The sequence below is a fragment of the Mameliella sp. LZ-28 genome, from assembly GCF_012274245.1.
Lineage (GTDB): Bacteria > Pseudomonadota > Alphaproteobacteria > Rhodobacterales > Rhodobacteraceae > Antarctobacter > Antarctobacter albus.
On the sequence record NZ_JAANYX010000009.1, the window covers coordinates 54268 to 100047 of the forward strand.

Below are 45780 nucleotides of genomic sequence, written 5' to 3' on the forward strand. Positions count from 1 at the left end.
GATTTGCCAGAATAGTTTCCGATACGGAAACCATTCCCCGTGACCATCGCGCCCCGGCGTGACAGGTCAGGGGCGCAAGGGAACACGGGGGCGACAGTGCAGGACTGGTTGAGCCGGGCAGGCCATGCCGCCATGCTGCGGCGCTGGACACGGCTGGCGCGTGCCGCAGCCGGGATGGACCTGGCCGAATTGCGCCGCCAGAGGGCGCTGGCCCGGCGATTGCGGTCGCGTCTGGACGAGGTCCTGCATGTCGCGGATGCGCGGCTTGCGCTGCCGCAGGTCGGCAACCAGTCCTTTCCGCGTCCCAGGGACGCGGACTGGGCATGGCGCCCCGAGATATGGAGCGGGCCGCTGCCGGTGCAGGGCATCGCCGAGGTCCAGAGCAAGACCCAGCTGGGGCAAGAGGCGCGGCTGTTCCACGATTGCCCGCGATCCGAGATCACGCTGCGCCAGGTCCGCAACCGGCGCGCCGCCGATCTTGCGGCCTACGGGCTGCAACTGGATGTCTTTGGCTTTTCGGGGTCCTATCTGTCGCTGGCGGTGGAACTGCCAGAGGCGGCGGCGCAGGCCTTGTCGAAACAGCACCTGGTGCGGATCGAAACCATCGTCGAGATGGAACGCCCGCTGGAGATCTTTGCCCGTCTGAACGTCAAGCACGGGCCGAATACCGAACAGGTGGTCCGCGAACTGCCGCTGAACGCGGAGACCGTGCAGGTGGAATTCGACCTGGCCTATTCACGCCTGAACGAGAAACGGGTCGAGAAGATCTGGCTGGACCTGATCTTTGAAGGTCCACGGATGAACCAGGTCACCTTGCACGACCTGACCTTCAGCCGCCGTCGCAGGGCGGCGCTGTGACTGCCGGAGGGGCCAAGCCATGAGCGTGTTCACACTGACCAAGACCCGGTTCCGCGATGGCCTTTGGGAGGGGCTCTTGGTGCGGCAGCAGCAGGGCGCCGAACAGGTGCCCGAGATCGTGGCCAGCTTCGAGGACCGCCCGATCCACGGCGTCACCCTGACCGACACCGCCGAGCCGGGCCGCTGGGTCGTCGAGGTGCCCGTCCCGGTCGAGGCCCTGGGCGACGGGGTCAGCACCGTCCTGATCCGCGACGCGCGGGAGGAATGCGTGCTGGCCAGCTTTACCCTGGTCGCGGGTGAGGCGCTAGCAGAAGACATCCGCGCCGAAGTTTCGTTGTTGCGTGCGGAACTGGATCTTTTGAAACGCGCCTTCCGCAAACATTGCCGCGATACCGGTTGACCTGACGTTGGGTTCCAGGGGGCGATTGACCTTCGCTGCGCGCAGGTCCAGTGTTGCGCCATCCCCGAAGGAGCCCCCATGTCCCCGCTGCGTGGCATCGCGCTGAAGCTGACCTCTGTCGTTCTGTTCACCATCATGGCCTCGCTCATCAAGGCGAGCTCAGCCCATGTGCCGACAGGAGAAGCGGTGTTTTTCCGTTCGTTCTTTGCCATGCCGGTGATCGTGGCCTGGCTGGCCATGCGCGGCGATCTCAAGACCGGGCTGAAGGCGAAGAACCCGGTTCTGCACGTCTGGCGCGGGCTGATCGGGGTGACGGCGATGGGCTGCGGCTTTGCCGCGCTGGGGTTGCTGCCCTTGCCCGAGGTGACGGCGCTGGGTTTTGCCGCGCCGATGCTGACGGTGCTGCTGGCCGCTCTGCTGCTGGGCGAGCGGTTGCGCCTGTTCAGGCTGTCGGCGGTCGTGCTGGGGCTGGTCGGGGTCTGCATCGTGCTCTGGCCCCGGCTGACGTTGGACAGCGTGGACGATGCGGCCATGCTGGGGGTGGCGCTGGTGCTGGCCTCGGCGGTGATGCGGGCGCTGGCGCAGATCCAGATCCGCCGCATGGTCGCGGTCGAGGAGACCTCTGCCATCGTCTTCTATTTCTCGCTGACGGCGACGGGGTTTTCGCTGCTGACGCTGCCCTTTGGCTGGGTCGTGCCGGATGCCCATGTGCTGGCGATGCTGGTGGGGGCGGGGCTGATCGGCGGTGTGGCGCAGATCTTCATCACCTCGGCCTATCGTTTTGCCGGGGCAGCGGTGGTGGCGCCCTTCGACTATGCCTCGATCCTCTTCGCGATCCTCTTTGGCTATGTCTTCTTCGACGAGGTGCCCACGGTGATGGTGCTGGTCGGCTCGGCCATCGTGATCGCGGCGGGCGGGATCATCATCTGGCGCGAACGGCAACTGGGCATCCAGCGTGGCAAGGCCCGCCCCAACATGACCCCGCAGGGGTGAGGCGCGGTCCGGGCGCGGCGCCGGCCCCAAGGGAGGCACGCGGTCCGGCAAGGCGCTACAGGTCGAAAGCCTCTGCCATCAGGTAGGCCGGCGCCATCAACAACCGGCGCCGACGACCAAGGGGAAAGCGCGGCGGCGACGTGGCAAGCCAGTTCGGGGCGTCGGGGCGGTCGCCCAACACCTGATCCGCCGCCAGTCGCCCGGCATAGGATCCCATCGCGACCCCGTTGCCGTGAAACCCCAGCGCGGCGAACAGGCCGGGATGATCCGGCACCGGTCCGACGAAGGGCACGAGGTTGCGCATCAGGCAGACAAGGCCGGACCATTCATGCGTGATCTCCACATCCTTCCAGGCCGGGAAGATCCGCGCGAAATCCGCCCGGATGCGGCGCGACAGCCGTGCCTCGGCACCTGGCGTGGCGCGCAGACCGCCGCGCATCCCGAACAGGAACCGCCCGTCGGGCATCTTGCGGAAGTAGTGCAGCAAGAGCCGCGTGTCATAGGCCATCTGGTCCGACCACCAGCCCGCCGCCTGCTGTTCCGCCGCGCTCAGGGGGCGGGTGACGATGACATTGGATTGCAGCGGAAGGGTGCGGGCGCGCAGCCAGGGAGGCAGGGTCTCGTGGCTGTAACCATTGGTGGCCAGGATCACGTTTTGGGCGGTGACGGTGCCGCCATTGGTCGTCAGGCGCCAAAGGTTGCCGTCTCGCTCCATCCCGGTGACGGGACTGTGGGCGAACAGGCGCGCCCCTGTTGCCACTACTTGGCCGGCCAGTGCCGCGTGATACTTGCGTGGGTTCAGGGCAAAGCCGATGGGCAGGGTCATGCCGCCATGCCACGGTCCGCCCAGGCCCCGGGCGGCGAGGTCGTCTGTTGTATGCACTTCTGGCGACACGCCATAGGTGGCGGCGGTCTCCTTGGCCTCCGCGCAGAGCGCGCGGTAGGCGCGGGGCTTGTGCGCCAGCAGGGTTTCGCCCTGTGAATGCCGGTCGACCTGCCAGCCGTGGCGGTCGATCAGTGCTTCGACATGGGAAACGGCGGCTTTCTCGGTCGCGGCCCAGTCCTGCGCCGCGCCTTGCCCGAACCGCCCGTTCAGCAGCGCAGCGGGGGCCTTGCTGCCACCGAGGCAGCAGAACCCGCCGTTGCGCCCGGAGGCCCCCCAACCGGGGTGCTCTGCCTCCAGCACGGCAAGCGACGTGCCGCGCCCGGCCAGGTGCAGGGCGGCGTTCAGACCTGCAAAACCGCCCCCGATCACGGCCACATCGACCGTCAGGTCGCCGTCAAGCCGCGGCCAGTCATCTGGCGTGACCGTATCGGCCCAGAAACAGGCCCCCTGAGGCCCGTAGGCCGCCGGTTCGTAGAGCCGGCTCACGCGGTGCGCTGCGCGGCCTGTTCCTCGCGCCGGCGCTGGACCGCCGCGCGTTTCGACACCAGCGAGGCGGTGATGACACCCACGGTCACGATGCTGATGAGCAGGGTGGAGAGTGCGTTGATTTCAGGCGAGACCCCCAGCCGGACGGCGGAGAAGACCTTGATCGGCAGGGTCGTGGCACCCGGCCCGGTGGTGAAGCTGGCGATCACCAGGTCGTCGAGCGACAGGGTAAAGGCCAGCAGCCAGCCCGAGATCACGGCGGGCGCGATGATCGGCAGGGTGATCAGGGTAAAGCTCTCGAAGGGCGAGGCGCCAAGGTCCAGCGCCGCCTCTTCCAGCGCCTGGTCAAAGGTGCTGAGCCGTGACGAGACCACGACCGAGACGTAGCACATGGAAAAGGTCGTATGTGCCAGCACCACGGTCAGCACGCCCCGGTCCAGCCCGATGCCGATGAACAGCAGCAAGAGCGACAGGCCGGTGATGACTTCCGGCATGACAAGCGGCGCGTAGATCATGCCGGAAAACAGCGTCCGCCCCGGAAAGCGGCCCGCGCGGATCATCACGTAGGCCGCCATCGTGCCCAGCACCGTGGCGATGGTCGAGGAAAAGAAGGCGACCTTGAGCGTGACCCAGGCAGCGTCGAGGAATTCCTCGTTCTGCAGCAGTTCGCCGTACCACTTGGTCGAGAAGCCGGCCCAGACCGTCACCAGCCGGCTTTCGTTGAAGGAATAGACCACCAGCAGGATCATCGGCAGGTAGAGAAAGGCAAAACCCAGGGTCAGCGAGGTGGCGTTGAACCAGCTGAAACGTCTCATCGTCCGGCCTCCCGCGCCTTTTCCTCGGACCGCTGGAACAGCACGATCGGGATGATCAGGATCAAGAGCAGCACCACGGCCACGGCGCTGGCCACCGGCCAGTCGCGGTTCGAGAAGAACTCTTCCCACAGCACCTTGCCGATCATCAGCGTATCCGACCCGCCCAAGAGCGAGGGGATCACGAATTCACCGATGGAGGGGATGAAGACCAGGAAACAGCCTGCCACGATGCCATTGCGCGACAGTGGGATCGTCACCAGCCAGAAGGCGGCGAGCCGGGACGAGCCCAGGTCCTCTGCCGCCTCCAGCAGGCTTTCGTCCATCTTTTCCAGCGCCGAGTAGATCGGCAGGATCATGAAGGGCAGGTAGGTGTAGACGATGCCGATGTAGACGGCGGTGTTGGTGTTCAGGATCGTCAGCGGTTCACCGATCAGGCCGATGCCCATCAGGAACTGGTTCAAGACGCCCTCGGTCGACAGGATGCCGATCCAGGAATAGACCCGGATCAGGAAGCTGGTCCAGAACGGCAGGATCACCAGCATCAGCAGCGTCGGGCGCCATTCATGCGGCGCGCGGGCCATGCCGTAGGCAATCGGATAGCCCACCAGAAGGGTGCAGAGCGTGGCAACGGCGGCGATGCGGACAGAACTGAGATAGGCCTTCCAGTAGAGATCGTCGGTGGTCAGGAAGGTGAAATTCTCGAAGTCCAGCCCGGCAAAGAAGGCCCGTATCCCGGCCCAGCCTTCGTTCAGGTCCAGCTGCGGCGCGTAGGGCGGTCGGGCCAGCGCGATGTCCGAAAGAGAGATCTTCAGGACGATGATGAAGGGCACCAGGAAAAGGGCCAGCAGCCAGAGGTAGGGAACGGCGATCAGGACGGCGCGGCGCATCATTCGTCCTTCAGGATGACGCCGGCGGTGGCGGTGAAGCTCAGCCAGACCTCGTCTTCCCAGGTGATGTCACGGCGCGCGATGCGGCGCGTGTTGGCGGCCTGTGCCTTGACCATGACGCCGCCCTCGATCTCGACGTGATAGGTCGAGATATTGCCGAGGTAGGCGATGTCGATGACCTTGCCTTTCAGCGTGTTCGGAGCTTCTGGGCGGGTCTTGGCAATGCCCAGCTTTTCGGGGCGCAGCGCCAGGACGACCTTTTCGCCGGCAAGCGCGGGATCGCCGTTCGCCGCAATGATCGCTGCCTGCCCCTCGGACCAGTCGATTTCCAGCCCGCCGGGCGGAATATCCTGTGGTTGAGGGGACGGGGCCGGTGTCTCGGGGGCGGCGGGCTTTGGCGCCTCGGGGGCGGCAGGCGGCGGCAGGCGGCGCGGCTCATCCTCGAGCCATTTGCCGAAGATTGGGCTGAGCAGCTTGTCATGCAAGGCCCGGCCAAGGGTGTTGGGCTGCGGTGCGGCGCGTTCGGGCGCGGGGGCGCTGGCCGTTTCCCTGGGCGCGGGCGCCGGTTTCGGCTCTGGTTCCGGCTTGGCCACCGTTTCGGGTGGGGTGTCCGTCGGCCGGGCCCGCGCCGTGCCGCGGATCAGGTTCACATCACCGATGAAATCCGCGACATAGACCGAATTCGGCGCCTCGTAGATCACGTCGGGCGTCGCCACCTGGACAATGCGGCCCTCGTCCATCACCGCGACCCGGCTGGCCACGGTCATCGCCTCTTCCTGGTCGTGGGTGACGATGATGAAGGTGGTGCCGGTCTTTTCCTGGATGTCCATCAGCTCGAACTGCGTTTCCTCGCGCAGTTTCTTGTCGAGCGCGCCCAGCGGTTCGTCGAGCAGCAGGAGCTTTGGCGCCTTGGCCAGGCTGCGGGCCAGGGCCACGCGCTGACGCTGGCCGCCGGAAATCTGGTGTGGCTTGCGTTGGGCAAAACGGTCAAGCCGCGTCAGCCGCAGCATTTCCTTCACCCGCGCGTGGATCTCGTCCTTGGGCTTTTTCTCGCGGCGCAGGCCAAAGGCGATGTTGTCGTAGACCGATAGGTGCGGGAACAGGGCGTAGCTCTGGAACATCATGTTCACTGCCCGCTTGTTCGGAGGAACATGGCCGATATCGACGCCGTTCAGCAGGATCTGGCCTTCGGTCGGTTCCTCGAACCCGGCCAGCATGCGCATCAGGGTGGTCTTGCCGCAGCCCGACGGCCCGAGCAGGGCAAAGAATTCGCGTTCGTAGATGTTCTGGGTGAGGTCGTCGATGGCGGTGAAATCGCCGAAACGCTTGGTCACGCCCTTGAACTGGATGAGGGGTTTTGCCTCTGGATCATTCCAGGGGGCAAAGACGGATTCGGCCATGATAAGTCACCACGCAGAAGGCGGACCGCGCCCTTGGGACGCGGTCCGGATTTGGGCTCAGGTGCCCGATTTGATCTTGGTCCACAGGCGCGTCACGGTGCGTTGCACGCGCGGTGGGAAGGGCGTGGTGGTAAAGGTGTTGTCCAGCGCCGCGGCATCCGGGTAGATCGCCGGATCGCCGATCACGTCCTCGGCCAGGTATTCCTGCGCAGCCTTGTTGCCGTTGGCGTAGTAGACGTAGTTCGACGCCGCCGCCATGTTCTGCGCATCCATGATGAAGTTCAGGAAGGCATGGGCACCTTCGGGGTTCGGCGCGTCGACCGGAATGGCCATCTGGTCGAACCACATCTGCGCGCCTTCGTCAGGGGCATAGTAGCTGATGACCACGCCGTTGTCGGCCTCGGCCGCGCGGTCGCGCGCCTGCAGCACGTCGCCCGACCAGCCCACCGCCACGCAGATGTCGCCGTTGGCCAGCGCGTTGATGTATTCCGAGCTGTGGAATTTCTGGATGTAGGGGCGGATCGGCATCAGCACCTCTTCGGCGCGGGCGATCACGTCCGGATCGTGGCTGTCGGGATCTTCGCCGATGTAGTTCAGCGCGGCAGGGATCATCTCTGCCGGGGCGTCCAGCATGTGGATGCCGCATTCCGCCAGCTTTTCCGCGTTCTCGGGCTTGAAGATCAGGTCCCAGGAGGTAACGGGCGCGTCGTCGCCCAGGATTTCCTTGACCTTGGCCTCGTTCACGCCGAGGCCGGTGGTGCCCCACATGTAGTTGATCGCGTATTCGTTGCCGGGGTCGTACTTGGCCGTCCGGTCCGCGATCACGTCCCACATGTTGTCGATGTTGGGCAGCTTGGACTTGTCCAGCTTCTGGAAGGCGCCGGCCATGATCTGGCGCTGCAGGAAGGTGCCGGTGGGCACCACCACGTCATAGCCCGAGCCGCCTGCCAGCATCTTGGTCTCCAGGACCTCGTTGCTGTCGAAGACGTCGTAGACCAGCTCATAGCCGGTGTCCTGCTCGAATTTCTCCAGCAGGCTTTCGTCGATGTAGTCAGACCAGTTGTAGACGCGCACCTCCTCGGCGGCAGCCATCCCGGCCGCCAGCGCAAGGGACGCCGTCATCGTCACAAGTGTCTTGGTCATGTTATTCTCCCGGTTGGTGGCGGGGGTCTTTCGCGCCCCGTCCCCAAATTTTGATCATAAGTTGCGCTGTCGTGCAACTTCGGCGATGTTTCCACGGCCTGCTGTCCTGCGCAAGGGATGGCGAAAACGGTGTGGCCCGGGGGGACGGCGATGGCGGAAAATGCGGCAGAGGCACGGACGCAAGCGGGGGTGCCGGCCCATGAACAGGTGTACCGCAATCTGCGCGAGGCGGTGCTGTTCGGGACGCTGGCGCCGGGGGAGCCGGTAACGATCCAGGGGCTTGTGGAACGGCTTGGGGCCGGGATGACGCCGGTGCGCGAGGCGATCCGGCGGCTGACGGCCGAGGGGGCCCTGCAGGCGCTGGGGAACCGGCGGATCGAGGTGCCGGTGCTGGGGGCGGCGGCTCTGGAGGAACTGACCGAGGCGCGGCTGGCGTTGGAGCCTCGGCTGGCGGTCCGGGCGGCGGAACGGGCCGGGCTGGAGGAGGTGGCGCGGCTGGTGGAGATCGACGCGCGGCTGGACCGGGCGATCCTGCGGGGCGACATAGAAGGCTACCTGCGCGAGAATCATGCCTTTCATTCCGTGTTGAACGACACCGCACAGGCGCCCGTGATGAAGGCGCTGACAGAGTCGCTCTGGCTGCGGTTCGGACCGTCGCTGCGGGTGGTCTGCGGCCAGATGGGGACGCGTCACCTGCCGGATTGCCACAAGGACCTGGTGCGCGCGCTGGAGGCGCGGGACGGCGCCGCGGCGGCGCGGGCGATCGAGCAGGACGTGGCGCAGGGGATGGAGATGATCCTGCAAAGCCTCTGAGCGGGGCGCCGTCCGGACGCTCCTGCGCGATGCGCAGATCGCCCCGCCCGCCGTCCCGCAAGGCGCTGTCCGGGTGCTGGAAACTGAACCGGTCAGTCTGTACGTTTTGTACAAAACGTACGGCGATTTCAGCATTTTGTACAAACCGGCAGGGGATCGTTAACCTTGCCTGGCCGAGGGCTGCGCCTGGCATGGAGGGGTGTGGCGGGTGACCTTTGCTGCGCAAAGGCACCCTTGCCACTGGCCGCGCAACACGGGGCTTGCGCAACCTGATTCGATTGACTTCCAGAAATTTGATCATATTCTGCGCCCGACCATTATCCGGAGGCCGCGCATGACCCTGCTTACCCCCAATTCGCCCACCGCCGAACTGCAGGCGCTGGACGCCGCGCATCACCTGCATCCCTTCACTCACGGGGCCGGGCTGGCCGAAAAGGGTGCGCGGGTCGTGACCCGGGCCGAGGGCTGCTGGCTGACCGACAGCGACGGCAACCGCATCCTGGACGGGATGGCGGGCCTGTGGTGCGTGAACATCGGCTACGGCCGCAGCGAACTGGCCGATGCAGCGCATCGGCAGATGCTGGAACTGCCCTTTTACAACACCTTCTTCCAGACCACCCATGTGCCGGCGCTGAACCTGGCGGCGAAGCTGGCGGAACTGGCGCCGGGCGACCTGAACCACGTCTTCTTTGCCTCTTCGGGGTCGGAGGCGAACGACACCAACCTGCGGCTGGTGCGGACCTACTGGCAGGAAAAGGGCCAGCCGGAACGCCAGGTGGTGATTTCCCGGTGGAATGCCTACCACGGGTCCTCCGTGGGCTCGGGCAGCCTGGGCGGCATGAAGGGGATGCACGCGCAGGGCGGAATGCCGATCCCGGGCATCCACCACATCGACCAGCCGAACTGGTGGAGCGAAGGCGGCTATGCCACGCCCGAGGCATTCGGCCTTGAACGCGCGCAGGCGCTGGAAACCGCGATCCTGGAAATCGGCCCCGAGAAGGTCGCCGCCTTCATCGCCGAACCGATCCAGGGCGCTGGTGGCGTCATCGTCCCGCCCGAGACCTACTGGCCCGAGATCCAGCGCATCGCGAAGAAATACGGCATCCTGCTGATCGTGGACGAGGTGATCTGTGGCTTTGGCCGCACCGGCAACTGGTTCGGCAGCCAGACCTATGACATTCAGCCCGACATCATGACCGTCGCCAAGGGCCTGTCCTCGGGGTATCAACCGATCGGCGCCTCTATCGTCACGGACGACGTGGCCAAGGTGATCGAGAACACCGAGTTCAACCACGGTTACACCTATTCCGGCCATCCGGTCGCCTGTGCCGTGGCGCTGGAAAACCTGCGCATCCTCGAAGAAGAGGGCATCGTCGATCGCGTGCGGGACGAGACCGGGCCCTATCTGAAGGAGCGCTTCGAAAGCCTGGCGGATCACCCGCTGGTGGGCGAGGTCAAGATCGTCGGCATGATGGGCAGCCTTGCCCTGACCCCGGACAAGGTGACGCGTGCGCCCTTTGCCGAACCGGGCACCGCCGGGCTGATCTGCCGCGAACGCTGTTTCGCCAACAACCTGATCATGCGCCATGTCTATGATCGCATGGTGATCTCTCCGCCGCTGGTGATCTCGAAGGACGAGATCGACACGCTGGTCGAACGGGCGCGCAAGAGCCTGGACGAGGCGCTGGAGCAGCTCAAGGCCGAAGGGCACATGGGCGTCCCGGCCGAATAGGCCGGGGGCGGCGGGGCCGGCGGGACGGTCGCACGAAATCCCTTGCGCGGCTTGGGTCCGTTGGCCGGTCTGCCAAGACGGCGCCGGAGTCCCCGCTCAGCCCTTGATCCAGACCTTTGCCGTCTCGAACTCGTCGGCGGTAAAGAAGCGGGTATCGGCGCCGCTGAGCGTGCGCAGCGCCCGTTCCCCCAGCCGTTGCCAGGCGGCGTTGCCGACAATCGCCGCGCGGTCGATCAGGCGGTAATGGTCGCGCACCACCTTGAGGTGTTCGAACAGCGCGCCAAGGCCCTGCCATCCGTCGAAATCGCGCGCGTCGATCAACAGGCGAAAGCGGTCGTTGGCGCGGATGAAGGCATCCAGATCGCCGGATTCGGCGGCGTAGATCGCGCTGTCGAGCTGGCCGCGCAGCTGGATGTGCAGCACGCCGTCGCCGAGGTCGACCTGGTGAATGGCGCCCAGGGATTCGGACATCCAGCGCCGGGCGTCCTCGGCCTGTTCCAACGGAAAGACCCGGACCGGGCAGGGCATCAGCACCGACAGGCCGGTGACGGCGCGGCGAATCCAGGGTTTGTCCGTCACCACGGCCAGCCGGTCGAAGCCGCGCCAGTGGCGCAGGCCCATGCGCGCATCGTCGAACAGGGCGCCAAGGGTGAAATCCCGGAAATCCGGGCCGAAGATCACCAGGACGCGAATCCTTTCGTGTTCCTCGATGGCGGCCTCGAGCGCGGGGACAAGCGTCTGTGCATAGTCCGTGTCGCTCACGACGCCGGAAACCTGCACCTCGTAGAGACCGGGGTGGCCGGTGGTCTGAACCTCGATCATGGCATCCTCCGTAGATCGCGTGACACCAGTCTAGGGGGTTGCGTGACCGGCGCCTTGACGCAGGTCACGCGGGGTCCGGTCAGGCGGAAACGCGCTGCGGGGCGCCGGTGGCCATGTTGGTGCCGACATAGGGCTGTTTCGCGGCCTTCCAGGCGGCAAATCCACCTTCCATGTGCGCGATGGTCTTTATGCCGGCGTCGAGGGCCGCGCGCGAGACGCGTTCCGACCGCACGCCAGAGCCGCAGTGAAAGACGATGCGCTTGTCCGACTGGCCGGGCAGCGCGTCGGGCTTGAAGAAGGCCATCGGCATCAGCAACGCGCCTTCGATATGTTCGAACATGTATTCCTGGGGGGTGCGGACGTCGATCACCACGATCAACTTGTCGGCGATGCCCTTGGCGACCTCTTCGACGGTCCATGTCTCGAAGCTGGCGTCGCCCACGGTTTCGGTCTTCATTTCCTGTCTCCTCGGCGTCTGGCTGGATTTCGATCCGCTTTGCCGGGCGCGCTGTGCGCCGGCCTCGACATTCAGATAGTCGAATATCAGCGCGTTGCAACAGGAGGGGCTGTGGGGAAGGGGCCGCAAAGCGGCGGTCTGGAGGGCGGGCGCATGTGCCGCCGTCCGGTGGATCCGGGCGTGCCGGATCGGTCTGGCCCCGGCCCGCCGCCGGGGCGTCAGCGGTCAGCCGGCCTTCTTGATCGCCGATACCGGGCGGAAGAAGGTCTTGGCGAAAGTCTCGCCATAGAGGGCGGAAATGGTTTCGAAGGTGATCAGGGGAACTGGCACAACTGCCTCCTTTGGTTTGTGTATCGTATTTATTAAAGCAATTATCTTTCACGAGCAAGGCGCTAACACGATCAATTATTACCCGACTAATGTCGTATTTCGTGAGCAGGTTTTCGCGTTACCATGCGCGCCGTCCCCATTTCAGAATCGCGGATGACCTGCTAAGTCTTGTGGGATGAATACGCAGGACCGCAATATCCGCCCGCTCATCCGACAGCTGGACGAGGCCGCCATCAACCGCATCGCCGCTGGCGAAGTGGTCGAACGGCCTGCTTCGGCGGTCAAGGAACTGGTCGAGAACGCCATCGACGCCGGGGCGCGCAGGGTGCGCATCGACATCGCGGACGGCGGCAAGACCCTGATCCGGGTGAGCGACGACGGCTGCGGCATGACCCCCGAGGACCTCCCGCTGGCCCTGTCGCGTCATGCGACGTCAAAGATCGACGGCAGCGACCTGCTGAACATCCATTCCTTCGGCTTCCGCGGTGAGGCGCTGCCCTCGCTTGGGGCGGTAGGCCGGCTCACGGTGCAGAGCCGCACGCAGGGCGCCGAGGGGGCCGAGATCACCGTGGCCGGCGGCGTGTCGGGGGCGGTGAAACCCTGTGCGCTGAACGCCGGGACGGTGGTGTCCCTGCGCGACCTCTTTTATGCCACGCCCGCGCGGCTGAAATTCCTGCGCTCGGACCGGGCCGAGGTCATGGCCATTTCCGACACGGTGAAACGGCTGGCGATGGCGGAACCCTCGGTGGGCTTTACTCTGCGCGACGTGAGCGGCGGGCAGGAGCGGGTGACATTCCGCGTCGACCCGGAAACCGGCGACCTCTTCGATGCGCTGCGCGGGCGATTGGGCCGCATCATGGGGCAGGAGTTCATCGAGAACGCCCTGCCCATCGATGCCGACCGCGAAGAGGTGCGGCTGACCGGCTACGCGGCGCTGCCCACCTATTCGCGCGGCTCTGCCGTGGCGCAGTTCCTGTTCGTCAACGGCCGTCCGGTGCGGGACAAGATGCTGATCGGCGCCCTGCGCGGCGCCTACCAGGACTTCCTGTCGCGGGACCGGCACCCGGCGGTGGCGCTGTTCGTGGACTGCGATCCGCACCGTGTGGACGTGAACGTGCACCCGGCCAAATCCGAGGTGCGGTTCCGCGAGCCGGGCGTGGTGCGCGGGCTGATCGTCTCGGGCCTGCGGCACGCGCTGGCCGAGGCGGGGCACCGGGCCTCGACCACGGTGGCGGGGGCGACGCTGGGCGCGATGCGGCCCGAACCTTCGGGGCCGCGCGTCTACCAGATGGACCGGCCCTCGATGGGCGCGCGCCAGTCGAGCTACGCCGCCCAGGCGCCGGGGTTTGCGGATTTCAATGGCGGCTATTCCGGGCGGGTGGTGGAGCCTGTTCCGCTGTCCCGGGAGGTCCCGGATCAGGTCCGGGACGGGGGTGCGGACCACCGCCCCGCTCATGGCCCGAATGACGGCGAGGTCCCGGGGCAGGCCCGGGACGGGGTCTCGCTGCCCCTGGGGGCGGCGCGGGGACAGGTGCATGAGAATTACATCATCGCCCAGACCGAGGACGGCGTGGTGATCGTCGACCAGCACGCGGCGCATGAGCGGCTGGTCTATGAAAAGCTGAAACGGCAGATGGCGGAAAAGGGTGTGCCCGCGCAGGGATTGCTGATCCCCGAGGTCGTCGACCTGTCGCCGGACGATGCCGCCCGGCTGCTGGCGCGGGCGGAGGACCTGGAGCGCATGGGCCTGCGGATCGAGCCCTTTGGCGCCGGGGCGATTGCCGTGCGCGAAACACCCGCGATCCTGGGCGAGGTCAACGCCGAGGCGCTGGTGCGCGACATCCTTGACGAACTGTCGGACACGGGCGACAGCGGGTTGTTGCAGGAGCGGATCGAGGCGATCCTGTCGCGCATGGCCTGCCACGGCTCTGTCCGCTCGGGCCGCGTGATGCGGGCCGAAGAGATGAACGCGCTGTTGCGCGAGATGGAGGCGACGCCGCATTCCGGCCAGTGCAACCACGGGCGGCCCACCTACGTCGAGTTGAAACTGGCGGATATCGAGCGGCTGTTCGGGCGCACATGATCGAGATCGGCGGCGTCGCGTACAGTCTTGATGATCCTGTGGTGCTGGTGGTGCTGGGCGGCGGCGGTGTTGTCCTGCTGATGCTGTTGCTGCTTGTGCTGGCAGTGCGGGCGGCGGGACGTGCGGCACGGGCCAGCGCGCCGGTGCTGCAGCACGTCAGCCACCTGTCGCACCGGGTGCAGGGCCTGTCCGAAGGGCAGGAACGGCTGGCCGGGGGGCTGCACCATGTTACAGAGGCGCAGGCCAGCAGCCAGACCGCGATGCTGGAGCTGATGGAGCGGCGGCTGGCCGAGGTGCAGGAGCGCATGGGGGAATCGCTGCACGGCTCTGCCCGGCGCACGGCGCGGTCCCTGGGCGAATTGCAGGAACGCTTGCAGGCCATCGACAAGGCGCAGGCCAATATCACCAAGCTGTCGGGTGACGTGCTGTCCTTGCAGGACATTCTATCGAACAAGCAGACGCGCGGTGCCTTTGGCGAGATCCAGCTGCGCGAGATCGTGGGCAAGGCGCTGCCCGCCGATTCCTTTACCCTGCAGGCCACGCTGTCGAACGGACGGCGGGCCGATTGCCTGATCCACATGCCGCAGCCGCCGGGACCGATCGTGGTCGACGCCAAGTTCCCGCTGGAAGGCTACGAGGCCTTGATGCAGGCCGAGGGCAAAGAGATGCAGGCGCGCGCGGCGCAGGCCTTTCGCCTGTCGGTGCGCAAGCACATCCGGGACATTGCCGCGCGCTATATTATCGAGGGGGAGACTGCCGAGGGCGCGCTGATGTTCCTGCCCTCCGAGGCGGTCTATGCAGAACTGCACGCGCGCTTTCCCGAGGTGGTGCGCGAGGGGTTCGAGGCGCGGGTCTGGATCGTCTCGCCCACCACCTGCATGGCGACCCTGAACACGCTGCGCGCGGTGCTGAAGGACGCGCGGATGAAGGAACAGGCGGGGGCGATCCGGCGCGAGCTGGCGTTGCTTTATGGCGATGTCGAGCGTCTGACGGGACGGGTGGCGAACCTGGACCGGCATTTCGGGCAGGCGGCGCGGGACATCGAGGAAATCAAGATCAGCGCCGACAAGGCGGGCAAGCGGGCACACCGGCTGGACCAGTTCGATTTCGAAGAGGTCGAGGCGCCGAAAATCCCGGTCCTGCGGCTGGGCGATCCGGCGGAATAGGCGCTTTTGCGCTGTGGGCGCGGTTCTGCCCGAACGGTGCCCAATTCCTGCCCTTTCCACCGCCTAGACCGGCGGCATGAGCGACAAGAACACGATCGATTTCCGCAGTACGGATCATTGGCATCGAAAGAAGCGGCGGCAGTGGCTGTTCCTGGCGGTGCTTGCGGGGATCACGGCGCTGGCATGGGGGCTTGTCCTGACGCGCGAGGCGCCCGGCCCGACGGGGCAGACGGCCGCTGCGGTGCGGGCGCAGCGCTAGGGCGCGAGGGCGCCGTACATATCGCCTCAGTTGAATGTCGTCAGACCGGTTGAACCGAATGCGGTTCAGCGCGTTATACTCAAAGAGAATCGCGGGGTTGCGCAGGAATCCGGACGTGGTCGACAGAACCGCGCCGGTATCCCGCCCGCGTGGCACCGCCCCGAACCCGGGGCGGGAGGAGGTGTCGGATGCGCGAGGGAGGTTGTTTAGCATTAAACAAAGTGTCATGCGCTGGGTGCATGGATGTTATGCAGCTACGCGCCTGCCGCGAGGGCACGCGGACTGATACACCCTGCTCAACCGTCGGGAGGATTGGGAGAGACGGGGCGGACGCCGGTTGCACCCCAATATCAAACCTGATTGTTCAAGATTAAACCAATCGCGCCGCGCCGGGCGCAGCAAAGGGAAGAGGGCATATGAAAGATACCCCCCAGGACGTCGATCCCGTCGAGAGCCAGGAATGGCAGGACGCGATCGAGGACGTGATCGAGCGTGACGGGGCAGACCGCGCGCATTTCCTGCTCGACAAGGCGGTCCAAAGCGCCCGGGCCGCAGGGGCGCGTCTGCCCTTCTCGGCCACCACGCCCTACCAGAACACCATCTCGCCGGATGACGAGGTCGACGTGCCCGGCGATACCGAGATGGAATGGCGTATCCGCACCATCAACCGCTGGAACGCGATGGCGACAGTGGTCAAGCGCAACAAGGAATCGAGCGAATACGGCGGGCATATCGCCTCCTTTGCCTCTTCCGCGGCGCTGTATGACATCGGTCTGAACCACTTCTGGCGCTCGAAGTCCGCGATCCACGGCGGCGACCTGGTGTTTTTCCAGGGCCACGTGATCCCGGGCATCTACGCGCGCTCCTTCATGGAGGGGCGGATCAGCGAGGAAGAGCTGAAGAACTTCCGCTCCGAGGTGAACGGCGGCGGGCTGTCGTCCTATCCGCACCCTTGGCTGATGCCGGACTACTGGCAGTTTCCGACCGTCAGCATGGGCCTTGGCCCGCTGATGGCGATCTACCAGGCGCGGTTCATGAAATACCTCGAGAATCGCGGGCTGATCGAAAAGCAGGACCGCAAGGTCTGGGCCTTCCTCGGCGATGGCGAGATGGACGAGCCGGAAAGCATCGGCGCCATCCACCTTGCCGCGCGCGAGGGGCTGGACAACCTGATCTTTGTCATCAACTGCAACCTGCAGCGTCTTGACGGGCCGGTGCGCGGCAACTCGAAGATCGTGCAGGAACTTGAGGGCAACTTCCGCGGCTCGGGCTGGGACGTGATCAAGCTGCTCTGGGGCCGGGGCTGGGACGAGCTGTTGGAACAGGACACCTCCGGCAAGCTGCGCCAGCTGATGGACGAGACCATCGACGGCGACTACCAGACCTTCAAGTCCAAGGACGGCGCCTATATCCGCAAGCATTTCTTCGGCAAGTACCCGGAGACCGCGGAACTGGTGAAGGACTGGACCGACGACCAGATCTGGGCGCTGCGCCGGGGCGGTCACGATCCGAAAAAGGTCTACAACGCCTTCAAGCGCGCCACCGAGGCCGAGGGCCAGCCGACTGTCCTGCTGGTCAAGACGGTCAAGGGCTACGGCATGGGCACCGCCGGTGAGGGGCAGAACACCACCCACCAGCAGAAGAAGATGCAGCTGGACCAGCTCAAGGCGATGCGCGACCGGTTCAAGATCCCGGTCACGGATGAAGAGCTGGAGAAGGACATCCCCTTTGTCAGTCTGAACAACGCGCAGAAAGCCTATCTGGCCGAGCGCCGCAAGGAGCTGGGGGGGGCCTTCCCGAAACGCTCGACCGAGGCGCCCAAGCTGGAAATCCCCGGACTGGACAAGTTCAAGGGCCAGCTGGAATCGACCGGCGACCGCGAGATTTCCACCACGATGGCCTTTGTGCGCATCCTGACCACGCTGTTGCGCGACAAGCAGGTGGGCAAGCAGGTGGTGCCGATCGTGCCGGACGAAAGCCGCACCTTCGGCATGGAGGGCCTGTTCCGCTCGGTGGGCATCTACAACCCGAAGGGCCAGCAGTACACGCCCGAAGACCGTGAACAGATGTCCTATTACAAGGAATCGGAAAACGGCCAGGTGCTGCAGGAGGGCATCAACGAAGCCGGTGCAATGGCGGACTGGATCGCGGCGGCAACCGCCTATTCCAACCACGGCGTGCCGATGATCCCGTTCTACATCTACTACTCGATGTTCGGGTTCCAGCGGATCGGCGACCTGGCCTGGGCAGCAGGCGACAGCCGGGCGCGCGGTTTCATGCTGGGCGGGACCGCCGGGCGGACCACGCTGAACGGCGAGGGCCTGCAGCACGAGGATGGCCACAGCCATATCCTGGCGGGCACGATCCCGAACTGCATCAGCTATGACCCGACCTTCAGCTACGAGGTCGCGGTGATCGTGCAGCACGGGTTGCAGCGGATGTTCGTCGATCAGGAGGACGTGTTCTTCTACCTCACCCTGATGAACGAGAACTATCAGCATCCCGACATGCCGATGGGCGCCGAAGAGGGCATCATCAAGGGGCTGTACCGCTTCCGCAAGACGGCCAACCCGGCCAAGAAGCACGTCAACCTGATGGGCTCGGGCACGATCCTGGTGCAGGCGATCAAGGCCGCCGACATGCTGCAGGAAGATTTCGGTGTGACCTCGGACATCTGGTCGGCGACCTCGTTCAACGAACTGGCGCGCGATTGCCAGGACGTGGCGCGGCACAACCGGTTGAACCCCTTTGCCGAGCAGAAAACCTCTTACGCGGGGCAGGTGCTGGCGAACATCACCGGGCCGACCATCGCCGCCACCGACTACATGAAGAACTACGCCGAGCAGATCCGGGCCTGCGTGCCGGGGCGCTACACGGTGCTGGGCACGGACGGTTTCGGCCGGTCGGACAGCCGCGTGAACCTGCGACGCTTCTTCGAGGTGGACGCCAATCACATCGCCGCGGCGGCGATGGTGGACCTTTGGCGCGAGGGGGCTGTTTCGGACAAGGATCTGGAGGCAGCGCTGAAGAAATACGACATCGACGGCGGTAAGCCGAACCCGCGTCTGGTCTGATACGGCGCACGAGGAGACAGGAAATATGACCGTAGAAGTAAAAGTGCCGGATATCGGCGATTTCAGCGATGTGCCGGTGGTGACGGTCCTGGTGAGCGTGGGCGACACGATTGCCGAGGAAGACCCGATTGTCGAACTGGAGTCGGACAAGGCGACGATGGAAGTGCCCTCTTCTGCCGCGGGCGTTGTTAAGGAGATCAAGGTTGCCGAGGGGGACAAGGTGTCCGAAGGCGCGGTGATCCTGATCGTCGAGGCGGACGGCGCCCCGGCGGCCAAGGAAGAGCCCAAGGCCGAGGCGCCGAAGGCCGAAGCGCCCAAGGCGGCGGCGCCTGCCGCGGCCCCCGCGCCGGCGCCGAAGACGGATGCCGGGTTCTCCAAGGTGCATGCCTCGCCGTCGGTCCGGGCCTATGCCCGCCGGGTCGAGGTGGACCTGAACAAGGTGAACGGATCGGGCCGCAAGGGCCGCATCCTGCGCGAGGACGTGGAAAAGGCGCTGAAGGCGCAGACCGCCCCGGCGGCGGCCGGTGGCGGTGCCGTGTCCGGTGGCATGGGCATCCCGCCGATCCCGGCGGTGGACTTCTCCAAGTTCGGGCCCGTGGAAGAGGTGGAGATGAGCCGGATCAAGAAGATCTCCGGCCCCGCGCTGCACCGGTCCTGGCTGAACATCCCGCATGTCACCCACAATGACGAGGCGGACATCACCGACCTGGACAAGTACCGCAAGGAAATGGACACGATGGCCAAGGAAAACGGCTATCGCGTCACCCTGCTGTCCTTTGTCATCAAGGCCAGCGTCTCGGCGCTGAAAGAGCACTGGGAGTTCAACTCGTCCATCCATCCGGACGGTGACAAGCTGATCAAGAAGGACTTCTACAACATCGGTTTCGCGGCGGACACGCCGAACGGGCTGATGGTGCCGGTGATCAAGGACGCCGACCGCAAGGGGCTGGTCGACATTTCCAAGGAGTTGATGGAACTGTCCAAGGCCGCGCGCGAAGGCAACCTGAAGTCCAAGGACATGCAGGGCGCCACCTTTACCATCTCGTCGCTGGGCGGGATCGGGGGGACCTCCTTTACCCCCATCGTGAACGCGCCGGAGGTGGCGATCCTCGGGCTCACCCGGTCCAAGATGCAGCCGGTCTGGAACGGCGAGGACTTCGTGCCGCGCCTGATGCAGCCGCTGTCGCTGTCCTATGACCACCGGGCCGTCGACGGTGCCTTGGCCGCGCGCTTTGTCGTGACGCTCAAGACGCTGCTGGGCGACATGCGCAAGTTGATGTGGTGAGGTGAGGACGATGGAAGTCAAAGTACCCGATATCGGTGATTTCACCGAGGTGCCCGTCGTTGCGATCCTGGTCAGCGTGGGCGACACGGTCAGCGAGGAAGACCCGCTGATCGAACTGGAAAGCGACAAGGCCACGATGGAAGTGCCTTCGCCCGCCGCGGGCAAGGTGGTGGAAATCAAGGTCTCGGAAGGCGACAAGGTCGGCGAAGGATCTGTGATCCTGGTGCTGGAAGGCGCGGATGCCGGTGCGGAGGCGCCGAAGGACGAGGCTCCCGCCGCCGAGGCGCCGAAATCCGTGGCGGCCACCGGCAGCGCCAGCGGCCCCGGCGATGTGCATGCCGAGGTGGTTGTGCTGGGCTCTGGCCCCGGCGGCTATTCGGCGGCCTTCCGCGCCGCCGACCTTGGCAAGAAGGTGGTCATGATCGAGCGCAACCCGACGCTGGGCGGTGTCTGCCTGAACGTCGGCTGCATCCCGTCCAAGGCGCTGTTGCACGTTGCCAAGGTCATCACCGAGGCCGAGGAGATGGGCGCGCACGGGATCAGGTTCTCCAAACCGGAGATCGACCTGGACGAGTTGCGCAGCTTCAAGGATGGCGTTGTCGGCCAGTTGACCGGCGGGCTGGACGGCCTGTCGAAGGGGCGCAAGGTGCAGGTCGTGCGCGGTTACGGCAAGTTTACCGGGCCGAACATGATCGAGGTGCAGGGCGAGGACGGGGTCAAGACCGTCTCCTTTGACCAGTGCATCATCGCCGCCGGGTCGGAACCCGTGGCGCTGCCCTTCATCCCGCATGACGACCCGCGGGTGATCGACTCGACCGGCGCGCTGGAATTGGCCGACATCCCGGAACGGATGCTGGTGCTGGGCGGCGGGATCATCGGGCTGGAGATGGCCTGTGTCTATGACGCGCTGGGATCGAAGATCACCGTGGTCGAACTGATGGACCAGATCATTCCGGGCGCCGACAAGGACATCGTCAAGCCGCTGATGACCCGCATCAAGGGCCGGTACGAGAACATCTTCCTCAAGACCAAGGTGACGGCGGTCGAGGCCTCGGATGCCGGGCTGAAGGTGACCTTCGAGGACGACAAGGGCGAGAGCTTTTCCGATACCTTCGACAAGGTGCTGGTGGCCGTGGGGCGCAAGCCCAATGGCAAGCTGATCGACGCCGAGAAGGCCGGTGTTGCGGTGGACGACCGTGGGTTCATCAGCGTGGACAGCCAGCAGCGGACCGGTGTGAGCCATATCTTTGCCATCGGCGACGTGGTGGGCCAGCCGATGCTGGCGCACAAGGCGGTGCACGAGGGCAAGGTCGCGGCCGAAGTCTGTGCCGGGGAAAAGCGGCATTTCGATGCCAAGCTGATCCCCTCGGTGGCCTACACGGATCCGGAAGTGGCCTGGTGCGGGCTGACCGAGACCGAGGCCAAGGCGAAGGGCGTCAAGTACGAGAAGGGCGTGTTCCCCTGGGCGGCGTCGGGCAAGAGCCTGTCGAACGGGCGCAGCGAGGGTGTGACCAAGCTCTTGTTCGATCCCGAGGACGACCGGGTGATCGGCGCCTGCATCGTGGGCACCAACGCGGGCGACCTGATCTCGGAGGCGGCGCTGGCCATCGAGATGGGGGCGGACGCGGTGGACCTGGGCCACACGATCCACCCGCACCCGACGCTGTCGGAGACGGTGAACTTTGCCGCCGAGATGTTCGAGGGCACGATCACCGACCTGATGCCGCCGAAGAAGCGCAAGAAATGAGCGCCTGAGAGGGCTGTTGGAAAGGGCGGGGTTTCCCGCCCTTTTCGTTTGCCGGGCCGCCGGGACGGGACTGTTTGCGGCTTGCGCCGCAAAGGCGCCCGCCCGCCGACCCTTTGCGACAGGCTGCGCCTGTTTTTCGCTTCCGGAGTCACCAAGGAACAAGCATCGCCATGTGCCCCGGCGCCCTCCCTCGCTTTCTTGTTGCCTGAGACAGACCGTCCGGCGATGCAAGGGCAAGCCGCGCGAGCGCGGGCCTGCGGCCCCTTGCATCGCCGGACGCTCCGTCTCTTTTCGGCATCAAGCGAGGGAGGGCTCCGGGGAACAGGCTGAGCGCAGGTCCGGGCGGTGCGCGCGGGCGCTCAGATGTTGAGGAAGGGCTGGGCGAGACGTGCCAGGCCCTTGAGCCTGAGCGGCGCGTCGGTCACCGCGAGGCAGATGCAATCCTGCGAGATGTCCGCGACCGGGGTATGGTGCAGTTCTGCATCGGCGATTTCGATGTCGCCGCGCGCAAAATAGCCCTCGTCGTCCTGGAAGGCGCCTTGCAGGACCAGCGTCAGTTCCAGACCGCGGTGGCCGTGATCGGGCATGGCCGTGCCCGCGGGGATGTAGAGCAGGCGCGCGGTCGCCTCGGGCGAGGTTTTCAGGATCGCCTGTTTGACACCCATGCCCACGGGGCGCCATTTCACCGCTTCCAGAGACCCGCCGATGTAATCCAGCAGAGGCGCCGGGGCGATCGCATCCCGAGGCATTGCGATGTCGCGCGGCGTGGGGGCGTCCATCGCCCGGATCATTGCCAGCGTGGCGTCGAGACAGCTCTCGTCCAGCGTCTCGGCCTCTGTCGCGTCCAGAACGGCGCCGCCAAGCGCGTCGTGCGCCTCGACCGCAGCGCGGCAATCGTCGCAAAGCGAGACGTGGGTGGCGATGATGAGATTGACGGCCTCGGGCAGGGTGCCGGCGGAATATCCCATGATGAGGTCGTCGGTCAGGTGGTGTCGGATCGTCGTCATCGAAGCATCACTTCCTGTCCATAGCGTGTCTGAGGCGCTGCAGCGCCAGTCTGATGCGGGACTTGATCGTGCCGAGCGGCAGCCCGGTGGCCTCGGCGATCTCGCTGTGGGTGAGATCGCCGAAATAGGCCTTTTCGATCAGGTCCCGCTGTTTCGCGGGGAGAGAGGCAAGCGCCTCTCCCAGGTGTTCCGTTTCCTGTTGCAGGCCCAGCCGGTCTTCCTGGTCCGGTTCTGCCTCGGGGCCCCAGGGCAGATCCTCGGGCTCGGGTCGTTTCTGTTTGCGCAGGGCGTCGATCCGACGGTTCCGCGCGATGGTGAAGATCCATGTCGCGGCCGAGGCGCGCGCCGGATCGAATTGAGCCGCCTTCTGCCAGACGGTGGCCATGACGTCCTGGACGCATTCCTCCGCCTGGGCGGCATCGGCGCCCGAGCGCATGAGGAAAGCCTTTACCCGGGGCGCGAAGTGCCGGAACAGCGCGACAAAGGCCGCTTCGTCGCGGTTGTCGCGGATGCGGATCAGCACCGCCGCCCAGTCCGGGGCATTCTCGTCTGCGGTCCCTGCGCTCACGGGTTTGGCCTTGTCACGGTCATTACCCCTGACATGCCGGTTGATCGCCGAAGCCGCAATGGACGTAGCGTCGCGGGTGTCGAGAGGTTCAGTCGCGCCAAACATATCAGGAATACGCAGGGGGTGCGGGTTCGGATCACCGGATGCGAAAAAATGTTTTCCGGGCTTTTTTCATCCGCGCGGGGTGTCCGGCCGTAACAAGGTGGAAAGACCATCAAGTTCAGGGAACGGGACAGACCATGCCATTCGAAGCCAGCAGTACCGCCGCACGCAGGATCGCCGTGATCGGCGGCGGGATCTCGGGCATGGGGGCCGCGCACATGCTGGGCGAACAGCACCGTGTCACCCTGATCGAGGCGGATCCGCGCCTGGGCGGTCATGCCCGGACAAAGCTGGCGGGCAAGGACGGGACTCAGCCGGTGGATACCGGCTTCATCGTGTTCAACTATGCCAACTACCCGCTGCTGACCTCTCTGTTCGAGCGGCTGGAGGTGCCGGTGGCGAAGTCGGACATGAGCTTTTCCGCCAGCCTGCGCGGCGGGGCGATGGAATACGGGTTGCGGGACCTGCGCGCCGTCTTTGCCCAGAAGCGCAACGCGCTGAACCCGCGGTTCCTGGCGATGATCCGGGACATCATGAAATTCAACTCGCGCGCGCTGGATGCGGCGCGAGACCCATCTGTCTCGCTGGGCGATTTCCTGGAGAGCATGGGGACAGGGGACTGGTTCCGCGACTACTACCTGCTGCCGCTGTCTGGCGCGATCTGGTCGACGCCAACCGACAAGATCCTGGACTTCCCGGCCTATGCGCTGATCCGCTTTTTCGAGAACCACGCCCTGCTCAGCCATACCGGCCAGCACCAGTGGTACACGGTGCAGGGCGGGTCGGTTGAATATGTCCGGCGGCTGGGCGCGGCGCTGATGCGGCAGGGGGTGGACCTGCGATTGGGCGCGCCGGTTGGTGGTGTCCGCCGTACTGCCGCCGGGGTCGAGGTCCGGCTGGAGGGCGGTGAGTGGGAAAGTTTTGACGAGGTGGTCTTTGCCACGCATTCGGATGACACGCTGCGGCTGTTGTCGGATGCGCGCCCGGCGGAACGGGCGGCGCTGGAGAAGATCGCCTATCAGCCGAACCGCGTGGTGCTGCATTCCGATACCTCGCTGATGCCGCGGCGCCGGGCCTGCTGGTCGTCCTGGAACTATACCGAGGCGCCCCGGAAAGAGATGAACTGCATCGACCTGACCTATTGGATGAACTGCCTGCAGCCGATCCCGCAGGACGATCCGCTCTTCGTGACGCTGAATTCCACCCGTGCGATCCGTGACGAGCTGATCCACGACGAGGTCACATTGCGGCACCCGGTCTACGATCAGGGCGCCCTGCAGGCGCAGCGCGAGATCGCGGCGATGAACGGCGAAAGCGGGACATGGTTCTGCGGTGCCTGGATGAAGAACGGCTTTCACGAGGACGGGCTGGCCAGCGCGGCGGACGTGGCCGATGCCATCCTTGCGCGGGGATCGGTCAAGGAGGTGGCATGAGCAGTCTCGACCTGATCCGGGGCCATTCCTTCCACGGGCGCAAGGGCGATGTGGCCAATGCCTTTCGCTATTCGGTGGATTATGTCTTGCTGGATGCCGAGGCCGATGTGCGCGGCCCACGCCTGTTTTCGCGCAACCGGGGCAACCTGACCTCGGTGCAGGACAGGGACCACGGCGGCGCGCCGGGACAGGGGCGGGGGCCATCCTGGGCGCGCGAGGTGCTGGATGCGCATGGGATCGCCTTTGACGGGCCGCTGATGCTTTTGGCGCAGCCGCGCCTGTTGGGCCATGTGTTCAACCCGGTATCCTTCTGGCTGGCCTATGACGGGGGCGCGCTGCGGGCTGTGATTGCCGAGGTGACGAATACCTTTGGCGACCGGCATTGCTATCTCTGTGCTCATGCCGACGGCTCGCCGATCACGCCCAGCGACCGGATCGAGGCACAAAAGCTGTTTCATGTCTCGCCGTTCCAGCCCATCGCCGGGGGCTATACCTTTCGGTTCGACATCCGCGCGGATCGTGTCGGGGTCTGGATCGACTTTGCCCATGACAAGGGCGGCGTGATCGCCACGCTCTGCGGGCCGCGCGCACCTCTGACCGACCGGGCCATCCTGCTGTCCGCCCTGCGGCGGCCGTTCGGTGCGCGGCGGGTTCTGGCGTTGATCCATTGGCAGGCCCTCAAACTGTGGTGGAAGGGCGCGCGCTATCGCACCCGTCCCGAACCGCCCGCGCGCGAGGTCAGCGGCGGCCCCGCGCCCGAGGCCATCAGAAAGGCATCGTGATGACTGCATTCCTCTATACTCTCTTGGGCGCTGTGATCGTGCTGGCGCTTGCCCTGTTGCGCCAGCGCCGCTTTGGCTTTCTGGGGCAGTCGCCCGCCGACTATGCGGATGACACGGGCACGCGGTTCGACCTGCGCACCCACCTGAACGGCCCGCTGATCTGCGAAGGCGTGATCTATGGGCCGACGGGGCGTGTCACCTCGCGTTTCGTTGGCGAGTTCGAGGCCCGCTGGGACGGCAACCAGGGCGTCATGGACGAGCATTTCCGCTATGAGTCCGGGGCCGAGCAGCACCGCCAATGGAAGCTGACGCTGGGCAATGATGGCCGCATCCGCGCGACCGCGCCGGACGTGGTGGGCGAAGGCGAGGGACAGCAGAGCGGCCCTTCGGTGCGGCTGCGCTATCGCATCCGCCTGCCCGAGGACGCCGGCGGGCATGTGCTGGACACCGTGGACTGGATGTATCTGGCGCCCAACGGGACCATCGTGAACCGGTCGCAGTTCCGCAAGTTCGGCATCACCGTGGCCGAGCTGGTGGCGACCATGCGGCGCAAGGAGGCCGCGTGAGGGAGTGGACCGGCAAGCGGTACTGGCTGGTTGGCGCCAGCGAGGGGCTGGGCGCGGCGCTGGCGCGGCGTCTGAGCAAGGCGGGTGTCGAGCTGATCCTGAGCGCGCGGAGCGAAGAGAGCCTGCGGGCGCTGGCGGACGGTTTGCCGTCGCGGGCGCAGGTGGAAGTGGTCGACGTGACCGACGCCCAAGCGCTGGAGACCGTCGCAGAGCGGATCGGAGAGATCGACGGGGTGATCCAGGTGGCCGGCGCCTACTGGCCCTTCGGGGCGCAGGACTGGGATGCGGAGCGTGCCAACACGATGGCAGATGTGAATTTCACCGGGGCGATGCGTCTGGCAGGTGTCGTGGTGCCGCGATTCGTGGCGCGCGACCGGGGGCATTTTGTGCTGACCGGATCGCTGTCGGGCTATCGCGGCCTGCCGGGGGCGGCGGCCTATGTCTCGTCCAAGGCGGGGGTCATGGTGCTGGCGCAATCGCTGTACGCCGACCTGCGCAAGACCGGGGTCGAGGTGCAACTGCTGGTGCCGGGCTATATCCGCACCCGGCTGACTGACAAGAACGATTTTGCCATGCCCTTTATCATGGACCCGGAAAGGGCAGCGGACATCTGTTTTCGGCACATGTCCGGGCAGGGGTTTCAGCGGGCCTTTCCACGCGGCTTTTCCTGGCTGTTCCGGGGCAGCCGTTTCCTGCCGGACTGGCTGTACTATCGGCTGTTTGCGTAAGATCAAGGTTTGACTCCTCTTTTCGCGTCATCTCTTGTCGATGACAGAGAAGGAGACGCGAAATGCAGAACATCAGCCCAAGGAAGGTGGCCGCGGTCATCGTCATGGCGCGCGAGCTGAGCCGCGCGGAGGGCGAGTTGCGCGGGTTGATCGACCGGATGGACGAAGAGGAACAGGCGGCGCTGGTCGCGGTCATGTGGATCGGCCGGGGCGCCTTTGACGCCGAGGACTGGGACGAGGCCTATGGCACCGCCGTGGCCGAGGCGACGACACCGACGGCGGATTACCTGATCGGGACACCGCACCTGGCCAACAACCTCGAAGCGGGGCTGGAGGCCTTTGGCTATGACGCGACGGGCGAGGAAGACGACCTGATGCGCCGCGGGGCGTGAGGCCCGGCGGTTTCCGGGTGCGCGCTACCTGAGCGCGCGGCCCTTCAAAATGGCCCCGTCGCCAAAGCGTGCCCGGATCGCATCCGTGGCGCGCTCGGCCTTGGCGCGGGTTTCGGCCTGTGGGTCCAGCAGGTCGCCCGAAACATCCGCCTGCGCCTCTGGCACCAGGTCGGAAATCCCCGCCCCGATCAGCCGGTAAGGCTGTCCGGGCGGCATCTGGTCGAAAAGCCCGCGCGCGGTGCGATAGATCCGGTCGGCGATCTGGGTGGCGCCGGGCAGGGCGGTGCGGCGCGTCACGATCCGGAAATCCGATTTCCGCAGTTTCAGCGTCACCACCCGGCCCGCCACGCCCTTGGCCTTGGCTCGGTCCGCGACCTTTTCCGCCATCCGCCAGAGATGCCCGTCCAGGATGTCCGCGTCTGCGGTATCCTCGTTGAAGGTGGTCTCGTTCGAGATGGATTTCATCGGCGCGTTGCGCGTCACGCGGCGCTTGTCCTCGCCCCTTGCCAGGTGCCAGAGGCGCTCACCCATAGAGCCGAAGCGGGCGGTCAAGTCGCGCTGATCCCAGCGCAGCAGGTCCTCGAAGGTACGGATGCCGGCCTTTTCCAGAGCGCCCTGGGTGGCCTGCCCGACACCCCAGATCAGGCGGATGGGCCTGGGGCGCAGGAAATCCTGCGTCTCTGCCGCACCGATGACCGCGAAGCCGCGCGGCTTGTCGAGGTCGCTGGCGATCTTGGCCAGGAACTTGTTGTGGGACAGGCCGATGGAGCCGGTCACGCCCAGGTCGGATTTCATCCGGTTGACCAGTTTTGCCAGCATGACAGCGGGCGGCGCGCCGTGCAGCCGCGCTGTGCCGGTGAGGTCGAGGAATGCCTCGTCCAGGGACAGCGGTTCGATGGCGGGGGTCAGTTCCTCCATCATGGCGCGGATCTGTTTCGAGACCTCGGCGTAGACGGCCATGCGCGGCTTGACCACGACGGCGTCGGGACAGAGGTCCAGCGCCTTGAACATCGGCATGGCCGAACGCACGCCGCGAATCCGGGCGACATAACAGGCCGTCGAGACGACACCGCGCCGCCCGCCACCGATAATCACCGGCTTGTCGGCCAGTTCCGGGTTGTCGCGCTTTTCAACGCTTGCATAAAAGGCATCACAGTCCATGTGGGCAATGGAGAGATCCCAGAGCTCGGCATGAGAGATCACCCGCGGCCGCCCGCAGGCCGGGCAGCGGGGTCCGGTGTCGAACTGGGTCAGGCAATCGCGGCACAGGCTGGGCATGGGTCCAGTATAATGCGCCGCAGAAAGGGGCGCCATGAGCGATCCGAGACAACAGTTCACGGGCGCCAAGCTGATGCTTTTTGCAGGCGGCGACCTGATCGTTCTGCGGCGTGACCGCAAACCGTCGATCCCCTGGCCCGGATACCTGGATTTTCCCGGCGGCGAACGCGACGGGGCGGAAACGCCCGAGGCCTGTGCCCTGCGCGAAACGCAGGAGGAACTGGGCCTGACGCTGGCAGAGGGCGACCTGCACGTTGTGCATCTGCGCGACGATGCGGGCAAGATCAGCTGGTTCTTCGCGGCGCATCTGCCGGGGGCCATCGTCGATGACGTGGTCTTTGGCGACGAGGGCGAGGAATGGCTGGTGATGCTGCCGGCGGATTTCATCGCCTCGGACGAGGCGATTCCGCATTTCCGCGAGATCCTGCGGGACTACCTGGAAAAAAGGCCGGGACCCGCAGAATAGCGCGGGCCCCGGCAGGACGCCGCCACGCCCGAGGGACAAGGGGGCGCGGCGGTGCGGCTCATACAGGCGTGTAAAGAGCCGAACCCTGGAAAGGGGTGGATCAGGCGGCGGTCGGCATCTCGACGGCAGGCAGGCGCAGTTGCAGCCGTTCGGGTGTGCCCAGCGACAGGCGGGCGCGCATCCACAGCCCGCGCGCGGCCTCTTCGAAATCGGTGGTGACGGGCGCCGCGTACTGGCTGGCGACCCGCAGCAGGCCTTGGGGGGTGACGACGGTGACCAGGGCCTCGAAGCATTGCTCGGCGGCGTTGTAACGCACCTGGTCGATGCGGGGGGTCCACGTGCTCATATCGGTCTCCTAACCTCATGCCCCGTTTTTCGGGCTTATATTCAAGAGGTAGGGTCAGAATGACCGCGTTTCATCGGGGCAACAGGTCAGGAATACCCCCGGCGCAGGGGGATTTTCGCGAATTTTCGCCGGTTTTTGGAGATTTGGGCGCCAGTTTGCCGGTGCGCCGAGGGCGCGGGAACACCTTTCGCGCCCATGCGTTGATAGAGGCTTGGCCCTGCGATGACGGCAGGCGGGGCAAGCGCCCGCATCGGCGGGCTTTCCTCTCCACCGGGGCTCTGCGATGCTGGGCGCGACGCATTTCCGGGAGACCTCAATCATGGACAATCAGGTGGCGATGGAGTTTGCCGGCGCCAATATCGTCTGGCTGTTGCTGGCCGCATTCGTCATCCTCTGCATCCTGCTGGGGGTGCGGATCGTGCCGCAATCCGAGAAATTCGTGGTCGAACGTTTTGGCCGGCTGCGCACGGTGCTGGGGCCGGGGATCAACCTGATCGTGCCCTTCATCGACAAGGTGCGGCACAGGATTTCCATCCTCGAACGGCAGCTGCCCGACGCGACGCAGGATGCGATCACCTCGGACAACGTTCTGGTGCAGGTGGAAACCAGCGTCTTTTACCGCATCCTCGAGCCGGAAAAGACCGTCTATCGCATCCGGGACGTGGACGGTGCGATTGCCACCACGGTGGCCGGGATCGTCCGCGCCGCAATCGGCCGGATGGAACTGGACGAGGTGCAATCGAACCGCAGCGAGCTGATCGGTGAGATCAAGAGCAACGTCGAGGACGCGGTGGACAACTGGGGGATCGAGGTGACGCGGGCCGAGATCCTGGACGTCAACCTGGACGAGGCCACGCGCCAGGCCATGCTGCAACAGCTGAACGCCGAACGTGCCCGCCGGGCCCTGGTGACAGAGGCCGAAGGTCAGCGCCGGGCCGTCGAGTTGCAGGCGGATGCCGAGCTTTACGCCGCCGAGCAGGCTGCCAAGGCGCGCCGCATCGCCGCCGATGCCGAGGCTTATGCCACCGGCGTCGTCGCCAAGGCGATCCAGGACAACGGCATCGAGGCGGCGCAGTACCAGGTGGCGCTGAAACAGGTCGAGGCGCTGACCGCTGTGGGCAAGGGTGAGGGCAAGCAGACCGTGATCCTGCCGGCCAATGCGCTGGATGCCTTTGCCGATGCCTTCAAGATGCTGAAGGGGTCGCGGTGATGAACTGGGGCTGGGACGTCTGGTGGATCTGGATCGCGGGCGGGATTGCCCTGGCGATCCTCGAACTGCTGGCGCCGGGGTTCATCTTCCTGGGCTTTGCGCTGGGCGCGCTGGCGATGGGCCTGCTGTTCCTGCTGGCCGGGCCGGGCGGGCTGTTCATCGGCGGCTCTCTGCCGCTGGCGCTGCTGACCTTTGCGGTGCTTTCGGCGCTGGCCTGGCTGGCCATGCGCCGGTTGGTGGGTGTGCGCAAGGGTCAGACGCGTGTCTGGGACCGCGACATCAACGAGGACTGACGCCTAGGATCCTTTGGGCCGCTGCGCCTGGGGCGAGGCCATTTCCGACAGGATCGCCTGTGCCGCCGCGCGGGGATTGGGGGCGCGGTGGATCGGGCGGCCGACGACGATGTGGTCGGCGCCGTCGCGGATCGCCTGGGCCGGGGTCGCGATGCGTTTCTGATCGCCGACGTCCGCGCCCGCGGGCCGCACACCCGGCGTCACGATCAGCCGGCCTTCGGACTGGGGCAGGGCGCGGACCAGCGCCGCCTCGTTGGGGGAGCAGATGATGCCGTCGGCCCCTGCCTCGAAGGCGCGGCCCGCGCGGGTCTGCACCAGGTCGGGGATCGGGCCTTCGGCAATCATGGCGGCATCTAGGTCATCGCGGTCGAGAGAGGTCAGGATCGTGACGGCAAGGATCTTGGTGTTCGAGCCTGCCGCGCCCTCCTTGGCGGCGCGCACCACATGCGGGTCGCCGTGGACGGTCAGGAAGTCGAGGTCGAACTGGGCCACGCCGCGCACGGCGGCCTCGATCGTGGCGCCGATGTCGAACAGCTTGAGGTCAAGAAAGATGCGCTTGCCGTGCTCGCCCTTCAGCTCGTTCGCCAGTGCCAGCCCGCCGCCGGTGAGCATCCCCAGCCCGATCTTGTAGAAGGACACGGCGTCACCCAGGCGGTCGACAAGGTCGAGCCCTTCGATCACGTTGGGGACGTCGAGGGCGACGATCAGACGGTCATCGGACATGGGGCGGGCTCCTGCTCTGGGGTTCGGGATCACATGAAAGCCCTTGCGCACAAGGTCAAGATGGCGCGCGTTGCTTTTTTGCAACGGCGCTCACTTGAACAGATCGTGAGCCGCGACCATCTTGGAAGCGAGGCCCCGAAAAGCCCGCGTGCTGCAAGGCCAGGCGCGGCGCACTTCAAGGGGCGCTTGATGGAAGGAGACAGATATGAACTTGGAGAAGTTCACGGAACGTGCGCGTGGTTTCATTCAGGCCGCGCAGACGATTGCGATGCGGGAAAGCCACCAGAAGCTGGCGCCAGAACACCTGCTCAAGGCCCTGCTGGACGATGAAGAGGGGATGGCATCGAACCTGATCGCCGCCTCGGGCGGTGAGCCGAAGCGGGTGGTGCAGGTGCTGGACACCAAGCTGGCCAAGATCCCGAAGGTTTCGGGTGACGCAGGGCAGGTCTACCTGGATTCCGCGACCGGCAAGGTGCTGGACGAGGCCGAGAAGCTGGCCCAGAAAGCCGGCGACAGCTATGTGCCCGTCGAGCGGATGCTGACCGCGCTTGCGATGGTCCGCAGCCCCGCGAAAGAGGCGCTGGAGGCTGGCAAGGTCACGCCGCAGAAGCTGAACGAGGCGATCAATGACGTGCGCAAGGGGCGCACGGCGGATACCGCCAACGCCGAGGACAGCTATGAAGCGCTGAAGAAATACACGCTGGACCTGACCGAGCGCGCCCGCGAAGGCAAGATCGACCCGATCATCGGCCGCGATGACGAGATCCGCCGCACCATGCAGGTGCTGTCCCGCCGGACCAAAAACAACCCGGTGCTGATCGGTGAGCCGGGCGTCGGCAAGACCGCGATCGCCGAGGGGCTGGCCCTGCGGATCGTGAACGGCGACGTGCCGGAATCGCTCCGCAACAAGCGCCTGCTGGCGCTGGACATGGGCGCGCTGATCGCTGGTGCGAAGTATCGCGGCGAATTCGAGGAGCGGCTGAAATCCATCCTCTCCGAAGTGACGTCGGCAGCGGGCGAAATCGTGCTGTTCATCGACGAGATGCACACGCTGGTCGGCGCGGGCAAGGCGGATGGGGCAATGGATGCCTCGAACCTGCTGAAACCGGCGCTGGCGCGGGGTGAGCTGCACTGTGTCGGTGCCACCACGCTGGACGAGTACCGCAAGCACGTCGAAAAGGACGCGGCCTTGGCGCGGCGGTTCCAGCCGGTCATGGTCGAGGAGCCGACGGTCGAGGATACGATCAGCATCCTGCGCGGGATCAAGGAAAAGTACGAGCTGCACCACGGCGTGCGGATCTCGGACTCGGCCCTTGTGACCGCGGCGACGCTCTCGCACCGCTATATCACCGACCGTTTCCTGCCGGACAAGGCCATCGACCTGATGGATGAGGCCGCCAGCCGCCTGCGGATGGAGGTCGACAGCAAGCCCGAGGAACTGGACGCGCTGGACCGTGACATCCTGCAAAAGCAGATCGAGGTCGAGGCGCTGCGCCTGGAAGACGACCAGGCCTCCAAGGATCGGCTGGCCAAGCTGGAAAAGGACCTGTCCGAGTTGCAGCAGAAGTCGGCCGAGATGACCTCGCGCTGGCAGGCGGAGCGTGACAAGCTGGCTTCGGCCCGCGACCTGAAGGAAGAACTGGACCACCTGCGCGCCGAGCTGGAATCGGCCAAACGTGACGGCAATTTCGCCAAGGCCGGTGAGCTGCAGTACGGGCGCATTCCCGAACTGGAGCGCAGGCTGAACGAAGCCGAAACCGAGGAATCGGACGTGATGGTCGAAGAGGCCGTCGGCCCCGAGCAGATCGCGGCGGTGGTCGAACGCTGGACCGGTGTGCCGACCTCGAAGATGCTGGAAGGCGAACGCGAAAAGCTGTTGCGGATGGAAGACGAGCTGCACAGGCGGGTCATCGGTCAGAACCAGGCGGTGACGGCGGTGGCCAATGCGGTGCGCCGGGCGCGCGCGGGTCTGAACGACGAGAACCGGCCGCTGGGCTCTTTCCTCTTCCTTGGCCCGACCGGCGTCGGCAAGACCGAGCTGACCAAGGCGGTTGCGAACTATCTCTTTGACGACGACAGCGCGATGGTGCGCATCGACATGTCCGAGTTCATGGAGAAACACGCGGTGGCCCGTCTGATCGGTGCGCCTCCGGGCTATGTCGGCTATGACGAAGGCGGTGTCCTGACCGAGGCCGTGCGGCGGCGTCCCTACCAGGTGGTGCTGTTCGACGAGGTCGAGAAGGCGCACCCGGACGTGTTCAACGTGCTGCTGCAGGTGCTGGATGACGGTGTGCTGACCGATGGACAGGGCCGGACCGTGGACTTCAAGCAGACGCTGATCGTGCTGACCTCGAACCTTGGGTCTCAGGCGTTGAGTCAACTGCCCGAGGGCGCGGATTCGAGCCAGGCGCGTCGGGACGTGATGGATGCTGTGCGCGCCCATTTCCGGCCCGAGTTCCTGAACCGTCTCGATGAGACCATCATCTTTGACCGCCTCAAGCGCGAGGACATGTCGGGAATCGTCGATATTCAGATGGCCCGCCTGCTCAAGCGGCTGGCGGCCCGCAAGATCCGGCTGGAGCTGGACGATGCGGCCAAGACCTGGCTGGCGGACGAGGGCTATGATCCGGTGTTCGGGGCGCGCCCGCTCAAGCGGGTGATCCAGCGGGCGCTGCAGGATCCGCTGGCCGAGATGCTGCTGGCGGGCGACGTGGCGGACGGCGACGTGGTGGTCGTCTCTGCCGGGGCCGATGGTCTGATCATCGGTGACCGTGTGAGGGCAACGAACCGTCCCAAGCCGGACGATGCCGTGGTCCACTGATCCCGGTGACAGGCAAGAGGAAAGGCGGGGGAGACCCCGCCTTTTTTCAAGCCCGCGCGGACAGGCCCAACGATTGCCGGCAAACGAAACCGGACGGTCGCGCCCTCAGGAGGTTTCCATGTTCAGCGGGTTGTCCACGAGCTTGCGCCACCCGGCGACGACCTTCTTGCGGTCGGGCAGGCTGGCTTCCAGCTCGGCCAGAACCTTGTCCTGGTAGGCCTCCATCGCCTTTATCACGTCGGCCTTGCTGCTGCCGGGCACCGGGATGTTCTTGCCGTCCTTGTCGTTGGTGTATTCGTACTTGATCCGGTTCAGGTGCTTGTCGGCATCGATCGCCTCGTCGGCGTAATAGCCGACAAGGTAGTGGTGACGGAACACCACGCCATGTTCGGCGCCGTAGACCACGCGGCTCTTGCGTTTTTCGCGGATCTTTTCCCATACCTTGTCGGCGTGGTCCGCGTATTGCTTGGCATATTTCGCGACAGAGCCGGTCTTGGGGACGCCATAGCTCGACTTCAGCGGATCGAAATTCTCATCCTTGTTGGTTGGGTCGACATTGGCGATTTCCTGCAGGATCGACAGGTGCATCCCCGCCCCCAGCAGGAAGACCGGGAAACAGGCCAGCTGGTATTTTTCATCCATCAGCGTCCCCAGCATGCCGTCCGTACCGATGAAGAAGGTGTTGGAGTAGTCGTGCAGATGGTAGTCGAACAGGTTCTTGCGGTCCTGCTGGACCCGAAGGTCCGATTGCAGCCGGGCGGGCGCGTAGACGTTGGTCAGCTCGTTGCGCAGCGCAACGAAGGTCCCGGCAATTTCGTCGATGGTCTGCTGCTTCAGCTCTTGTTGCATCAGCTTTTGCATGCCCTCGAAATAGGCGTCGAGGGTCGATTTCTTGTCCTCCGGGAACAGCGCCCCGAGAATCGTGTCGATGATCGCCCCGGCGATGGCCCCTGCGATCACGCCGCCCGCGATCTGGGTCAGGTTGCCGCTGATCGCCTTGAGCGCGTCCTTGGCCATCTGGTCTGCCAGTTTCTTGGCCACGTCCACGGCAATGCTGTGCGGCAGCGAGGCCGCAGCCAGTACCATCACGGGGGCCTCACCCAGCCCCAGTTGCGCATCGGTCGGCTCTGCCGCCGCCGCGCTGTCAAAGCGCAAGGCGCCCGTCTGCGCATCCACGACCACGTTGCGATAGATGTAGAGCAGCCGGGCCATCGAGGTCTGGCGGTCGACAAAGACCGTTCCTGACGGAAACACCTCCCAGGGTTCGGACAGGAAGGCAAAGCGCTCGTGCACCAGGGTTTCGCCGGGGAGCATCGGCGAAGCGGCGTTCAATTCGTCTATCGCGCAGCGCACGCGCAGTTTCAGCATCGTGTCATCGGAATGCGACAGCACCGGATGGTCATAGACGAGAGGAACGTCTGACGCCTCGACGTAGGCGCCTTCGACACCGACCACGGTTGCCGCTGGATCGTCCAGGGCTTCGAACCCGGCCTTCAGTTTCCGGATGGTGTAAGTCTCTCGGTCCACGCCATTTTCGACGGAGGCAACCATCGTGCTGATAGATGAGCGCACGGGGGGTTCTGCAAACATGGACATGGTGTCTCCTGGTCGATGGATTGGTCTGATCGGATGGATGGCAAATTTGAACCCTGCCCCACTGGGAGAGTTCGATCAACCGGATTCCACTTGAGGTGTAGCGGGCTGTGCGCATCCGCGAATCCGGAGGGATCGAAACCAAATACCGCAGCCGTCCTGGCATATGGCCTGCCAGTGTGGGCCTGCGCGCCCAAAGCTGGAAATCGCGGACGGTTCAGACAGTACGTTCCCCCACTTGAGTGTTCGGAACCTGTCTTTGACTTTCGTTCCCGAGTGGCGGGCCGAGGTCAGGCACCCTAAACTGCCCCGGTAATCTGCGAGTGAGACCATGCGTATTCTGGTACATGCCGGGTTCCACAAGACCGGAACAAGCAGCCTGCAGTCCTGCGCGGCCGCCAATGCAGACCGGCTGTCACGGAACCTGAATCTGTTGCTGCCCGGCGGCCTGCGCCCTGTTGCGCAATTGGCCCGACGCTATGCAATCAGACCGGAACAGAGAAAGCTGAACAGGATGCGGCGGGAACTGAACGCGGTCCTGCCGCCGCCCGACAAGCCGTTGTTCATCACCTCCGAGGATCTTTCCGGGCTTGTTCCCGGTCGCAGGCCCGGGGCGGGCTATGATGAGGCGCCGGAATTGTTGCGGACGGTGGTGACGACCTTGGACGACCGATATCCGCAGGCCGAGATCACCGTCTGGTTCACCACGCGTGACGAGGACGCCTGGATGAGAAGCATCTACTGGCAAAACCTGCGCGGGCACCGCATCACGGAGGATTTCGACACCTACCGCGCGCGGCTGACCGATTCCTTGCCGCTGGCGGATCGGGTCGAGGCGGTACGGGCCGGGCTGCGGGGGCGTGCCCGGGTGCTGAGTACCGGTGTCGAAACCAGCCGCGCACGGGCCGTCGGGCCGCTGGGCCTGGCGCTTGACCTGCTGGGACTGCCTGATGAGGGGCTGACGCCGACCCCGCCAGGTAACGTGCGCCCGAAAGACGGAATCGAGACCCTGTTGAGGCTGAACCGGTCGACCCTCGACGAGGACCGGCTGGCGCGCCGCAAGCGTCGGTACCTGCGCAATCAGCGCATGGGACGTCTGTAGAGCGGCGGACAGGATCAGACGATGGCCAGCACGTCGTCGTATTGCAGCACGATATTGTCGATCCCCAGGCCCCCGCCAAGATCCGCGGAGTCGCCCATGTCGTCGAGGGTGATCGTGATGTGCAGGCTCTCCATGTCCTCGAAGTAGGGCAACATCTGATCGAATGTCAGGTCCTCGGGGCCGCCGTCGATGTCCCACAGCCCGTCGCCATCCTCGTTGAAGGTGGCCACGGAGCCGGCGCCCGGTGCGCCGCTGCGCAGGCTGATCGTGTTGTCCGACCCGTCGAGATAAAAGGCGTCGAGATCGAAACCCACAAGATCGAAGCTCTTGCCGGTCACCTGTGACCCGATGTCGATCGTGATGCTGTCGCTGCGGCCTGTTCCGAAATCGGTGTCCGCCAGGCCCAGCTCGAACTCGCAGTCGCCATCCAGGTCGATGAGCCCGATCTGCCCCGAGACGCCAAGGCCCATGTTCAACGCCCCATCCACCACGAAACCGCCCTGTTCGTAGGTGAACTGGTTGGCAGTGGCGTCGTACTGGAACAGCCCGCTGTCGAAATCGAGCGTTTCTGTGCCGGTGCCGAAGATGAAGTCGCCGGCGTCGAGGTCGGCCACGTCCATGTTGCACAGGATGATCTTGTTGTCGGAGTCGAAATAGATCACCGCGTGGGCGTTGTTCTGGGTGATCGTGAGATCATCGACCGAGGTGATGCCAAGGTGGCCATAGGCGGTCAGGTCGATCTTGTCGGTTCCGTCCTCGAAATCGCGGACCACGTCGACCCCATCCGAGATGGCAAAGCGGAACACATCCGCGCCGATGTCCCCCTGGAGCACGTCGTTGCCCTGTCCCCCGTCGAGCGTGTCGTCCCCGGGACCGCCGTTGAGGTGATCGGCATCCAAGCCGCCATAGAGCCGGTCATTGTCGGCATTGCCCAGCAGGGTATCGTTGCCAGCGCCGCCGAGCAGGGTGTCATCGCCCGCCTGGCCGACCAGCGTGTCGTGGCCGCCTTCGCCAAAAATCTCGTCGCGGCCCCTGCGTCCGACCAGGTGATCGCCGCCGCTTGTTCCCGGCAGGCTGTTGTCGGCGCCGATCCGCGTCCCGAAGATGAAATCATCGGCGTCGAGCTCGGCGATGCTGGTGTCCTGCAGGATGATCTTGGTATCGCTGCCGAAGAAGATCACGGCGCTGCTGCCGTTCTGGTTCAGCACCAGGTCGTCGAAAGAGGTGATGTCGAGCGCGCCAAAGGCCTTCAGGTCGATCAGGTCTGTTCCGTTCTCGAAATCGCGGATCACGTCGACCCCGTCGAAGGTATCGAAGCGAAAGACATCCGCCCCTTCGTCGCCCTGCAGGACGTCGTTACCGCGCCCGCCCAGAAGCGTGTCGTCCCCGGGGCCGCCAACCAGCAGGTCCCTGTGGCTGCCGCCATCGAGAAAATCATTGTCAGCGTTTCCCCGCAGCACATCGCGATTGGCGCCGCCGAGCAGGGTATCGTTGCCCGTGTCTCCGACCAGTGTGTCGTTGCCGTCCGCCCCGAAAATCTGGTCGTGACCGTCATTCCCCAGGAGAAAATCCGCCCCGGCGCCGCCCTGGATCGTATCGTTGCCGCCTTTGCCGATGTAGGTGTCGTCGCCGTCCAGCATGCTCACGAGGTTGGCGAGGAAATCGCCCGTTTCATTGTCGGCCAGATTTGTCGGCATCACTCGTTCCTAATCGCTTGTTAATATTGAATGAGACAAAAAATTTAGTCGCACCTCGTCCAATTCGTTTACGATTTGTTAACTAATGGTCAAGCTGAAACCGGGGAGAGATGTCGCCCAAGGGTTGAACTGCTGGCAAGACGCCGGAAATGGGGCGGGTTCCTGCCTGTGCGCAAATGGAAACGGCCCGCACAGGGTGCGGGCCGAATACCTGGATTGACCTGTTGCGGGTCACATGCCCGGCATGATCACCTTGTCGATGACGTGGATGACACCGTTCGACGCTTCGATGTCGGCGGTCACGACGCTGGCGTCGTTGACCATCACGCCGTTGTCGAGGTCGATGGTGATTTCCGACCCTTCGACGGTCTTGGCCATCATGTCATCGCTGAGGTCGGTCGACATGACCTTGCCCGCAACGACGTGGTAGGTGAGGATCGCGGTCAGCTGGTCCTTGTTTTCAGGCTTCAGCAGGTCCTCGACCGTGCCTTCGGGCAGGGCGGCAAAGGCCGCGTCGGTGGGCGCGAAGACGGTCAGGGGACCTTCACCCTTGAGCGTGTCGACAAGGCCCGCGGCAGTGGCCGCCGCCAGCAAAGTTTCAAAGCTGCCCGCCTCCTTGGCGGTGTCGACGATATCCATCGAGTGGCCGCCGGCAAAGGCCGGAGCGGCAAAGGCGAGTGCGGTCGTGGCGGCGAGGAACGTTCTACGGATCATGGAAATCCTCCATTGGTTTCGCAGTTGCGATGTGTCCGTCACATCGAAAGGGTCTACGGGAGGATTGGCGCACTGGATCAGGCGGAATTTCTGCGCGCACCGCTTGACGAGCGCGGGTCCGCCGCTAAGCCCGAGGCAAAGGGATTTTCCAATTACATCTTTGTGAATTCAGGGCATGATTTTTTTGGTGATCCGGCAGAAAAACCGGGAAAACGGCGCCGGGCCGTTCTCCCTCTCTGCCTGCCAATGGCCGGAGGTCCCGGGGCAGACCCGGGACGCGGTCGGCTCAATCCAGGCCGATGGCCGCGCGGGCGATGCCGTCAAGCAGGGCCTCGACCTTTTTCATTTCGCCTTCGGGGAATTCGCGGAAACCGATGGTGGTGGTCTCCGGCGTCTCCGGCCGGACGATGACGAAGATGTCGTAGGGACAGAAGACCACGTTCATCGGGTCCGCTTCCATCACCTCGCGGCTGATCTTGGCCGAACAGAAGCTGAAGATGTCCGCGTTGGTGAAGATGGTGATGTCCGACCCCACGTCGCCCTTGGTGCGTTCCAGCATGTCACCCGTGTGACTGACCGCGTCGATCACGAGGCCCTCGTCGAGGATCGCGTTTTCCAGCCCGAAGACGACATCGTCGAAGCTCTGGTCGGTGTCGTAGCTGATGATGCCCTGGGCCATTGCCCCGCTTGCCACGAGCGCAAGCGCGGCGGCGCTGATGAAGTGTCTCATGCTCTCTCCCTTTCACGAATTGCGCAGACGGGCTGCCATTCGTCTGTGATGGTGGCAGAGTATCGATTCAATAACAGCATGACCTTGAGACAAATCAACACATTCGGGGGGTAGAATATGGAATACGCGATGGCCGCGCTGCAGTACCTGGCGCTGTTCTTCGTCTTCATGATCGGCGTGGCGGTGGCGCTGATCATCGTGATGTATGTCATCGACAAGACGCAGACCGGGGACGCGATCCGCCGCAACTACCCTGTCATCGGGCGCTTTCGGGCCCTGTTCACCGAGTTGGGAGAGTTCTTTCGGCAGTATTTCTTCGCGATGGACCGCGAGGAGATGCCGTTCAACCGGGCGCAGCGTAACTGGATCTACAATGCCAGTTCCAGCAAGGGGAACACGGTGGCCTTTGGTTCGACCCGGAACCTGAACGTGCCGGGGACGCCGATCTTCATGAACGCGGTCTTTCCGCCGCTGGACGATCAATATGCCTCGACCGAACCGATGATGATCGGCCCCTATTGCCGCGAACCCTACCTGGCGCCCTCGATCTACAATATCTCGGGCATGTCCTACGGTGCGATCTCGAAACCGGCGGTGCAGGCTCTCAGCCGGGGGGCCAAGCAGGCGGGGGTCTGGCTGAACACGGGGGAAGGGGGGCTGTCGCCATATCACCTGGAGGGCGGTTGCGACATCGTCTACCAGATCGGCACGGCCAAGTTCGGCGTGCGCGATCAGGACGGCAACCTGAGCGAGGCCAAGCTGAAAGAGGTCGCCGCAAATCCGAACGTCAGGATGTTCGAGATCAAGCTGAGCCAGGGCGCCAAGCCGGGCAAGGGCGGCATCCTGCCGGCGGCCAAGATTGACGAAGAGGTCGCCGCCATTCGCGGTGTACCGATGGGCAAGGACGCGATTTCGCCCAACCGGCACCGCGAGGTGGATGATTTCGACGGGCTGCTGGACTTGATCGGGCATATCCGCGAGGTCACGGGCAAGCCGGTCGGGTTCAAGACCTGTATGGGCTCGGCCGATCCCTGGTTTGCCTTCTTCAAGAAGATCAAGGAACGTGGCGAGGAGCACGCGCCCGATTTCATCACCGTCGATGGGGGCGAGGGCGGCACCGGCGCGGCGCCGCTGCCGTTGATCGACCTGGTGGGCCTGCCGCTGCGCGAGGCGCTGATCCGCATGGTCGACCTGCGTGACCTCGCCGGGTTGCACGACCGCATCCGCATCGTGGCCAGCGGCAAGCTGGTCAACCCGGGCGACGTGGCCTGGGCCATCTGCCTGGGCGCGGATTTCGTGACCTCGGCGCGGGGGTTCATGTTCTCGCTGGGCTGTATCCAGGCGCTGAAGTGCAACAAGAACACCTGCCCGACCGGGATCACCACGCATATCCCCTCTCTGCAAAAGGGGCTGGTGGTCGCCGAGAAGGACAAGCGTGTCGCGGCCTATGCCAGGGCCGTCATCGGAGAGATCGAGACCATCGCCCATTCCGTCGGGGTCGGAGAGCCGCGCCAGATGCGGCGGCGGCACGTGCGGGTGGTCAAGGATGACGGCTCGTCCGTGCAGATGAACGAGATCTACCCCTCGGTCCGGCTGGGCGACGATGGCGCCGCCGGGAACCGCATGTTCGAAGAGGCCATTCGCCGGATGCAGGTGGACGCAAGGGCGCCGTGATCGCTATCGCGGGCAGCCCTCCCCCCGGCTGCCCGCGATGGGGCTGTCTGTGATATACTGCGGACGGTTCCGGCGTGATTTTTTATCCAAAACCTTTTCATCCTTGGGGGGAGACATGGACGACCAGCATTTCGAACAGGCCGAAGAGGGACTTGATCCCGCGGATTGGAATGTCCTGCGGGACATGGCGCACCGGATCGTGGATGACGCACTTGCCCATATCCGCGACGTGCGCGACCGGCCTGTCTGGGCCGAGATGCCGGGGGAGGTGCGCCAGAGCTATGCCGCGCCGCTGCCGGTCGGCCCGCAACCGCTGTCCGAGATATACGGGGAAGTGCAGGAGAACCTGTTGCCTTACCCGATGGGCAACATCCATCCGCGGTTCTGGATGTGGTACATGGGATCGGGCAGTTTCAGCGGCGCCCTGGCAGAGTTCCTGTCCGCGATCGACGGATCCAACCTTGGCGGCGGCAACAATGCCGCCGCCCTGATGGACCGGCAGGTGGTGGACTGGCTGAAGCAGATGATGGGTTTCCCCGAGACCGCCAGCGGGACGCTGGTCAGCGGCGGCTCGATGGCGAACATCATCGGGCTGACGGCGGCGCGCAATGCGATGGCGGGGGTGGATGTCCGCGAAGAGGGCGTCGGCGCCATACCACAACCCCTGCGCTTTTACGGCTCGGATCAGCTGCACAGTTGTCACCAGAAGGCGGTGGAACTGCTGGGCCTGGGCAATCGGGCGCTGCGGCGGGTGCCGTCGGATCGCAACTTGCGGATGGACATGGGTGCGCTGCGCGAGCTGATCGCCGAGGACCGCGCCAAGGGGTATCGCCCGGCCTGCGTCATCGCCACCGCGGGGACGGTCAACACGGGCGCCATCGACGACCTGCCCGCCATCCGCGCGTTGTGTGACGACGAAGGGCTCTGGTTTCATGTCGACGGCTGCATCGGGGCGTTGATCGCGATTGCCCCGGGCAACCGCGACTTGGTGCGCGGCCTGGAGGCGGCGGATTCCCTTGCCCTGGACCCGCACAAATGGCTGCATGTGCCCTTCGAGGCGGGTTGTGCGCTGATCCGGGATGCAGACCGTCATCGCCAGACCTTTGCCGTGCACCCCGAGTACCTGGAGGAAAAGCCCCGAGGCATCGCGGCGACGGAATACCTGCATGACTACAACCTTCAGACCTCGCGCGGGTTTCGCGCCCTCAAGGTCTGGTTGACGCTCAAGGAACATGGCGTCGAGAAGTTCGGCCGCCTGATCGACCAGAACATCGCGCAGGCCGCCTATCTCGCCGCCCGGATAGAAGAGGTGCCGCATCTTGAACTGATGGCGCCGGTGACGATCAACATCGTCTGTTTCCGGTTCACGGTGCCGGGACAGCCGGAGCCTGACCTGCGCGAGCTGAACACGGAAATCATGTTGCAGATGCAGGAGGCGGGTATTGCCGCCCTGTCCGACACCACTGTGGCCGGGCGCCATTGCCTGCGGGTGGCGATCTGCAATCACCGCACGCGGCGCGCCGACCTCGACCTGCTGGTCGAAGAGGTGCTGCAGATCGGCGGTGATCTGGCGGTCTGATCCCTGCCGCCCCTGCCAGGGCACGTGGGAGACGTGTTACAGCCGCGTTACGCCAACGTGAGACATCGTTTGTTTGGGTCGAGGCGCGTGTCGCCTATCTTGTCGGATAACGGACCACCCGAGGAGGACACATGGCCAACCGCTGGACAAACAAGCTCACCCGTTCCGACGTCACGCCGGAGCCGATCTTCATGAACCGCCGCCGCGTTTTGGCGGGGCTGGGTCTTGGCGCCGGGGCGGCAGCGGGTGGTGCCGCGCTGCTGGGGGGCATGCCCAACGCGGCACAGGCGCAGGACGCGCTGGAGCCCAATGCCTTCGAGGATATCACCTCGTACTGCAACTACTATGAATTCGGCACCCGCAAGGGTGATCCGGCCGAGAACGCCCACATGCTGACGACACAGCCCTGGACGATCCAGATCGACGGGCTGGTCGACAAACCGGGCGATTACGCGCTTGAGGACATCCTGAGCCAGATGACTATCGAGGAGCGCATCTATCGCTTCCGTTGCGTCGAGGCCTGGTCGATGGTCGTGCCCTGGAACGGGTTCGAACTGGCGGATCTGCTGGAGCTGGCGGGGGTGAAGCCCGAGGCGAAATACGTTGCCTTCGAAACGGTGTTGCGCCCCGAGGAGATGCCCGGCACGCGTTTCCCGGTTCTCGACTGGCCCTACGTCGAGGGGCTGCGCCTGGATGAGGCGATGCACCCGCTGACGATTATGGCGACGGGCATCTACGGCAAGACGATCCCCAACCAGAACGGTGCTCCGATCCGCTTGGTGGTGCCGTGGAAATACGGCTTCAAGTCGATCAAGTCGATCGTGCGGATCACCCTGACCGACAGCGAACCGCCGACCTCGTGGAACAAGGCCGCTGCGCGCGAATACGGATTCTATTCGAACGTGAACCCGACGGTGGATCACCCGCGCTGGAGCCAGGCGACCGAACGACGGATTGGCGGCGGACTCTTCGCGCGCCGCCAGCCGACGCTGATGTTCAACGGCTATGAAGAGGAGGTCGCATCGCTCTACGAGGGCATGGATCTCAAGGCGAACTTCTGATGACAGTTCTGCTGTCTGTCTTGACCTGCCCGTCCTGCGGCACGCGCACGGAAGAGACGATGCCTACCGATGCTTGCCAGTTTTTCTGGGAATGCCCGTCGTGCAGAACGGTTTCGCGGCCCAGGCAGGGGGATTGCTGCGTCTATTGTTCCTACGGCACGGTTCCGTGCCCGCCGATCCAGGATGGAAAGGCTTGCTGCTCATGACCGCTTTGACCGATGGCATAAATCGCGGCGCGCGGTGGCTGCCGACGTGGACGCTCTATCTGCTGCTGGCGGTTCCGGCACCCTGGTATCTCTACCAGGGGCTGACCGGGGGGCTGGGTGTCGAGCCGATCAAGGCGCTGGAACATGCGCTGGGGGAATTTGCGCTTCAACTGGCCATCGCCGGATTGGCCGTGACTCCGTTGCGCCGCTGGGCCGGGGTGAACCTGCTCAAGTTCCGGCGCGCGATCGGCATCATGACATTCACCTATGTCTTTCTGCATCTGCTGGTCTGGCTGGTCCTGGATGTGCAGATCCTTGGGCAGATCTGGGCCGACATTCTCAAGCGTCCCTATATCACCGTGGGCATGGCGGGCTTTGTCCTGATGCTGCCCCTGGTGATGACCTCTAACAACTGGTCGGTTCGGCGACTGGGCCCGCGCTGGCGCAAGCTGCACCGGCTGACCTACCCCGCGGTACTTTTGGGGGGCGTGCACTACCTGATGCTGGTGAAAGGGTTTCAGATCGAACCGCTGGCCTACCTCGGCGTGATCTGCCTTTTGCTGGCGCTACGGGTCCGTTTGACGGCCCGACCCCGACTCGCCTGAGACGTCTTTGGCCTTGGTCAGGGGTGAATCGCGGCGATTCAGGGCGCTGATCGGCTCAAAAAGCGGGCCTCTTGGGGGTAAGCCTGTGGATAACCCAAGATATGGAGGCGGGCTCTGCCGCGGTGCAGCATGACGCGTCGATGTTAGCGCCGGAGACGAGATTTTTCGCACCTCTCAATCCCCTGATTTTGCGTAGTTTTCGGGCGTTCATGAAAAAAACATGACGAGAGGCGAAAAAACTGCTTGCGGGTTTTGATGTGTAACCGTAAAAGCCCCTTCACCGGCGGCGCTGAGGCGCTGATCGGGAGGCCGGACGGGACGGCGGGGCGATGCTCCGGGGGCTGCGAGGCAACAATCTGAGGCAATGACGGGCGGGCGCGCCGAGCAAGTTAGGGCGCACCGGTTCGGTTTTTGTCTCTACGCTATTTGACATTGATGGTATCTGAAGAGATATGCGGGCGGCTCTGG

42 protein-coding genes are annotated in these 45780 nt (G+C 65.0%); 26 read left to right on the forward strand and 16 right to left on the reverse strand.

What is annotated here, in order from left to right; genetic code table 11:
* Positions 1–96: 96 nt before the first annotated feature.
* The 3 genes from G9Q80_RS05915 (at position 97) to G9Q80_RS05925 (ending at position 2251) form a co-directional block, all read left to right on the forward strand.
* Complete coding sequence (locus G9Q80_RS05915; RefSeq protein WP_269799322.1) at positions 97–858, forward strand: DUF6478 family protein; 762 nt, start codon at positions 97–99, stop codon at positions 856–858.
* Between the two features lie 19 nt (positions 859–877).
* Positions 878–1258 carry a hypothetical protein gene (locus G9Q80_RS05920; RefSeq protein WP_088716774.1) on the forward strand — a complete coding sequence of 127 codons (381 nt, stop codon included), beginning with the start codon at positions 878–880 and terminating at the stop codon, positions 1256–1258.
* 78 nt (positions 1259–1336) lie between these two features.
* On the forward strand, positions 1337–2251 hold the full coding sequence (locus G9Q80_RS05925) for a DMT family transporter (protein WP_052244822.1): 915 nt from the start codon (positions 1337–1339) through the stop codon (positions 2249–2251).
* 55 nt (positions 2252–2306) lie between these two features.
* Here G9Q80_RS05925 and G9Q80_RS05930 read toward each other — a convergent pair whose 3' ends face one another.
* From G9Q80_RS05930 to G9Q80_RS05950, 5 genes are read right to left on the reverse strand one after another with little or no spacing between them, the layout of a single operon-like run.
* The gene (locus tag G9Q80_RS05930; RefSeq protein WP_088716773.1) at positions 2307–3623 is read right to left on the reverse strand and encodes an NAD(P)/FAD-dependent oxidoreductase; all 1317 of its coding nucleotides are present in this window, start codon (positions 3621–3623) and stop codon (positions 2307–2309) included.
* Complete coding sequence (locus G9Q80_RS05935; RefSeq protein WP_043146005.1) at positions 3620–4438, reverse strand: ABC transporter permease; 819 nt, start codon at positions 4436–4438, stop codon at positions 3620–3622. The genes G9Q80_RS05930 and G9Q80_RS05935 overlap by 4 nt, the downstream gene beginning before the upstream one ends.
* Positions 4435–5325, reverse strand: coding sequence for an ABC transporter permease subunit (locus G9Q80_RS05940; RefSeq protein ID WP_043146003.1), 891 nt, complete (start codon positions 5323–5325; stop codon positions 4435–4437). Before G9Q80_RS05940 ends, G9Q80_RS05935 begins: the two co-directional genes overlap by 4 nt.
* Positions 5325–6725 carry an ABC transporter ATP-binding protein gene (locus G9Q80_RS05945; protein ID WP_088716772.1) on the reverse strand — a complete coding sequence of 467 codons (1401 nt, stop codon included), beginning with the start codon at positions 6723–6725 and terminating at the stop codon, positions 5325–5327. The genes G9Q80_RS05940 and G9Q80_RS05945 overlap by 1 nt, the downstream gene beginning before the upstream one ends.
* Before the next feature lie 57 nt (positions 6726–6782).
* Positions 6783–7868, reverse strand: a complete 1086-nt coding sequence (locus G9Q80_RS05950) for a polyamine ABC transporter substrate-binding protein (protein WP_043145998.1) — start codon at positions 7866–7868, stop codon at positions 6783–6785.
* Positions 7869–8018: 150 nt separating this feature from the next.
* Here G9Q80_RS05950 and G9Q80_RS05955 point away from each other — a divergent pair, with 150 nt between their 5' ends.
* Both G9Q80_RS05955 and G9Q80_RS05960 read left to right on the forward strand, forming a co-directional pair.
* Positions 8019–8681, forward strand: coding sequence for a GntR family transcriptional regulator (locus tag G9Q80_RS05955; RefSeq protein ID WP_088716771.1), 663 nt, complete (start codon positions 8019–8021; stop codon positions 8679–8681).
* A gap of 334 nt (positions 8682–9015) precedes the next feature.
* On the forward strand, positions 9016–10413 hold the full coding sequence (locus G9Q80_RS05960; RefSeq protein ID WP_043145992.1) for an aspartate aminotransferase family protein: 1398 nt from the start codon (positions 9016–9018) through the stop codon (positions 10411–10413).
* Positions 10414–10509: 96 nt separating this feature from the next.
* Here G9Q80_RS05960 and G9Q80_RS05965 read toward each other — a convergent pair whose 3' ends face one another.
* A complete protein-coding gene (locus G9Q80_RS05965) occupies positions 10510–11235 on the reverse strand; it encodes a SpoIIAA family protein (protein ID WP_043145990.1) in 726 nt (241 codons plus the stop codon).
* A gap of 79 nt (positions 11236–11314) precedes the next feature.
* Entirely contained in the window at positions 11315–11692 is a 378-nt protein-coding gene (locus tag G9Q80_RS05970) for a rhodanese-like domain-containing protein (protein WP_088716770.1), read from the reverse strand.
* Positions 11693–12197: 505 nt separating this feature from the next.
* Here G9Q80_RS05970 and mutL point away from each other — a divergent pair.
* From mutL to lpdA, 6 genes are all read left to right on the forward strand, one after another.
* Positions 12198–14105, forward strand: a complete 1908-nt coding sequence (gene mutL / locus G9Q80_RS05975; protein ID WP_069210405.1) for a DNA mismatch repair endonuclease MutL — start codon at positions 12198–12200, stop codon at positions 14103–14105.
* Positions 14102–15271, forward strand: coding sequence for a DNA recombination protein RmuC (locus tag G9Q80_RS05980; protein WP_088716769.1), 1170 nt, complete (start codon positions 14102–14104; stop codon positions 15269–15271). Before mutL ends, G9Q80_RS05980 begins: the two co-directional genes overlap by 4 nt.
* A 76-nt stretch (positions 15272–15347) precedes the next feature.
* On the forward strand, positions 15348–15530 hold the full coding sequence (locus G9Q80_RS05985) for a hypothetical protein (protein WP_088716768.1): 183 nt from the start codon (positions 15348–15350) through the stop codon (positions 15528–15530).
* A 416-nt stretch (positions 15531–15946) separates the two neighbouring features.
* Positions 15947–18604, forward strand: coding sequence for a pyruvate dehydrogenase (acetyl-transferring), homodimeric type (gene aceE, locus G9Q80_RS05990; protein ID WP_043145978.1), 2658 nt, complete (start codon positions 15947–15949; stop codon positions 18602–18604).
* Between the two features lie 25 nt (positions 18605–18629).
* Positions 18630–19889, forward strand: a complete 1260-nt coding sequence (gene aceF / locus G9Q80_RS05995) for a dihydrolipoyllysine-residue acetyltransferase (RefSeq protein ID WP_088716767.1) — start codon at positions 18630–18632, stop codon at positions 19887–19889.
* A gap of 10 nt (positions 19890–19899) precedes the next feature.
* Positions 19900–21636, forward strand: a complete 1737-nt coding sequence (lpdA, locus tag G9Q80_RS06000) for a dihydrolipoyl dehydrogenase (RefSeq protein WP_184757203.1) — start codon at positions 19900–19902, stop codon at positions 21634–21636.
* Between the two features lie 359 nt (positions 21637–21995).
* On the opposite strand, the gene G9Q80_RS06005 is transcribed toward lpdA, so the two are convergent.
* A complete protein-coding gene (locus G9Q80_RS06005; protein ID WP_088716765.1) occupies positions 21996–22643 on the reverse strand; it encodes a ChrR family anti-sigma-E factor in 648 nt (215 codons plus the stop codon).
* Positions 22644–22650: 7 nt separating this feature from the next.
* Positions 22651–23211 carry a sigma-70 family RNA polymerase sigma factor gene (locus tag G9Q80_RS06010; protein WP_074623398.1) on the reverse strand — a complete coding sequence of 187 codons (561 nt, stop codon included), beginning with the start codon at positions 23209–23211 and terminating at the stop codon, positions 22651–22653.
* Positions 23212–23450: 239 nt separating this feature from the next.
* On the opposite strand from G9Q80_RS06010, the gene G9Q80_RS06015 reads away from it, so the two are divergent.
* The 5 genes from G9Q80_RS06015 to G9Q80_RS06035 all read left to right on the forward strand — a co-directional run bounded on the left by G9Q80_RS06015 (position 23451) and on the right by G9Q80_RS06035 (position 27214).
* A complete protein-coding gene (locus tag G9Q80_RS06015) occupies positions 23451–24746 on the forward strand; it encodes an NAD(P)/FAD-dependent oxidoreductase (protein WP_088716764.1) in 1296 nt (431 codons plus the stop codon).
* The gene (locus tag G9Q80_RS06020) at positions 24743–25528 is read left to right on the forward strand and encodes a DUF1365 domain-containing protein (RefSeq protein WP_088716763.1); all 786 of its coding nucleotides are present in this window, start codon (positions 24743–24745) and stop codon (positions 25526–25528) included. Before G9Q80_RS06015 ends, G9Q80_RS06020 begins: the two co-directional genes overlap by 4 nt.
* Positions 25528–26094: a DUF3833 domain-containing protein gene (locus tag G9Q80_RS06025; protein ID WP_088671573.1), complete on the forward strand. Its 567-nt coding sequence runs from the start codon at positions 25528–25530 to the stop codon at positions 26092–26094. The genes G9Q80_RS06020 and G9Q80_RS06025 overlap by 1 nt, the downstream gene beginning before the upstream one ends.
* Positions 26091–26822 carry an SDR family NAD(P)-dependent oxidoreductase gene (locus G9Q80_RS06030; protein WP_088716762.1) on the forward strand — a complete coding sequence of 244 codons (732 nt, stop codon included), beginning with the start codon at positions 26091–26093 and terminating at the stop codon, positions 26820–26822. The genes G9Q80_RS06025 and G9Q80_RS06030 overlap by 4 nt, the downstream gene beginning before the upstream one ends.
* A gap of 62 nt (positions 26823–26884) precedes the next feature.
* Positions 26885–27214, forward strand: a complete 330-nt coding sequence (locus G9Q80_RS06035; RefSeq protein ID WP_088716761.1) for a DUF3775 domain-containing protein — start codon at positions 26885–26887, stop codon at positions 27212–27214.
* Positions 27215–27238: 24 nt separating this feature from the next.
* Here G9Q80_RS06035 and G9Q80_RS06040 read toward each other — a convergent pair whose 3' ends face one another.
* Positions 27239–28492 (reverse strand): DNA polymerase IV, encoded by a 1254-nt coding sequence (locus tag G9Q80_RS06040; RefSeq protein WP_088716760.1) that lies wholly within the window; start codon positions 28490–28492, stop codon positions 27239–27241.
* A 34-nt stretch (positions 28493–28526) separates the two neighbouring features.
* On the opposite strand from G9Q80_RS06040, the gene G9Q80_RS06045 reads away from it, so the two are divergent.
* Positions 28527–28958, forward strand: a complete 432-nt coding sequence (locus G9Q80_RS06045) for an NUDIX domain-containing protein (protein ID WP_232788319.1) — start codon at positions 28527–28529, stop codon at positions 28956–28958.
* Between the two features lie 100 nt (positions 28959–29058).
* Here the strand turns inward: G9Q80_RS06045 and G9Q80_RS06050 are convergent, their stop codons facing one another.
* Complete coding sequence (locus G9Q80_RS06050) at positions 29059–29304, reverse strand: hypothetical protein (RefSeq protein ID WP_052244820.1); 246 nt, start codon at positions 29302–29304, stop codon at positions 29059–29061.
* Between the two features lie 319 nt (positions 29305–29623).
* Here G9Q80_RS06050 and G9Q80_RS06055 point away from each other — a divergent pair, with 319 nt between their 5' ends.
* The gene (locus G9Q80_RS06055) at positions 29624–30514 is read left to right on the forward strand and encodes an SPFH domain-containing protein (RefSeq protein ID WP_043146056.1); all 891 of its coding nucleotides are present in this window, start codon (positions 29624–29626) and stop codon (positions 30512–30514) included.
* A complete protein-coding gene (locus tag G9Q80_RS06060) occupies positions 30514–30807 on the forward strand; it encodes an NfeD family protein (protein ID WP_069210392.1) in 294 nt (97 codons plus the stop codon). The genes G9Q80_RS06055 and G9Q80_RS06060 overlap by 1 nt, the downstream gene beginning before the upstream one ends.
* A 3-nt stretch (positions 30808–30810) precedes the next feature.
* Here G9Q80_RS06060 and pyrF read toward each other — a convergent pair whose 3' ends face one another.
* Positions 30811–31530, reverse strand: a complete 720-nt coding sequence (gene pyrF, locus G9Q80_RS06065; RefSeq protein ID WP_088716759.1) for an orotidine-5'-phosphate decarboxylase — start codon at positions 31528–31530, stop codon at positions 30811–30813.
* A gap of 205 nt (positions 31531–31735) precedes the next feature.
* Here pyrF and clpB point away from each other — a divergent pair, with 205 nt between their 5' ends.
* Positions 31736–34351, forward strand: coding sequence for an ATP-dependent chaperone ClpB (gene clpB, locus G9Q80_RS06070; protein WP_088716758.1), 2616 nt, complete (start codon positions 31736–31738; stop codon positions 34349–34351).
* 105 nt (positions 34352–34456) lie between these two features.
* On the opposite strand, the gene G9Q80_RS06075 is transcribed toward clpB, so the two are convergent.
* The gene (locus G9Q80_RS06075) at positions 34457–35902 is read right to left on the reverse strand and encodes an insecticidal delta-endotoxin domain-containing protein (RefSeq protein WP_157903884.1); all 1446 of its coding nucleotides are present in this window, start codon (positions 35900–35902) and stop codon (positions 34457–34459) included.
* 373 nt (positions 35903–36275) lie between these two features.
* Here G9Q80_RS06075 and G9Q80_RS06080 point away from each other — a divergent pair, with 373 nt between their 5' ends.
* On the forward strand, positions 36276–37046 hold the full coding sequence (locus G9Q80_RS06080; protein WP_088716756.1) for a hypothetical protein: 771 nt from the start codon (positions 36276–36278) through the stop codon (positions 37044–37046).
* Positions 37047–37060: 14 nt separating this feature from the next.
* Here the strand turns inward: G9Q80_RS06080 and G9Q80_RS06085 are convergent, their stop codons facing one another.
* The 3 genes from G9Q80_RS06085 to G9Q80_RS06095 all read right to left on the reverse strand — a co-directional run bounded on the left by G9Q80_RS06085 (position 37061) and on the right by G9Q80_RS06095 (position 40187).
* A complete protein-coding gene (locus tag G9Q80_RS06085) occupies positions 37061–38743 on the reverse strand; it encodes a calcium-binding protein (protein ID WP_088716755.1) in 1683 nt (560 codons plus the stop codon).
* 231 nt (positions 38744–38974) lie between these two features.
* On the reverse strand, positions 38975–39457 hold the full coding sequence (locus G9Q80_RS06090) for a fasciclin domain-containing protein (RefSeq protein WP_043145956.1): 483 nt from the start codon (positions 39455–39457) through the stop codon (positions 38975–38977).
* Positions 39458–39743: 286 nt separating this feature from the next.
* Positions 39744–40187 (reverse strand): DUF302 domain-containing protein, encoded by a 444-nt coding sequence (locus G9Q80_RS06095; protein WP_069210388.1) that lies wholly within the window; start codon positions 40185–40187, stop codon positions 39744–39746.
* A 117-nt stretch (positions 40188–40304) separates the two neighbouring features.
* Here G9Q80_RS06095 and G9Q80_RS06100 point away from each other — a divergent pair, with 117 nt between their 5' ends.
* The 5 genes from G9Q80_RS06100 (at position 40305) to msrQ (ending at position 45312) form a co-directional block, all read left to right on the forward strand.
* Complete coding sequence (locus G9Q80_RS06100; RefSeq protein ID WP_088716754.1) at positions 40305–41861, forward strand: FMN-binding glutamate synthase family protein; 1557 nt, start codon at positions 40305–40307, stop codon at positions 41859–41861.
* A gap of 115 nt (positions 41862–41976) precedes the next feature.
* Positions 41977–43440 carry a pyridoxal phosphate-dependent decarboxylase family protein gene (locus G9Q80_RS06105; protein WP_088716753.1) on the forward strand — a complete coding sequence of 488 codons (1464 nt, stop codon included), beginning with the start codon at positions 41977–41979 and terminating at the stop codon, positions 43438–43440.
* Positions 43441–43571: 131 nt separating this feature from the next.
* Positions 43572–44501, forward strand: coding sequence for a protein-methionine-sulfoxide reductase catalytic subunit MsrP (gene msrP / locus G9Q80_RS06110; RefSeq protein ID WP_088716752.1), 930 nt, complete (start codon positions 43572–43574; stop codon positions 44499–44501).
* Positions 44501–44707: a GDCCVxC domain-containing (seleno)protein gene (locus G9Q80_RS28100; RefSeq protein WP_074623342.1), complete on the forward strand. Its 207-nt coding sequence runs from the start codon at positions 44501–44503 to the stop codon at positions 44705–44707. Before msrP ends, G9Q80_RS28100 begins: the two co-directional genes overlap by 1 nt.
* A complete protein-coding gene (gene msrQ, locus G9Q80_RS06120; RefSeq protein ID WP_074623341.1) occupies positions 44704–45312 on the forward strand; it encodes a protein-methionine-sulfoxide reductase heme-binding subunit MsrQ in 609 nt (202 codons plus the stop codon). Before G9Q80_RS28100 ends, msrQ begins: the two co-directional genes overlap by 4 nt.
* Positions 45313–45780 lie beyond the last annotated feature (468 nt).

What these genes read in the sequence shown, in the direction of transcription:
- G9Q80_RS05920 (WP_088716774.1), top strand. Translation starts at nt 878, where the DNA reads ATGAGCGTGTTCACACTGACCAAGACCCGGTTCCGCGATGGCCTTTGG.
- G9Q80_RS05925 (WP_052244822.1), top strand. Translation starts at nt 1,337, where the DNA reads ATGTCCCCGCTGCGTGGCATCGCGCTGAAGCTGACCTCTGTCGTTCTG.
- G9Q80_RS05935 (WP_043146005.1), bottom strand. Translation starts at nt 4,438, where the DNA reads ATGAGACGTTTCAGCTGGTTCAACGCCACCTCGCTGACCCTGGGTTTT.
- G9Q80_RS05940 (WP_043146003.1), bottom strand. Translation starts at nt 5,325, where the DNA reads ATGCGCCGCGCCGTCCTGATCGCCGTTCCCTACCTCTGGCTGCTGGCC.
- G9Q80_RS05945 (WP_088716772.1), bottom strand. Translation starts at nt 6,725, where the DNA reads ATGGCCGAATCCGTCTTTGCCCCCTGGAATGATCCAGAGGCAAAACCC.
- G9Q80_RS05950 (WP_043145998.1), bottom strand. Translation starts at nt 7,868, where the DNA reads ATGACCAAGACACTTGTGACGATGACGGCGTCCCTTGCGCTGGCGGCC.
- G9Q80_RS05955 (WP_088716771.1), top strand. Translation starts at nt 8,019, where the DNA reads ATGGCGGAAAATGCGGCAGAGGCACGGACGCAAGCGGGGGTGCCGGCC.
- G9Q80_RS05960 (WP_043145992.1), top strand. Translation starts at nt 9,016, where the DNA reads ATGACCCTGCTTACCCCCAATTCGCCCACCGCCGAACTGCAGGCGCTG.
- G9Q80_RS05965 (WP_043145990.1), bottom strand. Translation starts at nt 11,235, where the DNA reads ATGATCGAGGTTCAGACCACCGGCCACCCCGGTCTCTACGAGGTGCAG.
- G9Q80_RS05970 (WP_088716770.1), bottom strand. Translation starts at nt 11,692, where the DNA reads ATGAAGACCGAAACCGTGGGCGACGCCAGCTTCGAGACATGGACCGTC.
- mutL (WP_069210405.1), top strand. Translation starts at nt 12,198, where the DNA reads ATGAATACGCAGGACCGCAATATCCGCCCGCTCATCCGACAGCTGGAC.
- G9Q80_RS05980 (WP_088716769.1), top strand. Translation starts at nt 14,102, where the DNA reads ATGATCGAGATCGGCGGCGTCGCGTACAGTCTTGATGATCCTGTGGTG.
- G9Q80_RS05985 (WP_088716768.1), top strand. Translation starts at nt 15,348, where the DNA reads ATGAGCGACAAGAACACGATCGATTTCCGCAGTACGGATCATTGGCAT.
- aceE (WP_043145978.1), top strand. Translation starts at nt 15,947, where the DNA reads ATGAAAGATACCCCCCAGGACGTCGATCCCGTCGAGAGCCAGGAATGG.
- aceF (WP_088716767.1), top strand. Translation starts at nt 18,630, where the DNA reads ATGACCGTAGAAGTAAAAGTGCCGGATATCGGCGATTTCAGCGATGTG.
- lpdA (WP_184757203.1), top strand. Translation starts at nt 19,900, where the DNA reads ATGGAAGTCAAAGTACCCGATATCGGTGATTTCACCGAGGTGCCCGTC.
- G9Q80_RS06005 (WP_088716765.1), bottom strand. Translation starts at nt 22,643, where the DNA reads ATGACGACGATCCGACACCACCTGACCGACGACCTCATCATGGGATAT.
- G9Q80_RS06015 (WP_088716764.1), top strand. Translation starts at nt 23,451, where the DNA reads ATGCCATTCGAAGCCAGCAGTACCGCCGCACGCAGGATCGCCGTGATC.
- G9Q80_RS06020 (WP_088716763.1), top strand. Translation starts at nt 24,743, where the DNA reads ATGAGCAGTCTCGACCTGATCCGGGGCCATTCCTTCCACGGGCGCAAG.
- G9Q80_RS06025 (WP_088671573.1), top strand. Translation starts at nt 25,528, where the DNA reads ATGACTGCATTCCTCTATACTCTCTTGGGCGCTGTGATCGTGCTGGCG.
- G9Q80_RS06035 (WP_088716761.1), top strand. Translation starts at nt 26,885, where the DNA reads ATGCAGAACATCAGCCCAAGGAAGGTGGCCGCGGTCATCGTCATGGCG.
- G9Q80_RS06040 (WP_088716760.1), bottom strand. Translation starts at nt 28,492, where the DNA reads ATGCCCAGCCTGTGCCGCGATTGCCTGACCCAGTTCGACACCGGACCC.
- G9Q80_RS06045 (WP_232788319.1), top strand. Translation starts at nt 28,527, where the DNA reads ATGAGCGATCCGAGACAACAGTTCACGGGCGCCAAGCTGATGCTTTTT.
- G9Q80_RS06050 (WP_052244820.1), bottom strand. Translation starts at nt 29,304, where the DNA reads ATGAGCACGTGGACCCCCCGCATCGACCAGGTGCGTTACAACGCCGCC.
- G9Q80_RS06055 (WP_043146056.1), top strand. Translation starts at nt 29,624, where the DNA reads ATGGACAATCAGGTGGCGATGGAGTTTGCCGGCGCCAATATCGTCTGG.
- G9Q80_RS06060 (WP_069210392.1), top strand. Translation starts at nt 30,514, where the DNA reads ATGAACTGGGGCTGGGACGTCTGGTGGATCTGGATCGCGGGCGGGATT.
- pyrF (WP_088716759.1), bottom strand. Translation starts at nt 31,530, where the DNA reads ATGTCCGATGACCGTCTGATCGTCGCCCTCGACGTCCCCAACGTGATC.
- clpB (WP_088716758.1), top strand. Translation starts at nt 31,736, where the DNA reads ATGAACTTGGAGAAGTTCACGGAACGTGCGCGTGGTTTCATTCAGGCC.
- G9Q80_RS06075 (WP_157903884.1), bottom strand. Translation starts at nt 35,902, where the DNA reads ATGGTTGCCTCCGTCGAAAATGGCGTGGACCGAGAGACTTACACCATC.
- G9Q80_RS06080 (WP_088716756.1), top strand. Translation starts at nt 36,276, where the DNA reads ATGCGTATTCTGGTACATGCCGGGTTCCACAAGACCGGAACAAGCAGC.
- G9Q80_RS06085 (WP_088716755.1), bottom strand. Translation starts at nt 38,743, where the DNA reads ATGCCGACAAATCTGGCCGACAATGAAACGGGCGATTTCCTCGCCAAC.
- G9Q80_RS06090 (WP_043145956.1), bottom strand. Translation starts at nt 39,457, where the DNA reads ATGATCCGTAGAACGTTCCTCGCCGCCACGACCGCACTCGCCTTTGCC.
- G9Q80_RS06095 (WP_069210388.1), bottom strand. Translation starts at nt 40,187, where the DNA reads ATGAGACACTTCATCAGCGCCGCCGCGCTTGCGCTCGTGGCAAGCGGG.
- G9Q80_RS06100 (WP_088716754.1), top strand. Translation starts at nt 40,305, where the DNA reads ATGGAATACGCGATGGCCGCGCTGCAGTACCTGGCGCTGTTCTTCGTC.
- G9Q80_RS06105 (WP_088716753.1), top strand. Translation starts at nt 41,977, where the DNA reads ATGGACGACCAGCATTTCGAACAGGCCGAAGAGGGACTTGATCCCGCG.
- msrP (WP_088716752.1), top strand. Translation starts at nt 43,572, where the DNA reads ATGGCCAACCGCTGGACAAACAAGCTCACCCGTTCCGACGTCACGCCG.
- G9Q80_RS28100 (WP_074623342.1), top strand. Translation starts at nt 44,501, where the DNA reads ATGACAGTTCTGCTGTCTGTCTTGACCTGCCCGTCCTGCGGCACGCGC.
- msrQ (WP_074623341.1), top strand. Translation starts at nt 44,704, where the DNA reads ATGACCGCTTTGACCGATGGCATAAATCGCGGCGCGCGGTGGCTGCCG.